The sequence below is a fragment of the Roseivirga misakiensis genome (assembly GCF_001747105.1).
In the GTDB taxonomy this organism is placed as follows: Bacteria; Bacteroidota; Bacteroidia; order Cytophagales; family Cyclobacteriaceae; genus Roseivirga; species Roseivirga misakiensis.
This window is the reverse complement of the sequence record NZ_MDGQ01000005.1, coordinates 1,268,776-1,326,446: the sequence shown is the minus strand read 5'-3', so window position 1 is coordinate 1,326,446 and position 57,671 is coordinate 1,268,776. Positions and strand designations below refer to the sequence as shown.

At 40.3% G+C, this 57,671-nt stretch carries 51 protein-coding genes and 1 tRNA gene (2 of these 52 only partly in view); 24 read left to right on the top strand and 28 right to left on the bottom strand.

The features are described 5' to 3' along the window. The 7 genes from trxB to BFP71_RS13430 form a co-directional block, all read right to left on the bottom strand. Window positions 1–441, bottom strand: the start of a protein-coding gene (trxB, locus tag BFP71_RS13460) for a thioredoxin-disulfide reductase (RefSeq protein ID WP_069835978.1). It extends 528 nt beyond the left edge of the window; 441 of the gene's 969 nt are visible here — the first part of the coding sequence; it begins with the start codon at window positions 439–441; its stop codon lies off the left edge, out of view. Between the two features lie 126 nt (window positions 442–567). Continuing rightward, window positions 568–1,431, bottom strand: coding sequence for a sigma-70 family RNA polymerase sigma factor (locus BFP71_RS13455; RefSeq protein ID WP_069835977.1), 864 nt, complete (start codon window positions 1,429–1,431; stop codon window positions 568–570). Window positions 1,432–1,516: 85 nt separating this feature from the next. Further along, entirely contained in the window at window positions 1,517–3,655 is a 2,139-nt protein-coding gene (locus tag BFP71_RS13450; RefSeq protein WP_069835976.1) for a polyribonucleotide nucleotidyltransferase, read from the bottom strand. Between the two features lie 93 nt (window positions 3,656–3,748). Next, entirely contained in the window at window positions 3,749–4,024 is a 276-nt protein-coding gene (rpsO, locus tag BFP71_RS13445) for a 30S ribosomal protein S15 (RefSeq protein WP_069835975.1), read from the bottom strand. A 71-nt stretch (window positions 4,025–4,095) separates the two neighbouring features. Then, the gene (locus BFP71_RS13440; RefSeq protein ID WP_069835974.1) at window positions 4,096–5,835 is read right to left on the bottom strand and encodes an LptF/LptG family permease; all 1,740 of its coding nucleotides are present in this window, start codon (window positions 5,833–5,835) and stop codon (window positions 4,096–4,098) included. Between the two features lie 77 nt (window positions 5,836–5,912). Further along, window positions 5,913–6,308, bottom strand: coding sequence for an START-like domain-containing protein (locus BFP71_RS13435; RefSeq protein ID WP_069835973.1), 396 nt, complete (start codon window positions 6,306–6,308; stop codon window positions 5,913–5,915). A gap of 161 nt (window positions 6,309–6,469) precedes the next feature. Next, a tRNA-Met gene (locus BFP71_RS13430) sits at window positions 6,470–6,543 on the bottom strand. A gap of 217 nt (window positions 6,544–6,760) precedes the next feature. On the opposite strand from BFP71_RS13430, the gene BFP71_RS13425 reads away from it, so the two are divergent. Then, entirely contained in the window at window positions 6,761–7,195 is a 435-nt protein-coding gene (locus tag BFP71_RS13425; protein ID WP_069835972.1) for a hypothetical protein, read from the top strand. A gap of 49 nt (window positions 7,196–7,244) precedes the next feature. Here BFP71_RS13425 and rplT read toward each other — a convergent pair whose 3' ends face one another. The 9 genes from rplT to BFP71_RS13380 all read right to left on the bottom strand — a co-directional run bounded on the left by rplT (window position 7,245) and on the right by BFP71_RS13380 (window position 19,232). Beyond that, window positions 7,245–7,592 (bottom strand): 50S ribosomal protein L20, encoded by a 348-nt coding sequence (rplT, locus tag BFP71_RS13420; protein WP_069835971.1) that lies wholly within the window; start codon window positions 7,590–7,592, stop codon window positions 7,245–7,247. 87 nt (window positions 7,593–7,679) lie between these two features. After that, complete coding sequence (gene rpmI / locus BFP71_RS13415; RefSeq protein WP_069835970.1) at window positions 7,680–7,874, bottom strand: 50S ribosomal protein L35; 195 nt, start codon at window positions 7,872–7,874, stop codon at window positions 7,680–7,682. Window positions 7,875–7,895: 21 nt separating this feature from the next. Continuing rightward, a complete protein-coding gene (gene infC / locus BFP71_RS13410; RefSeq protein ID WP_069835969.1) occupies window positions 7,896–8,441 on the bottom strand; it encodes a translation initiation factor IF-3 in 546 nt (181 codons plus the stop codon). Window positions 8,442–8,533: 92 nt separating this feature from the next. After that, window positions 8,534–10,486 (bottom strand): threonine--tRNA ligase, encoded by a 1,953-nt coding sequence (thrS, locus tag BFP71_RS13405; protein WP_069835968.1) that lies wholly within the window; start codon window positions 10,484–10,486, stop codon window positions 8,534–8,536. 117 nt (window positions 10,487–10,603) lie between these two features. After that, window positions 10,604–13,111 (bottom strand): DUF5686 and carboxypeptidase-like regulatory domain-containing protein, encoded by a 2,508-nt coding sequence (locus BFP71_RS13400; protein WP_088125027.1) that lies wholly within the window; start codon window positions 13,109–13,111, stop codon window positions 10,604–10,606. A gap of 82 nt (window positions 13,112–13,193) precedes the next feature. Further along, on the bottom strand, window positions 13,194–13,877 hold the full coding sequence (locus tag BFP71_RS13395) for a TrmH family RNA methyltransferase (RefSeq protein ID WP_245701847.1): 684 nt from the start codon (window positions 13,875–13,877) through the stop codon (window positions 13,194–13,196). Between the two features lie 107 nt (window positions 13,878–13,984). Next, on the bottom strand, window positions 13,985–16,741 hold the full coding sequence (locus tag BFP71_RS13390; protein WP_069835966.1) for a DNA gyrase/topoisomerase IV subunit A: 2,757 nt from the start codon (window positions 16,739–16,741) through the stop codon (window positions 13,985–13,987). 6 nt (window positions 16,742–16,747) lie between these two features. Further along, window positions 16,748–18,613: a DNA topoisomerase IV subunit B gene (locus BFP71_RS13385; RefSeq protein ID WP_069835965.1), complete on the bottom strand. Its 1,866-nt coding sequence runs from the start codon at window positions 18,611–18,613 to the stop codon at window positions 16,748–16,750. A gap of 148 nt (window positions 18,614–18,761) precedes the next feature. Next, entirely contained in the window at window positions 18,762–19,232 is a 471-nt protein-coding gene (locus BFP71_RS13380) for a hypothetical protein (protein WP_069835964.1), read from the bottom strand. A gap of 108 nt (window positions 19,233–19,340) precedes the next feature. On the opposite strand from BFP71_RS13380, the gene BFP71_RS13375 reads away from it, so the two are divergent. Together BFP71_RS13375 and BFP71_RS13370 are read left to right on the top strand one after the other, a co-directional pair. Then, complete coding sequence (locus tag BFP71_RS13375; protein ID WP_069835963.1) at window positions 19,341–20,576, top strand: sterol desaturase family protein; 1,236 nt, start codon at window positions 19,341–19,343, stop codon at window positions 20,574–20,576. Window positions 20,577–20,582: 6 nt separating this feature from the next. Next, complete coding sequence (locus tag BFP71_RS13370; protein WP_069835962.1) at window positions 20,583–20,951, top strand: hypothetical protein; 369 nt, start codon at window positions 20,583–20,585, stop codon at window positions 20,949–20,951. Between the two features lie 267 nt (window positions 20,952–21,218). Here BFP71_RS13370 and BFP71_RS13365 read toward each other — a convergent pair whose 3' ends face one another. Then, window positions 21,219–22,067: a CvfB family protein gene (locus tag BFP71_RS13365; protein WP_069835961.1), complete on the bottom strand. Its 849-nt coding sequence runs from the start codon at window positions 22,065–22,067 to the stop codon at window positions 21,219–21,221. 49 nt (window positions 22,068–22,116) lie between these two features. Between BFP71_RS13365 and BFP71_RS13360 the strand changes: the two genes are divergently transcribed. Beyond that, window positions 22,117–23,223 (top strand): endonuclease/exonuclease/phosphatase family protein, encoded by a 1,107-nt coding sequence (locus BFP71_RS13360; RefSeq protein ID WP_088125026.1) that lies wholly within the window; start codon window positions 22,117–22,119, stop codon window positions 23,221–23,223. 24 nt (window positions 23,224–23,247) lie between these two features. Continuing rightward, the gene (locus tag BFP71_RS13355; RefSeq protein ID WP_069835960.1) at window positions 23,248–23,961 is read left to right on the top strand and encodes a hypothetical protein; all 714 of its coding nucleotides are present in this window, start codon (window positions 23,248–23,250) and stop codon (window positions 23,959–23,961) included. An 8-nt stretch (window positions 23,962–23,969) separates the two neighbouring features. On the opposite strand, the gene BFP71_RS13350 is transcribed toward BFP71_RS13355, so the two are convergent. Beyond that, a complete protein-coding gene (locus BFP71_RS13350) occupies window positions 23,970–24,632 on the bottom strand; it encodes a copper homeostasis protein CutC (RefSeq protein ID WP_141719762.1) in 663 nt (220 codons plus the stop codon). Window positions 24,633–24,717: 85 nt separating this feature from the next. Between BFP71_RS13350 and BFP71_RS13345 the strand changes: the two genes are divergently transcribed. Then, window positions 24,718–25,608, top strand: coding sequence for a 3-hydroxyacyl-CoA dehydrogenase family protein (locus tag BFP71_RS13345; RefSeq protein ID WP_069835958.1), 891 nt, complete (start codon window positions 24,718–24,720; stop codon window positions 25,606–25,608). A gap of 94 nt (window positions 25,609–25,702) precedes the next feature. Further along, on the top strand, window positions 25,703–26,086 hold the full coding sequence (locus BFP71_RS13340; protein ID WP_069835957.1) for a hypothetical protein: 384 nt from the start codon (window positions 25,703–25,705) through the stop codon (window positions 26,084–26,086). On the opposite strand, the gene BFP71_RS13335 is transcribed toward BFP71_RS13340, so the two are convergent. Further along, window positions 26,076–26,729, bottom strand: a complete 654-nt coding sequence (locus BFP71_RS13335; protein WP_069835956.1) for an outer membrane beta-barrel protein — start codon at window positions 26,727–26,729, stop codon at window positions 26,076–26,078. The genes BFP71_RS13340 and BFP71_RS13335 overlap by 11 nt on opposite strands. Before the next feature lie 62 nt (window positions 26,730–26,791). Here BFP71_RS13335 and BFP71_RS13330 point away from each other — a divergent pair, with 62 nt between their 5' ends. Continuing rightward, complete coding sequence (locus tag BFP71_RS13330; RefSeq protein ID WP_069837075.1) at window positions 26,792–27,049, top strand: acyl-CoA-binding protein; 258 nt, start codon at window positions 26,792–26,794, stop codon at window positions 27,047–27,049. Between the two features lie 118 nt (window positions 27,050–27,167). After that, window positions 27,168–27,632, top strand: coding sequence for a hypothetical protein (locus BFP71_RS13325; protein ID WP_069835955.1), 465 nt, complete (start codon window positions 27,168–27,170; stop codon window positions 27,630–27,632). 57 nt (window positions 27,633–27,689) lie between these two features. Here BFP71_RS13325 and BFP71_RS13320 read toward each other — a convergent pair whose 3' ends face one another. After that, a complete protein-coding gene (locus tag BFP71_RS13320; RefSeq protein WP_069835954.1) occupies window positions 27,690–29,174 on the bottom strand; it encodes a glycosyltransferase family 39 protein in 1,485 nt (494 codons plus the stop codon). Between the two features lie 127 nt (window positions 29,175–29,301). On the opposite strand from BFP71_RS13320, the gene BFP71_RS13315 reads away from it, so the two are divergent. The 5 genes from BFP71_RS13315 (at window position 29,302) to BFP71_RS13295 (ending at window position 35,426) form a co-directional block, all read left to right on the top strand. Continuing rightward, window positions 29,302–29,991 carry a 16S rRNA (uracil(1498)-N(3))-methyltransferase gene (locus BFP71_RS13315; RefSeq protein WP_069835953.1) on the top strand — a complete coding sequence of 230 codons (690 nt, stop codon included), beginning with the start codon at window positions 29,302–29,304 and terminating at the stop codon, window positions 29,989–29,991. Between the two features lie 9 nt (window positions 29,992–30,000). Next, complete coding sequence (locus BFP71_RS13310) at window positions 30,001–31,233, top strand: nucleoside recognition domain-containing protein (RefSeq protein ID WP_069835952.1); 1,233 nt, start codon at window positions 30,001–30,003, stop codon at window positions 31,231–31,233. A 65-nt stretch (window positions 31,234–31,298) separates the two neighbouring features. After that, on the top strand, window positions 31,299–31,859 hold the full coding sequence (locus tag BFP71_RS13305) for a DUF2911 domain-containing protein (RefSeq protein WP_069835951.1): 561 nt from the start codon (window positions 31,299–31,301) through the stop codon (window positions 31,857–31,859). A 148-nt stretch (window positions 31,860–32,007) separates the two neighbouring features. Then, a complete protein-coding gene (locus BFP71_RS13300; RefSeq protein ID WP_069835950.1) occupies window positions 32,008–34,323 on the top strand; it encodes a S9 family peptidase in 2,316 nt (771 codons plus the stop codon). Window positions 34,324–34,475: 152 nt separating this feature from the next. Further along, window positions 34,476–35,426, top strand: coding sequence for a tetratricopeptide repeat protein (locus BFP71_RS13295; RefSeq protein WP_069835949.1), 951 nt, complete (start codon window positions 34,476–34,478; stop codon window positions 35,424–35,426). Between the two features lie 4 nt (window positions 35,427–35,430). Here BFP71_RS13295 and BFP71_RS13290 read toward each other — a convergent pair whose 3' ends face one another. Further along, complete coding sequence (locus BFP71_RS13290) at window positions 35,431–35,808, bottom strand: RidA family protein (protein WP_069835948.1); 378 nt, start codon at window positions 35,806–35,808, stop codon at window positions 35,431–35,433. A gap of 4 nt (window positions 35,809–35,812) precedes the next feature. Then, complete coding sequence (locus BFP71_RS13285) at window positions 35,813–36,211, bottom strand: DUF4399 domain-containing protein (RefSeq protein ID WP_069835947.1); 399 nt, start codon at window positions 36,209–36,211, stop codon at window positions 35,813–35,815. Between the two features lie 165 nt (window positions 36,212–36,376). Between BFP71_RS13285 and BFP71_RS13280 the strand changes: the two genes are divergently transcribed. Further along, on the top strand, window positions 36,377–36,991 hold the full coding sequence (locus BFP71_RS13280; RefSeq protein WP_069835946.1) for a TlpA family protein disulfide reductase: 615 nt from the start codon (window positions 36,377–36,379) through the stop codon (window positions 36,989–36,991). Here BFP71_RS13280 and BFP71_RS13275 read toward each other — a convergent pair. After that, a complete protein-coding gene (locus BFP71_RS13275) occupies window positions 36,988–38,397 on the bottom strand; it encodes an alanine/glycine:cation symporter family protein (RefSeq protein WP_069835945.1) in 1,410 nt (469 codons plus the stop codon). The two genes, BFP71_RS13280 and BFP71_RS13275, sit on opposite strands and share 4 nt — an antisense overlap. Window positions 38,398–38,752: 355 nt before the next feature. Here BFP71_RS13275 and BFP71_RS13270 point away from each other — a divergent pair, with 355 nt between their 5' ends. From BFP71_RS13270 to BFP71_RS13255, 4 genes are all read left to right on the top strand, one after another. Then, window positions 38,753–39,565: a receptor L domain-containing protein gene (locus BFP71_RS13270; RefSeq protein WP_069835944.1), complete on the top strand. Its 813-nt coding sequence runs from the start codon at window positions 38,753–38,755 to the stop codon at window positions 39,563–39,565. Window positions 39,566–39,631: 66 nt separating this feature from the next. After that, a complete protein-coding gene (locus tag BFP71_RS13265) occupies window positions 39,632–40,267 on the top strand; it encodes a hypothetical protein (protein ID WP_141719761.1) in 636 nt (211 codons plus the stop codon). A gap of 148 nt (window positions 40,268–40,415) precedes the next feature. Further along, on the top strand, window positions 40,416–41,576 hold the full coding sequence (locus BFP71_RS13260; protein ID WP_069835942.1) for a hypothetical protein: 1,161 nt from the start codon (window positions 40,416–40,418) through the stop codon (window positions 41,574–41,576). A 264-nt stretch (window positions 41,577–41,840) separates the two neighbouring features. After that, window positions 41,841–42,941, top strand: coding sequence for a receptor L domain-containing protein (locus BFP71_RS13255; RefSeq protein ID WP_069835941.1), 1,101 nt, complete (start codon window positions 41,841–41,843; stop codon window positions 42,939–42,941). A gap of 18 nt (window positions 42,942–42,959) precedes the next feature. On the opposite strand, the gene BFP71_RS13250 is transcribed toward BFP71_RS13255, so the two are convergent. The 3 genes from BFP71_RS13250 to BFP71_RS13240 all read right to left on the bottom strand — a co-directional run bounded on the left by BFP71_RS13250 (window position 42,960) and on the right by BFP71_RS13240 (window position 45,825). After that, complete coding sequence (locus BFP71_RS13250) at window positions 42,960–43,991, bottom strand: agmatinase family protein (protein WP_069835940.1); 1,032 nt, start codon at window positions 43,989–43,991, stop codon at window positions 42,960–42,962. Beyond that, window positions 43,988–45,268 carry a polyamine aminopropyltransferase gene (gene speE, locus BFP71_RS13245; RefSeq protein WP_069835939.1) on the bottom strand — a complete coding sequence of 427 codons (1,281 nt, stop codon included), beginning with the start codon at window positions 45,266–45,268 and terminating at the stop codon, window positions 43,988–43,990. The genes BFP71_RS13250 and speE overlap by 4 nt, the downstream gene beginning before the upstream one ends. A gap of 65 nt (window positions 45,269–45,333) precedes the next feature. Next, window positions 45,334–45,825: a SixA phosphatase family protein gene (locus tag BFP71_RS13240; RefSeq protein ID WP_069835938.1), complete on the bottom strand. Its 492-nt coding sequence runs from the start codon at window positions 45,823–45,825 to the stop codon at window positions 45,334–45,336. A gap of 145 nt (window positions 45,826–45,970) precedes the next feature. On the opposite strand from BFP71_RS13240, the gene topA reads away from it, so the two are divergent. From topA to BFP71_RS13225, 3 genes are all read left to right on the top strand, one after another. Then, a complete protein-coding gene (gene topA / locus BFP71_RS13235; protein WP_069835937.1) occupies window positions 45,971–48,460 on the top strand; it encodes a type I DNA topoisomerase in 2,490 nt (829 codons plus the stop codon). A 66-nt stretch (window positions 48,461–48,526) separates the two neighbouring features. Further along, window positions 48,527–49,495 carry an alpha/beta hydrolase gene (locus BFP71_RS13230; RefSeq protein WP_069835936.1) on the top strand — a complete coding sequence of 323 codons (969 nt, stop codon included), beginning with the start codon at window positions 48,527–48,529 and terminating at the stop codon, window positions 49,493–49,495. Continuing rightward, a complete protein-coding gene (locus BFP71_RS13225; protein WP_069835935.1) occupies window positions 49,495–50,037 on the top strand; it encodes an HD domain-containing protein in 543 nt (180 codons plus the stop codon). The genes BFP71_RS13230 and BFP71_RS13225 overlap by 1 nt, the downstream gene beginning before the upstream one ends. A gap of 7 nt (window positions 50,038–50,044) precedes the next feature. Here the strand turns inward: BFP71_RS13225 and BFP71_RS13220 are convergent, their stop codons facing one another. After that, window positions 50,045–53,161, bottom strand: a complete 3,117-nt coding sequence (locus BFP71_RS13220; protein WP_069835934.1) for a T9SS type B sorting domain-containing protein — start codon at window positions 53,159–53,161, stop codon at window positions 50,045–50,047. A gap of 98 nt (window positions 53,162–53,259) precedes the next feature. Here BFP71_RS13220 and BFP71_RS13215 point away from each other — a divergent pair, with 98 nt between their 5' ends. Together BFP71_RS13215 and BFP71_RS13210 are read left to right on the top strand one after the other, a co-directional pair. Continuing rightward, window positions 53,260–53,943 (top strand): SIR2 family NAD-dependent protein deacylase, encoded by a 684-nt coding sequence (locus BFP71_RS13215; protein WP_069835933.1) that lies wholly within the window; start codon window positions 53,260–53,262, stop codon window positions 53,941–53,943. 174 nt (window positions 53,944–54,117) lie between these two features. After that, entirely contained in the window at window positions 54,118–55,527 is a 1,410-nt protein-coding gene (locus BFP71_RS13210; RefSeq protein ID WP_069835932.1) for an MATE family efflux transporter, read from the top strand. Window positions 55,528–55,543: 16 nt separating this feature from the next. On the opposite strand, the gene BFP71_RS13205 is transcribed toward BFP71_RS13210, so the two are convergent. Then, a protein-coding gene (locus BFP71_RS13205) for an FG-GAP repeat domain-containing protein (protein ID WP_069837074.1) crosses the window boundary here: on the bottom strand, window positions 55,544–57,671 show its 3' portion. 1,178 nt of this gene lie beyond the right edge of the window; the window shows 2,128 of its 3,306 coding nt (coding positions 1,179–3,306); its start codon lies beyond the right edge, outside the window; its stop codon occupies window positions 55,544–55,546.

The following is a 57,671-nucleotide window of genomic DNA, read 5'->3' as shown; positions in this document are numbered from 1 at the left end:
TTTACCTTTGTAAAAGAACCCGTCGCAAACGGCACAAGCTGAAACTCCTTTATTAGCAAAGGTCTCTTCTGACGGAAGACCTAAGTATTTAGCACTTGCTCCGGTAGAAATAATCACAGATTCGGCTGTTATTTCATGCTTATCATCGATCCAAACTTTATGAGGGTATCCAGAAAAGTCAACTTTTGTAGCTAATCCATACCTTAAATCTGTCCCGAACCTCTCTGCCTGTTTTTGAAAATCGACCATCATTTGTGGTCCATTGATTCCATCTGGATAACCTGGGTAATTTTCAACATCGTTAGTGGTTGTCAACTGACCGCCTGGCTGTCCACCAGTGTAAAGCACTGGTGCTAAACCAGCTCTTGAAGCATAAATAGCTGCGGTGTACCCTGCTGGGCCAGACCCTATGATTAATACTTTTACGTTTTCTGTAGTCATTTCCAAAATAGTACTTTGTTCAAAACTAAGGCACTAACAACTTTTTAGCAACCAATTGTTCCCGAAAAACTGATAATAAAAAAGGCCTTCTTTCGAAGGCCTTAATTTTTGCCAATATTATTAAAATTAACCTAAATAAGGCTTTAAAGCTTTACTTCTAGAAGTATGTCTCAACCTCCTGATAGCCTTTTCCTTAATTTGTCTTACTCGCTCTCTTGTTAAATTGAACTTCTCACCTATTTCCTCTAGGGTCATAGAGTGTTCACCATTCAATCCAAAATAGAGTGTGATCACGTCCGCTTCTCTCTGAGTTAAAGTAGATAGTGCTCTTTGCACCTCTCTTCTCAGTGAATCGTTCATTAGACCTGTATCAGGCTTCTCTTCTTGATCATTTTCTAAAACGTCGAGTAAGCTGTTCTCCTCACCTTGAACAAATGGTGCATCCATAGACACGTGACGACCAGAAATCTTCATTGTATCAACAACTTCTTTTGTTGTTACTTCAAGAACTTCTGCTAATTCGTCTGGTGATGGCTCACGTTCGAATTTTTGCTCTAATTCAGAAAATGTCTTTGAGATTTTATTCAAAGAACCTACTCTGTTCAATGGAAGACGTACAATACGAGATTGCTCTGCCAATGCTTGAAGAATTGACTGTCTAATCCACCAAACTGCGTATGATATAAATTTGAAACCACGTGTTTCGTCAAACCTCTGTGCAGCTTTTATCAAACCGAGGTTTCCTTCATTAATTAAATCACCTAATGAAAGTCCTTGATTTTGATACTGCTTTGCTACAGAAACAACGAAACGAAGGTTAGCCTTAGTTAATTTTTCCAACGCAAGTTGATCACCTTCTCTGATTCTCTTCGCTAAATCTACTTCTTCGTCCGGGGTCAAAAGATCCACCTTCCCTATTTCCTGAAGATATTTATCGAGAGACTGTGATTCTCTGTTGGTAATTTGCTTACTAATCTTAAGCTGTCTCATTCAAAATTTGGTTTTATCCGTTCGGAACTATTCAAAACAATTATAAGAGTAGAAAAAGTTCCTACTCTTTGCAACGTTTGATGTTCTATTTCTGTTCAGATTTATTTTCTGGCTTTGGTAGCAATACTTTTCTCGAAAGTCTGAATTTACCAGTTTTCTTATCTATACCGATTAGTTTAACACTAATCTCTTCTCCTACCTCTAAAACGCCATCCATTTTCTCTAGGCGTTCCCATTTAATCTCTGAAATATGAAGTAATCCATCTTTTCCTGGCATAAACTCAATAAATGCTCCAAATGGCATGATTGACTTTACTTTACCTTCATATATCTCTCCAACGTCAGGAACTGCAACTATTGTCTTAATTCTGCCGACTGCTGCAAGCATGGCGTCTTTATTAACAGCAAATACAGTAACAACTCCTTTGTCGTCAACTTCTTCGATGTTTACAGTAGCACCAGTTTCTTTCTGAATCTCTTGGATTACTTTTCCACCTGGTCCGATTACCGCTCCAATTTGATCTTTGTCAATTTTGAAACGCTCAGTTCTCGGTACGTGGGCTTTGTAATCTTCTCTTGGCGCTGCTAAGGCTTCATTCATAACTCCAAGTATGTGAAGTCTACCTTCTTTCGCTTGGTTCAATGCTTGTTCTAGCACTTCGTATGATAAGCCATCTACTTTGATATCCATTTGGCAAGCCGTGATACCTTTAGCTGTACCAGTTACCTTAAAGTCCATATCACCTAAGTGATCTTCATCTCCAAGAATATCTGAAAGAATAGCGTATTTACCAGTTTCAGCATCAGAAATCATTCCCATGGCAATACCAGAAACTGGGCCTGAGATATTGATTCCGGTATCCATAAGCGCTAGTGATCCAGCACAAACAGTTGCCATTGATGATGAACCGTTAGACTCAAGTATATCAGATACTATACGCATAGTATATGGATTTGTATCTTCTGGTGGTAACACTTTTTTCAAAGCTCTCATCGCCAAGTTACCGTGTCCAACCTCTCTTCTACCTGGCCCTCTATTAGGCCTTACTTCACCGGTAGAGAATCCTGGGAAGTTGTAGTGCAATATGAATTTGTTGTAGCCACTCATTGTTGCTCCATCAATCATTTGCTCATCTAGTTTTGTACCTAGCGTACAAGATGTTAATGACTGTGTTTCACCTCTGGTGAACAAAGCCGAACCATGTGCTGATGGTAAGTAGTCTACTTCGCAAGCAATATTTCTGATTTCGTTGAATTGTCTTCCGTCTAAACGTTTTGAATCATTTAGAACGAAATCTCTCGCTGCCTTTTTGTGTATTTTCTTAAAGAACTGATTCATTAAGAACCCGTCATATTCATGATCTTCTGGAAGAGCTTCCATCCATTCATCTTTGATGGCTCTTACATCTGAGCTTCTTACGTATTTGTCGGCAGTTGCTTTCGATACTGATGCATAGAGCTTATCATAAAGCTCTGAATTCATTTTTTCGAAAAGCGCGTCATCTTTCTTTTCGTGCTCATAAGTCCGCTTTTCTGTAGTTCCAGCTTCTTCAGCCAGTTCTAATTGCGCAGCACATTGTATTTTGATAGCGTCGTGGGCTACTTTCATGGCCTCAAGCATATCTGCTTCAGACACTTCATTCATTTCACCTTCTACCATCATAATGTTGTCCTTATCGGCAGCAACAATTATTTCTAGGTCAGATTCTTCGGTGATGGCTTTACTTGGATTCACTTTGAATGAACCTTCGTGCCTTACAACACGCACTTCAGAGATTGGGCCATTGAATGGTATATCTGAAACTGAAAGTGCAGCTGAAGCTGCTAAGGCTGCCAGGGCATCTGGCATAACATTCTCATCGTGTGAGATCATTGAGATCATTACCTGCGTATCAGCATGATAATCGCTAGGAAAGAGCGGTCTCAGCGCTCTATCGACCAATCGACAGATTAATACTTCGTGGTCAGATAGTCTTCCTTCTCTTTTCAAGAATCCTCCTGGGATTTTACCTGCTCCAGCAAACTTCTCTTGATAGTCTACTGAAAGTGGAAGAAAGTCTACGTCTTCTTTGGCATCTTTTGACGAAACTACTGTAGCGAGTAGCATGGTAGCACCCATTCTTACGACTACTGATCCGTCAGCTTGTTTTGCCAGTTTACCCGTTTCAATCGTGATTTCCGCGCCATCGGGCATTTTGATGGACTTTGTTATAACTTTTGACATATAGTGTTTTTATAAAATAAGAAAGCAGGAAGTCGTTACAACCTGCGTATAATTAGAAATGGAAAAGGGGATTCACGAGAACCCCCTTCTTTATTATTTTCTCAAATTCAACTCTGCGATGATTGCTCTATATCTTTCGATATCCCTGTTGTAAAGGTAATCTAACAATCTTCTTCTCTTACCTACTAATTTCAAAAGACCTAATCTTGTTGAGTGATCTTTTTTGTTGGCTTTTAAGTGCTCTGTAAGATAATTAATACGGTAAGTGAAAAGTGAGATTTGAGATTCAGGAGACCCTGTATCTGTCTTTGCTTTTGACCGACCATGATTCTCAAACAGCTCTTGTTTCTTCTCGCTTGATAAATACATGCTTAGCTAAAATAAATGTGATAAATAATTAAACAGCCGCAAAGGTAGAGATATTACTGAAAACTAGCAAACTAGGCTGTTTTTAATTCCTTCTTCTTTGAAAAAGGTTTTTTCAATTTATTGAGCAGACTTGAATAGAAATCTACTTCAAAAAGGCTTGCATCATTTCTTGCCTGACGTAGGAAAAACAGACCAAATGGTAGTAAAACGGCATTAGAAATCCATACTGCAATTGCAGGGTCCATCACTCCTTCTTTACCCCACTTGTCACCCGTGGTATTGAAAACATAGTAAATCAAAAAGAATATGACCGAAACGATCACTGGGAGCCCCAATCCTCCCTTCTTTATGATAGCTCCTATTGGTGCGCCAATTAAGAACATAATCAAACATGCCATGGACCTCGAAATTTGCTGGTTTTTGGTAACGACATATTTTCTCTGGTCTCTCTTTATGTTGTCAAGGGCCGTTAATCTTGATTTCAAAATATTCTGTGCCGATCGCGACTTATTAATACCAAAACTCAAGGCAGAACTCATTCGAGTGTTGTCTCTCCTGACTAAGGTATCCTTTGGGTTAAAATAGTTTTCGAAGAACTCTATGTTTTCCTCAAATGATCTTTGTTTGTAAGCTGGCGTCACTTTACGCTGATTGTTCACGACTTGGGTTCTTGACTCAACTTGATTATTGGTTTTGGCTTGTGCTTCATTAATATTACCTGGACGATTTTTAAGCGCTTGCTTGTTTTCAGTTACCGCCAACTGGACCTTTTCAGGACTTTCCACTACCCGACCAGAATCTGGTTGATCGTATTTTGCCATTCGAGCATCAATTCTGGCTTGCCTTAGTGAGTCATAATAGGCCTTTGGAATAGCTATTTGATCAGGGACTGGCGAAGCATTCACAAAATGATAATTGAATGTATTAGCCACAAAACTGAACATTTGTTCTTCCCGATTATGAATATCTCGCTGCATGGAGTCGATTCCCAGTTTTAGTTGATCTCGGGTTTGAACGAGCCTACTCCTTCTAAAAAGGTTCTCATCCGTATCTCCCATTTCAAAAGATGATAGATCAAAAGACATTTTACTGAAGGTAAAGTCATCTCTAACAAACTGCCCTCCGGCCGCTTTATCTTCAAAATTCTCTTTAACGTTTTCTTGGTATCGTGTGCCATCATACAATTCCAATGTCAAATACCTCTGATTCATGAAAGAATACATCCTCCCCGAATCGGCTAAAATGACTTCTGTATTCCCTTGAACATTCGATTTAGAGTGGTCGTAGATAATGATATCTTTTAACTGCTCATCTCCAATTTTTTCATTTACCTTAATGCTATAACCTGGAATACCTGTATAAAAAACACCTTCTTTGATGTCTAATGCAGGTTTTTTAGTACGCATATCCCAAAGCAAACTGTAAGTCTTCAGATTGGTCTTCGGTACCAATTGGGTATTTGAATAGTAGGTAAATCCGGTTAGCAGAATGACAAAAAGGAAAATCGGCAAAAGCGTCCTAACCAAAGATATCCCAGAACTTTTGACTGCCGTTAATTCTGAGTGCTCCCCTAAATTACCATAAGTCATAATGGAGCTTAGTAGAACGGCTAAAGGGAATGCATCGGGTGAACTTGAGATTGAGAAGTAAGTGATGAGCTCGGCAAACGTGGCAGCACTCAGTCCTTTACCCATGATTTGATCGAAGTATTTGAGTAGCGTGACCAATAGTAGAATAAAATCCACTACGACTAGCGTCAACAAGAATGGCCCAATAAAGGACCCAAATACCAGTCTATCAATCTTCTTCATTCAGATAAATACGCTCTTCGAACGCTCAAAGATCATGCCTTTAAGCCGTATTCACAATAATAAATTAAAAGTAAGTGTTAGCCCCCTATCAGTTGCTTGAGACTGTAGACAATATTCTCCCAAAGATCTTCTTGTTCTTCCTCATCATCGAGATCTGAATAGTCTGTAATTTGAATAAAAACGGATTGTGTCAACTCGTTTACATTGAGTTTGAGTTCGATATAGTTGGGATCATCTTCGTCCTCTTCTGTTTCCGGTAGAAACTCAAATTTGACACTCACATTGGCTTTTTGAGCTACTTTCTTCGCCAAGTGTTGATCTCCATCCCACAGAAAGCTATAAACCTTGTCTTCGTTGATATTTACATCATCTGCAAACCATTGTGCCAGCCCACTCGCGGTGCTCAAATATGGGAACAAAATCTTTTGTGATGCATTGATTTCAAATTCAGTGATAAATTTATTCTTCCCCATAGCTAAAAAAGTTAATGCGAATAAGTTAGAACTTATTTGCTAGATAACAAACCACATCTTTTTAGACCGCACATTTCGTTATTTTGTAATATTAGATATCCATCTTAATCAACGAATGGCAATAAAAAAGCCCAATCCATTAAAAGAACTGGGCTTTGTTGTAGCGAAGACGGGAGTTGAACCCGTGACCTCAGGGTTATGAATCCTGCGCTCTAACCAACTGAGCTACCTCGCCAAAATTCATCTTATTATCTGGTTAGAATGATAACAAGATTGTAAAACAATGCCAACCGAAGTTCCGTTCTTGAATTTGCTTGACGCGCTTTCAGAACTACATCATTTTTTCAGGGTGCAAAGATATAAATTCACTGTTTACAAACACAACCTTTCCGCTTACCTTTTTTAAAAAAATATATAGACCTATTTTCGATCTAGATGATAAGACTTGCTCCATGAAAATCTTTCGATACTTAGCCCTCTCCTTAATACTTCTGCAGCTTTCTTGTGAAAAAGCGTCTAATAGTGAAACTCTAGAACCTTGGGCTGATTCTGACATCAAATCAGTTATTGATGACTTCTTTACTGCCTTAGGCAACGCAGATAGCACTTCCATGAGAAAGCTAGTCAGCGAAGACTTTCACATGTTCGAACATGATGTAAAATGGAATGTCGATAGCTTAGTAGCGTTGATGCCCTTGACGATCGGTAGGAAATGGGAAGTGCGCGAATTAGCCATTGCCCAAGACAATGAACTGATTCATGTGAATTATTTTAACCAAGGAGTAATCCCAAATGATCGATCTTGGTTCGAAAGCATGCTTATTAGAAAGGTTAATGGTGAGTTAAAAATTGACTTTATGCATTCAACCAAATTGTACCTAAAATAAAAAAGCCCTGACTTGGGTAAGTCAGGGCCTAATTCATAAGCAATGATGCTTATTTGTTTACTTTATCGATAACAGCTTTGAATGCTTCAGGGTGATTCATTGCAAGATCTGCAAGCACCTTTCTGTTTAATTCAACTCCAGACTGTCCTAATTTACCCATAAACTGAGAGTAAGACATACCGTGAAGTCTTGCACCAGCATTGATTCGCTGGATCCAAAGCTTTCTAAATTCTCTTTTCTTTGCTTTTCTGTCTCTATAAGAATAAACGAGACCTTTTTCAACGGCATTTTTTGCTACCGTCCATACATTTTTTCTTCTCCCCCAGTACCCTTTGGCCTGTTTGAGGATTCTTTTTCTTTTAGCTCTTGATGCTACTGTGTTAACTGATCTTGGCATAGTTTTAATTTTTTGATTTTTGGCGACTCACTTTCATGAATACTTAGAACCAAAACTCCGGTGAAACAATAAACCTTTAAATTTTAATTAAATGTTGAGCATGTGCTTAACGTTATTCTCATCTGACTTATGCACCAAACCGGTGTTCGTCAAATTACGTTTTTGCTTCGTCTCTTTTTTGGTTAGGATATGGCTTTTGAAAGCATGCTTTCTTTTGATTTTGCCAGTTCCTGTCAATTTGAAACGCTTTTTAGCTCCTGACTTTGTTTTTACTTTAGGCATTATATATAACTAGTTTAATAATTATTTCTTTCCTGTTTTAGGTGATAAAAAGAGAAACATCCTCTTACCCTCTAATTTTGGTAACTGCTCCACTTTAGCATATTCCTCTAAAGCTTGAGCAAATTTAAGAAGCAAAATTTCGCCTCTTTCTTTATATACAATCGTCCTTCCCTTAAAATGTACATAGGCTTTTACCTTAGCACCTTCCTTAAGGAAGTTAATCGCGTGTTTTAATTTAAAATCAAAATCATGGTCATCCGTATTCGGACCAAACCTGATTTCTTTTAGTACTGTTTTAGCAGCTTTAGCTTTAATTTCTTTCTGCTTCTTTTTCTGCTCGTACTTAAATTTTGAGTAATCTATTACCTTACAAACAGGAGGTACTGCCTTAGGCGAGATTTCTACTAGGTCTAGTCCCTGTCCTCGCGCCATTTCTAACGCTTTACTGATTGGGAAAACACCCTGTTCTACATTTTCTCCTACAACGCGAACTTCGGCTGCAGTAATTCGGCCATTGACCTTATATGGCTCTTCCACCCTACCTCTTGGCGGGTAGCGTCTTCTCATTTTAGCGATTGTTACCTCCTTGTTTTATCAAAATGACTGCAAATATCGGCATTATTTTCTAATTACCAATGTTCGTAATATTTATATAATATCTAACGCTGACTTAGTGAGTCGGCCTTTTCATTATTAAAATAAGTAATAAACTCTTCAATACTGAAAGAACCTGCATCACCATGCCCATGTCTTCTCACTGAAACCGCTCTATCCGCAGCTTCTTTCTCTCCAACAATCAGCATGATCGGTATCTTTTTCACTTCAGCATCACGAATCTTTCTGCCTATTTTTTCATCTCTATTATCTACAAAACCCGTGATATCTTCAGATTCCAAGACTTTGTATAGCTCTTGTGCATAATCCGCATATTTTTCAGAGATAGGCAGTATTGCCACCTGGTCTGGTGTCAGCCATAGTGGAAACTCTCCTCCACAGTGCTCAATCAAAACCGCCACAAAACGTTCCAATGAACCAAATGGTGCTCTATGGATCATTACTGGCCTATGCTTTTGGTTATCTGACCCAGTATATTCTAATTCGAAACGTTCTGGTAATGTATAGTCTACCTGAATAGTTCCTAGTTGCCATTTTCTACCCAAAGCATCTTTTACCATAAAGTCCAGCTTTGGACCGTAAAAAGCCGCTTCACCTAGTTCGGTCACTGTATTTAACCCTTTCTCCGTTGCTGCTTCAATAATGGCGCGCTCGGCCTTTTCCCATGCTTCATCTGAACCAATGTACTTTTCTTTGTTTTCTGGATCACGCAAAGAAATCTGTGCTGTATAATCTTCAAATCCAAGAGATTCAAATACATAAAGCACTAAATCAATCACTTTAGTGAATTCATCCTTCACCTGATCTTGCATACAAAAAATGTGTGCATCATCTTGAGTAAAACCTCTTACACGAGTCAGGCCATGTAGTTCACCACTTTGTTCGTATCTATATACTGTACCGAACTCAGCGTAGCGAACTGGCAAATCCTTGTAGGATCTCGGTCTTGACTTATAAATTTCACAGTGATGTGGGCAGTTCATTGGCTTTAACAAGAACTCCTCTCCTTCGTGTGGTGTACTGATCGGCTGAAACGAGTCAGCACCATATTTTTGGTAGTGCCCTGAGGTTACATACAAATCTTTATGACCAATATGCGGGGTTACGACTGGTTCATAGCCAGAACGTACCTGCGCCTTTCGCATAAAGCTTTCTAGACGTTCCCTTAACTTGGCGCCTTTTGGCAACCACAAAGGAAGCCCCATTCCAACTTTTTCAGAGAACGTGAATAGGTCTAATTCTTTACCTAGTTTTCTGTGATCTCGTTTTTTGGCCTCCTCCAACATATGAAGGTATTGCGTAAGCTCCTTCTGTTTAGGGAAAGTAATACCGTAAATTCGAGTTAGTTGTTTTCGCTTTTCATCGCCACGCCAATAAGCACCAGCTACACTCAAACACTTAATCGCCTTGATGAATCCTGTGTGTGGAATATGTGGCCCTCGACATAAGTCTGTGAAATTTCCTTGCTCATAGAAGGTAATGCTGCCATCATCAAGCCCTTCGATCAATTCAAGTTTATATTCGTCGCCTTTAGATTCGAAGTATTTAACAGCGTCGGCTTTGGAAATGTCTTTTCTGATAAATGTATTTTTCTGACGGGCCAGTTCGAGCATCTTTTGCTCTATCTTTTCTAGGTGTGCCGAATCAAATTCTTGCTCCCCGAAATCTACATCGTAATAGTACCCATTTTCTATGGCTGGGCCTATTCCTAGCTTAACACCTGGGTATAACGCCTCAAGTGCTTCGGCCATTAGGTGTGCTGATGAATGCCAAAAAGTAGATTTACCGTCTTGATCGTTCCAGGTGAGTAGTTTTACTGAAGAATCTTGAGACATTGGGCGATTGGCGTCCCAAACTTCTCCATTTACTTCGGCTGCTAGTACGTTTCTTGCAAGTCCTTCGCTAATACTTACAGCGACATCCATCGCTGAGGCTCCTGACGCATATTCTCTTATACTTTCGTCAGGTAAGGTGATTTTTATTTGCTCTTGGCTCATTTTAATGGGTACCTGTTGCTACAAACCAACAGGATTTATTAAAACTATGATTTAATGCCTGCAAATATGCAACATTAATTACTACTTAAAGCTTGGAAATGGTCTTAATTGCAGGAATTATAAAGAAAGATTGAAGCTGAATTTAATACTTGTTCTATCTATGCCTGGGTTCTCTAGATAAGTTAGTCTTCGAACGAAGTCTACTCTGAAAAACTTGAATATATTTTCAACACCGAGACCTACCTCGGCAAATGGTCTTCCATTTTCTAAAACATTGAAAAATGGTAATTCATTTCCACTTTCATCTCTAGTGACTTGTACACCCAATGTACTATCGCTCACGCCGCCAAATAGTAAATTACCTGTACCGACCAATCTCCATTTGAGCTTCTTCATCAAAGGAATTCTGTTGAAAACGAACCCACCGAATTTGTGTTGATAGCTCAAGGAAGCATATGACTGACTTACGAACTCGAAGAAGTTCATGGTATTATACGCTATATCTGTGTAGACGAATTGCTCATTACCAATGTGAGCTGTTAATAGCGGATAAGGCACATCGTCAAAGATTTTACCTGCACTTACTTGATAGGTCGATACACCCCAGAAACCAAGCTTGACTCTTTGGGATACACCAAAATTAACTTTGTTGTATTCAAAGTCTCCTCCTATTCCTTTGAACCCACGCGTATAAGAGAATAAGAATATTGGCCAACGTAGTGTTCCCAAACTAAAACGGCTATTATCGTTGATCAAAAAGGTCTCGTCCCTGGCAAACTTCAATCTAATGATCGCTTCGGTAGCGGAGAAATCTGTTGCTAATGGTGAATCAGTTCTGGTTAAGTCTGTTCGATACCTGAAGTCAAATTCTGGGCGATAATCTTGTTTATTAAGTTGTAAAACCGCAGAAAAAGACCTTGAGAATTGTCTGGATGCTACAAACCTGTATTGCTGGTACCTAAATGGTCTTACGAGGTTGCCTAGTTGTGTTAGGGCTAAAAAGGCACTACCATCTCCAAGGTTTGTTAAAGGGTCGGGTTGAATACCGAATTGATCGATATCATTTCGATAGCTGAGGTTTAGCGTGGTCCATTTATCTCTATCCAATATAATCCCAGCACCTAAACCATACTTGAATCTTTCGTCTGAGAAACCGTAAGCTCCATAACCGTTAAATTGCCATTTGCGGCTGAAGTTTTCATTTGTTCTACCCCCTATTCTCAATCGGAAACCTTCTACGTCATTGGCTCCTACCAAGAAAGGCCATGGACCAAGGTCCAATTTGCCTACCTCCACATATCCACGGGCGATTGTCTTAAATATTTCGGTCCATGTTTTTACAAATGGCACTTGATTCAAAGAGTCGATCATGGCCATTACATTTACTTCCGTATCGCTTAGTTTGTCATGTCTACGGCTAGCCCAAAAAGCTTCATCCTGTTCTCGAGCATCTTCGGCTAGTTCAATCGTTCTTTCAAAAAATCGAGTAGGCTTAGGTTCAGTTACTTTGAGATTCTTATTGGAGCTATAAAACTTGGCTAAGAAACCAGCGGACTTATTGGTCAATTCAAGTACATCGATCAGTATACGAGACTTTATTGGCAACCATTGGCCTTTTTCGGTTTTCTCGAGTTCTTGCTGGATTTTAATTTTCTCAATAAAGTTCAGATTAGCCGTGGGCTGCATAGTGGCGTCTATCTGCTTAATTGCAAATTCGTCTTTGGTGATCCAGACTTTACCGATAAAGGCCAATTCCTGATCGTTTTTAGGCTTAAAATCTAGGAGGTAGCAAAAATCATCGCCAACATAAAGGCTATCTTCCAACTCATAATCGTACAGCAATCGCCATGCATCACCGATAGGTGAAGCAAATTCACGCTCTACAATTGTCATTCTATTCTGGTAAAAATTGTACTCTTGAAATGACGAGCCAATGATTTGTGAAATCAATGAACCGTCTTCGATTCCGACTCCTTTTATCCTTGTTTTTTGAACTTCCTCTTTTTGAAGTCTTGGATTGTCTCGATAGTAGAATTTTGATAGCGATTCTGAGATAAACAGCGGCAAAATTGGCTTGCCGTCCTCGCCAGCTATGGTCTCAATAGAATCGAGCACTGCAGTGATCTTCTGCATGTACTTTTTCTCCCTTAATTTATCGGTGATGTTATCTACATCAATTTCAATCTTATTGTAACTCTCGTATTCGTAGGCAGCTAAGCCTCTTTTATCGTTGTTCTTTTTGTTGTCCATTACGGAACGCATAATGGCAAATGCCGGATTTTCTTGCTTTCTGGCATAAACGACAAAATCGTCTAATGCGGTGGCTTCAGGCTGTAATTGGAAGTTAACGGTCTGGGTAATACCTTTTTTATACACCTTGTACTTCTTTTCGTAACCTATGTAGGAAACGAAAATTGAATCAGATTTGGCATCTCCTTCTATTCTATAAAGTCCCTCAAAGTCGGTGGTAGAACCGATTGTTGTACCTTTTATGACCACATTGGCAAATGGAATTGGGTCACCAGATTCAGCATCTATTACCTTACCCGTGATTACCGTTTGAGCGTTAATTCCTGTTAGGCTAGCTAAAAAAATAAATGTGAAAAATATTGATTTCAGTTTCAATGTGTCGTGTTTTAAAGATTTTGACCTATTCTAAACGCAGACGTCGCAAAAGAAGTCAATGTTTTCGAAGTTTCTTTGCGTTTTAACCCTCAAGTTTTTCAGAACGTTCCTTTAGATAGTTTTTTATGTGTAAATCGGACCTCTTGACAATTCTAGAAAACCACTCAAGTTTTAATTCTTCTTGCTCTTTTTCTGTCAACTGCCAGACGATATCACTGAATTTAAGTCGTTTTACAAATTCTTGAAGTATTAACGCTGCACTTACCGAAATATTAAATGATTCCGTAAAACCATACATCGGCACATGTACTAATTCATCTACCTGTTCGCGTGCATACTTCGTTAAACCACCCAACTCTGTCCCAAAAACTATCGCAGTCTTTTGCGTTAAGTCTAACTCATGTATAGATGCAACTTCGCTTGAAGGGGTTGTCCCAACAATTCGATAATTTTTCTTCCTTAAATCCTTAAAGCACTTTTCAGTACTCATAGATTCTCTTTCGTACTTGTGCAGAGTGATCCATTTTGAAGCGCCTCTTACTACATTCGGATTCACTTCATAATCATGAAGCCGTTGTGTGATGTATAAATCTTGAATGCCAAAACAGTCGCAGGTACGCATGACAGCACTTGCATTTTGGGCATGATAAATATCTTCTAATACTACGGTAAGGTGACGTGTTCTTTCGGACAGCACTTTATCTATGAGCGCCAATTTATTAGGCGTTACATAGGTGGCTAACATGTCAATTATTTCCTTACTCAACTTTATGCTCGTTTAAAACAAAAGCTATTGATCACTTCGATCAACAGCTTTTGTCAATAAATCAAGGCCTTAAATTCCTCAATCTGGTCTTATTTCTTAGCCTAGTTCTAGAACAGTTCTATTGTATCTCCTACATTATATTCCCCAGAACCTGGCTTTTTACCATCTGACTTTGGCTTAGGTGCTTCCTTCTTTTCAGGCTTTTCTTGTACTGGCTTTTCAACCTCGGGCACTACTTTTTCCTCTTTCGGCTTTTCATCGACCGTAATCGGTGCTTCTGGTGTTTTTTCAACCACTGCTTCCTGCTCCTCCGAAACCTCGGCCGTCTCAGCTTCAGCGTCCTCTACATTTACATCGACCTTCTTGCCATCTAGCAACACCACCTTTTTCACATTATGTGGCGAAAGTCTGTTTCCATTGGCTCTCCAACCTTTCACATCAATCAGCATATCCATATCAAATACGGTTTTATGCCGTTCTCTAGAGCCTTTAATGGTATAATGGACTTCTATCTGAGCGTCTTTTAATGTTGTTGCTAGTTGAAGTTTAGAGCCTTTTTCTTCATTGATAAAAAGAAACTTCTTGTCTCGCGTGGATGTCTCTACTTGGAAACGCTTTACGTAATTCTGAGCGCTACTTGCATCATAATGAATCACTGAAATAACACCTTCTGGATTGAATTTCTCGATAAGGTGAATTTTAGCAGGCTCGTATCGATTCGTCAAATCAAAAGAGGTCAGTTCATATTCCCCACTATTATAAATCACCAAAACCATGTCATCGGCCTGGAAATTTCCTAAAAGCTCGCCTCTTTGATCGCGATTTAGTCGACCTACAGATTCATCATACCAAATATCCAGGCCTCCCAAGGTGGATTTACCCTCCATTTTTAGCTGAACCTTCCGAACCGGGTATTTGGTGACTATATTTCCTCCTGCACCACGTCCTTTTATTTCTATATCGGCAAAGTTAAAGTCGAAAACTTTCACCCTTGCCTTAGCTCCAGAAGTTAGATAAACAGTCACTAGCTCAGCCTCCCCGTTCGGATTGGCTGTGAAATACAAGACTTTAGAGCCTCTTTCCCCCTTAGTCAGGTCATATTCGCGATCTCTGGTTACGCCCAGTACCTGAAAACGCTTCACCATCGTTCGACCAGACTTACCGTCTAGGTACATCATATTATATACCTTCCTCTCGTCGTTCTTTTTGAAAACGCCAGCCCAGAGAATGTCTTTTCCAACAAAGATTTTATCGGAAATTCTGACAACTTGGAACTTACCATCTGCCCTAAAAACAATGATATCATCGATATCTGAGCATTCTGAAACAAATTCGTCTCGCTTCAATCCATACCCGATAAATCCTTCTTTTCTATTCACATAGAGTTTAGCATTATTGGCAGCTACCACGGTAGCAGCAATATTCTCGAAGGATTTAATCTCCGTTTTTCTTTCTCTATCCTTGCCGTATTTCTCTTTTAACCTTTCGAAATAGGCAATGGCGTAATCGATGAGATTAGCCAAGTTGTGTTCAACCTCCGACAGCTCTTCTTCAAGCCTTTTCATCAGCTCATCTGCCTTGAAGGCATCGAATCGAGAAATTCGTTTAATCTTGATTTCGGTCAAACGGGTGATATCATCATGTGTGATCTCTCGGTAGAATTGCTTTTTGAATGGATCGAGTCCTTTATCGATCGTATCGATCACTGCCTCCCAAGTTTCGCACTCTTCAATATCTCTATAGATTCTATTTTCTATGAATATTTTCTCTAAAGAAGAGAAGAGTATCTTTTCTAGGAGCTCGGCTTTCCTAATCTCAAGTTCTTGACGAAGTAAATCGACTGTTTTCTCCGTGCTCACACGCAACATGTCGTTTACAGAAACAAAATGCGGCTTATCGTCTATGATTACGCAGGCATTGGGCGAAATACTTGTTTCACAATCGGTAAACGCATAAAGGGCATCTATGGTAATATTTGGTGATTGCCCTGAGGCTAATTCAACCAAAATCTCAACGTCTTCTGCTGTATTATCAATTACCTTTTTGACTTTAATTTTCCCTTTATCATTCGCTTTGATAATGGAATCAATCAGTCCTGTAGTTGTAGTACCGAAAGGAATGTCCTTGATTACTAAGGTCTTTTTGTCATGCTCTTCTATGACGGCTCTAACTTTAACCTTACCTCCTCTTCGGCCTTCATTATACTCCGAAAAATCGGCCATACCACCAGTTGGAAAGTCGGGATAAATCTTCGGTTTTTTACCTTGAAGCACCTTGATTGATGCTTGAATAAGTTCTATAAAGTTGTGCGGTAATATCTTGGTAGAAAGTCCAACAGCGATACCTTCCACGCCTTGGGCTAGTAGCAGTGGAAACTTAACGGGTAGTGTAACCGGCTCTTTTTTTCGTCCATCATAGGAGAGCTGCCAGTCCGTAGTTTGTGGATTAAATACTACTTCTAAAGCGAATTTCGAAAGTCTGGCTTCAATATACCTAGCTGCTGCTGCTCGGTCTCCGGTACGAATGTCACCCCAGTTCCCTTGCGTTTCAATCAAAAGGTCTTTTTGACCGATGTGGACCATCGCATCACCGATGGACGCGTCACCATGCGGGTGATACTGCATCGTTTGACCGATAATATTGGCCACTTTGTTGAATCGCCCATCATCCATCTCTTTCATCGAGTGGAGAATCCGCCTTTGAACGGGTTTGAATCCATCTTCTATGGCAGGAACGGCTCTTTCTAGGATTACATAAGAGGCATAGTCTAGAAACCAGCTCTCATACATTCCTGAAACAGGAATTACATCTCTAATTTTCCCTTCTTCTTCGGGGGCCAGCCCGTCATTATTTTCTTCGCTCATGCTATTCTATGCGGCTTCATCAGCCAAATCTTTCTCAATCTTCAAGTTATCTATAATGAACACTTGTCTGTCTGGCGTGTTCTTGCCCATATAGAACTTCAGTAACTCTTGGATACTGGTATCTTTTCTCAAAATAATCGGCTCTAGCCTCATATCTTGACCAATAAAGCCTTTGAATTCGTCAGGAGATATTTCACCGAGCCCTTTAAACCTAGTGATCTCAGGTTTTGCACCAAGTTTACTGATAGCTCTTTGGCGCTCCTCATCACTATAGCAATAGATTGTTTCTTTCTTATTGCGAACCCTAAAAAGTGGCGTTTCCAGAATATAGACATGCCCTCTCCTAACCAAATCAGGAAAAAACTGTAAGAAGTAGGTTAACAACAGTAACCTAATATGCATTCCGTCCACGTCGGCATCTGTAGCGATTACGATCTTATCATAGCGAAGCCCTTCCAGACCATCTTCTATGTTCAACGCATGTTGGAGTAGGTTAAATTCTTCGTTCTCGTAAACCACTTTTTTGGTTTGCCCGTAGCAGTTCAGCGGCTTTCCTCTTAAACTAAAAACGGCCTGACTTTGAACGTCTCGCGACTTGGTGATCGATCCACTGGCGGAATCTCCTTCGGTAATGAAAAGTGTTGAGGCGTTTCTCAATTCTTCATCCTTTTTTAGGTCATTCAAGTGAACTCTGCAATCTCTTAATTTCTTGTTGTGTAGGTTGGCCTTTTTAGCACGATCGTTTGCAAGCTTTTTAATACCCGCTATTTCTTTTCGTTCGCGCTCTGACTGCATGATACGTTTCAAAAGCGCATCAGCGACTTCTGAATGCTTGTGCAAATAGTCGTCCAACGCTTTTTTCACAAAATCATTGACGAAAGTTCTCATCGTTGGGCCATCTGGTGCCACACTCTGTGATCCTAGTTTCGTCTTCGTTTGAGATTCAAAAACAGGCTCTTGAACTCGAACGGCAATGGCTCCTACAATCGACGCTCTCACATCTGTGGCATCAAAGTTCTTACCGTAGAACTCCCGTACAGTTTTTACAACCGCTTCTCTCAAGGCTGCTTGGTGTGTTCCACCTTGGGTGGTGTACTGACCATTTACAAAGGAGTAATAGTCTTCTCCGTATTGGTTGGTATGCGAAAGTGCTATCTCAATATCGTCCCCGATGAGCTGAATGATCGGGTAACGAAGGTTATCCTCATCGGTTTTTCGAGATAATAGATCGTAAAGCCCTCGTTCTGAATGGTATTTCTCGCCGTTGAAGTTTATCGTCAACCCAGCATTTAGAAAGCAATAGTTCCAAATCAAATCGTCTAAATATTGGGGAATGAAGTGGTAGTTTTTGAAAACGGTCTCATCTGGGCGAAAAACGATTTGGGTACCATTTCTTCCACTTGAAGTAGTCTCTTTTGCGTCGTTTGTAATTTCTCCTCGTTGAAATTCCGCGACTTTGGTCATACCATCCCGATAGGATTGTACCTTGAAGTAGTTCGACAGGGCATTTACGGCTTTGGTACCTACACCATTTAAACCGACGGATTTTTGAAAAGCTCCTGAGTCATATTTCCCCCCTGTATTGATTTTAGATACGCAGTCTACCACTTTACCAAGTGGAATTCCTCGGCCGTAATCTCTGACTTCTACTTTGTGTTCGGAAACTTTCACATCGATGGTCTTTCCATAACCCATCATGTGTTCATCGATACTATTATCGATCACTTCCTTTACTAAAACATAAATACCATCATCTTGAGCAGACCCGTCGCCGAGTTTCCCGATATACATGCCGGGTCTAAGTCTAATATGCTCTTTCCAATCGAGGGACCGAATACTATCTTCGGTGTAATTCGCTGCTTGTTTCGCCATTCAAAAATTCTACTACCAATGTGAGCGGATATTTGTACTCATTAGTACAAAATGAAAGGGGAATTTATAACTAAAATTCTACAAATGCACGCTTGTTTTGATCCACAAAACCAGAAAATGCATTACGGTCTGATTATGAGAAACTTGATCAGTTTCTACGCTTGCCAAGGATGGCTGCTAGGTAGAAAAACCATATTAGGATTAAAAGTGGTCCTAGGTAAACATAGAACCCCATTGTCTTGATATTATAGTCTGCAGACATGTTCATCAATCCAAGGAAAACGAGTATCAGGCTAAGGAACAAATTCAGTACGCCTGCAAAGCCTTTTACCCAGTTAATGATATCTGTTTTAAGCGATCTATTCCGCAAGCCTGTACCATCCTCGGTAGTTGAGATTTTCTTTAAGGTTTTCACAAACCAAACGCAGATTACATTAATGAAAAGAAAGATGATAATTGCACCAAAAAAGTAAGTGTCTTTACTAGCTGTGCCGAGTACGTCTCCCGCTGGATCGAATCTATAATTTACTTGGCTTGCCAAAAAAGCATAGGACCAAATAAGGGCTCCGGTAAACAGGGCTATCGTCACATTTCTAAAAAAACCAATAAACTTCTCCATGCTACTGTCGTTCTGCTGCGCGAAGATAATTAATAGAACGGATTTCTATTTATCCCTGCGGGAATAGCTTATCAAAAATCAATTCTCATTTTTTTATAAGTTAGTAGGATGAATCTCAATCCAACTGTAATTGCTATCCCAGTATACTTCTTACTTATTGGAATTGAGCTCATTGTCCACCGCATAAAAGCCACAAAGTCTTATCGTTTAAATGATGCCATTACCAATATTAATTGCGGGGTCACTTCACAGGTTACGGGTGCATTTCTGCGTGTTTTTAGCATTGGACTTTACACGCTTTTCTATGATCACTACAGACTAACCACGATTACTGAAAACGTATTTACATGGCTTATCGCCTTTATACTATATGATTTCTTCTATTACTGGGCACACCGAATGAGTCACCAAGTAAACTTGTTTTGGGGAGGTCATAGTGTACATCATCAGAGCGAGGAATATAATCTTTCGGTAGCCTTACGGCAGAGCTCAACGCAAATCATTTGGACCTCAATTTTCTATATCCCGATGGCTTTGATAGGGATAAATCCTTTGGTACTGATATCTGTTTCTGGATTTAACTTGTTATACCAATTTTGGATTCATACCGAATCGATCGATAAACTCCCGAAATGGTTTGAGGCTGTTTTCAATACACCTTCGCACCATAGAGTGCACCATGCACGAAACCCCAAATACATCGATAAGAATCATGCTGGGACTTTCATCATTTGGGATCGTATGTTTGGCACTTTTAGGGAAGAAGAGGAAAGGCCCACTTATGGTATCACTAAAAACCTGGATAGCTGGAATCCTGTTTGGGCCAACTTTGCTCATTATGCTGATATGGTCAAAGACATTCGCCAGATGCCGAAATTCTCTGATAAAGTGAAATATCTCTTCCAAAAGCCTGGTTGGCTACCAGAATCTATGGGAGGTTACCGGGCACCTTATGACGTAGACAAAACCACTTACAGGAAGTATGACCTACGCGCCGTTTGGGCCATGAACGCCTATGTTTTTGGTCAATACCTGCTTTTGCTAGTAGGTACGGCACTCTTCCTTTTTGGGATGGAACGCTTTGACGAGAACTTAATCGAAAAATCGGCGATGGCCATGCTCATCATTATCTCGACCGTTAGCTTCGGTGCTCTATTTGAGAATCGGCGTTGGGCTATAAGCTTGGAGATTTCAAGGTTAATGCTCATTCCAATATCTCTATCCTACTTTATCATGGACTTGTCGCCCGACATTTGGTTTATTAGTGGCGCTTTATTGTACATCTTTGGGTCACTATTTTGGTTACTCAAAGTGCGGGCTGTACCTTCGGCAAAAATAGACTAATCCAGCATGAAGAAGTTCGGTTATTTGGGAATGGTTGTGGTTCTTTTAGCAGTGACAGGTTGCGCAAAAAAAGACACTTTAGGAGACTTTGATACTGCCAAATGGCAAGAAGATATTAATGGTTGTCAAGCTGTGAGGGCTGAAATGATAGACGATTTGATCGAAGTAAAAAAAGACCTTCTGGGGCTTTACCAAAAGTCGATCATTAAGCTGCTCGGTCAGCCTGAAGAACAAGAATTATCAGACCGAAGCCAGACTTATTATTCTTACTATATAGATCCAGCGCCAAGCTGCGAAAACGGTATTGAAAACCCTAGAATATTAGAGATTAGGTTTACTTCGCTAGGAATTGCTAATGAGGTGAACATCAAATAATTACAACTAACGATTTAGTAGAAAATACGGCCTTAACGACTCCTAGCGGTATATAATTTTTACTAACCTATTTTTATTAAAATATTCTTTCTCTAGACCAAAAAAAATATCTAACTTAAACGATGTCAGTAAAAACGCTGACCTCCTTTATTGGCTCATGTGCAATCGTTTTATCAAAACCATAATTTGGGCCATGTAACGGTAAAATTAGCTTAGGTTAGTTTTAGTTTTATAGGTAGTTTAGTCGAAGGTTAGTCACTCCTCATGCTAACCTTCTGCTTTTTTAAGCCTCACCTCATTACTGAGTATTTCTATCTCCCCTGCCTTATACAATCCGCCGAGAATTTTCTTGTAATTCTTTTTGCTCATACCGAATTCCGCTTTGATTTCCTCTGGTAAGCTTTTGTCTCCTAGGGCTAGCACCCCGCCTGCTTCTCGTATACGATCTAACACTACGCTGCTCATGTCCTTTACAGCTTCATAGCCTTGCTTCTGCAAAGCCAAATCAATCTTGCCATCTGGGCGCATTAACTTGACATAAGCCTTTCGGCTATCGCCAATTTGAATATCGTCAAAGATTTCATTGGCATAAATTAAGCCTTGGCATTTTCCATTGATTACTGCTTTATAACCTAACTCTGTTCTTTGCCAAATTTGAGCGTCAACCTCTTCTCCTTCTTCAAACCCAGAGCAAGCAATACTCAAAAAAGCCGATATTTTACTTGACCCGATCATTCGGTTCGTTTTATGATCAATCAGAAGTTTCACCAAATAGGTTCTCCCTTCCACCATGTCCACCGCTTGTTCTTTGTTCGGGACAAAAAGGTCCTTTTCCAAATCGATATCTAAAAAGGCACCGAAATTTGTAACTTGCTTCACTTTTAGTCCCACAATATCGCCCACTTGACCCAAAGGCATTCTAGTGACGGCAATAGGTCTACTTCTATGGTCGGTGTAAACAAAAACTTCTATACCATCTCCGATCTCGTAATCTTCTGGTAAATACTTCGCTGGAATGAGAATCTCATCTTCTTCATTTACGCCATCATTGAGGTAACATCCGAATTCCACGGCTCTACCAATTTTCAACGTTTGAATTTTTCCTATCTCGATCATTTATCTCTGAATCTCTATTCGTAACTTATTATGGAACGCACACAAAGGTATGATTAAAAAAATCAGACATACTTGTAATGACAAGTTTTGGAATATTCTACTACTCACTTTTATCTGGCTTGTCATAGAGAAGCCAGGAATTAAAGCGCAATCAGTAAAATTCTATGCGGCGTCCGAAAGCTTTAATGCTGAAAAACGAGGTGATGACAGGTTTAGAATAGTTTTCTATAATGTTGAAAACCTCTTCGATTATTTCAATGATTCAACAACTTTGGACGAGGAGTTTCTTCCACGCGGCGGACGTTTCTGGACCAAGGAGCGCTATTTGAAGAAACAAGCTGACTTAGCCAAGACATTGATAGCGATTGGTGGTTGGGAACCTCCTGCCCTCATAGGATTGGGTGAGGTTGAAAATCGATACGTTTTGAATTCTTTGGTTGGGTTTACGGCCTTGAAACCAATCGGCTATGAAATCATTCATCAAGATTCTGAAGACAGGCGCGGTATTGATGTGGCGGCTATTTACAGGCCAGATAAGTTCAAACTGATCGACTACCAATATTACCAAATCAGATTTCCTTTCGATGAGTCTAGCAGGACTAGAGATATTCTTCATGTAGTCGGCGAATTACCAAACCGCGATACGCTGCATTATTTTGTGAACCACTGGCCTTCAAAGTTTGGTGGGGAGTTTGAAACGAAACCCAAACGCCTGTTTACGGCCCAGTTTTTAAAACATAAAGTTGACTCAACATTAAACCTAAATCCCAACCACTTAATCGTGATTACAGGAGACTTTAATGACGAACCTGATGCAGAAAGTCTTTTAAATGGACTAGAAACTTCACTCGACCCTGCCACTAAAGATCCGAATACACTTTACAACCTGATGTATGAAATGATGTATTTAATTGGTACCCACAGTTTCGAAAATAAATGGTCCATCATCGATCATTTTGTAGTAAACGGCCGCTTAAAGAATGGCAATTCTACCACAAGGATCTTTAGAAACTCCGCACAGATATTCGATATGCCATTTCTGATTATGGAAGGTGCAACGGGTACGACGCGTCCTTTTAGAACCTACCAAGGGCCGAAATATGTGGGTGGCTTCAGTGACCATTTACCAATCCTACTGGATTTGGTGTTGAAATAAAGACCATTTTAGTAAATTTCAGATATGTCTAGAAGAAGAGACCGTAAACCATTGGGCCGTTGGATTGGCGAAGCGATACTGATTTTTTTAAGTGTTTTTGGTGCCTTTTATTTTGATGGCATTAAAGATAAGCGGGCGCAAGAACGAAATTACCTAAGAAGCCTAAAAGGGTTTCATGCTGATTTACTGGAAAACCAAGGCAAGTTTAACTACGAGCTTAATAGCGTTTTTGACCCTGAAACAGGTCAGGGATACATCACTGGACATATTCAAAAACTATCGGTCATTGACTCTTTGATGCAGGTTGCCAACAGAACCAACGGAGACGCTTTAATGGGTTTGATTAATGACAATGCTGTGATTGGTTTGACACCATGGGTTTTTATTTCTCCACAGTACGAAAAGCTCAATAGTCAATATTATGCCTCCATTAAAAATGATACCCTCAAATCGAGGATTCAGATGCACTTTAGAAATAATCAGAGCCGGATTCAACGAAAAATGATGATTAACGAGCTCGTCGAGGAGTTTTATGACATTGAAGATCAGCTCAACAAAAGGGTTGGCGGCACACCTGCCAATCGGGCTGTTTTGTACAGTAATGTGGCTATTAATAAGATCAATCGCCTTATGGATGGTTACTTTGCTTTGAAAAACATAACTGAGGCAAATAAAGGAAGTGACAGCCTTCTAATCGTTCAAGTAGTGCACGAATTATCACTCTGGGGTGAGCAATAATGCCTAATTTATAGCATTCCCTTTTTTAGTTTTCTGACTATTTTCAGGTCAGTATAGGGTCCATTAATAATGGCGGAACTATGGTACTCCAAGGCGCCAGTTTCTTTGAGCAGATCTAAATTTTCTGGCCGAAGTCCACCGCCTGGCATAATAATTAAATCGTCTTCGGCCTCTTCTACCAGTTCGCCTAAGGTTTCAATGTTATCACTACAATTGCCTTGACCACCAGCAGTCAATATCCGCTGAACGCCAAGGTCTCTCAGGGTGTCCATTGCTTCAAAGTAATTTGGCACTACATCGAACGCTCGGTGAAAAGTAACATCCATATAGCCGGCTGCATCCATCAAAAGTTCAGTTGCGGACTGATCTATTCGACGATCGGCATGTAAAGCTCCAAACACAACTCCGTGGCATCCAGCTTGGGTACAAAACAAAATGTCTTCTTTCATTACCTCTAACTCCAATTTTGAATAATGGAAATCGCCAGATCTAGGCCTAATCAATACATAAACAGGGATTTCAAGTAATTCCATGGCTAGCTGAATTGTTCCTTTGCTGGGTGTCAAACCGCCAACTGAAAGCTCCATACATAATTCTATTCTATCTGCCCCACCGTTCTGCGCATTCAAGGCAGATTCGATAGAATTGGCACAGACTTCAAGTTTTCTCATTTCGTCCTGTTCAATAAGTTCGAAGCTAAACAATAATTGCCGTTGTTGCTTTTATATTTGCGTTTAGGAAAACTAGAAAAATAAAATGGAGCAAATTTCAGTAATAGGTTCAGGAACAATGGGAAATGGTATCGCCCATGTTTTTGCACAAAATGGATTTAAGGTAAACCTTGTCGATATTTCACAAGATGCACTGGATAGGGCCTTGAAAACAATCGGAAAAAACTTGGATAGAATGGTAGCTAAGGAAAAGATTGATGAAGCCACCAAAACTGCCACTTTAGACAATATTACAACCCACACAGATTTGAAATCGGGTGTGGCTGAGGCCGACTTAGTGGTAGAAGCTGCAACTGAAAATGTAAACATCAAACTCAAAATCTTTGAAGATCTAGAGGCGTTTACCAAACCTTCTTGTATCCTAGCTTCTAACACCTCTTCTATCCCCATTACCAAAATTGGTGCGGTAACAAAAAGACCTGATAAAGTGATTGGTATGCACTTTATGAACCCTGTACCCGTAATGAAGCTGGTAGAAGTAATCCGTGGTTATGCGACTTCTGACGAGGTCACTGCCTTGATTATGGAAACATCTAAGAAATTGGGTAAAGTACCAACCGAAGTGAACGATTACCCAGGCTTTATTGCCAACCGGATTCTGATGCCGATGATCAACGAGGCGATCATTTCTTTACATGAAGGCGTAGCTGGTGTTGAGGAAATTGATACGGTTATGAAACTTGGTATGGCTCACCCAATGGGGCCACTTCAACTAGCTGATTTTATCGGTTTAGATATTTGCCTGTCGATCATGAACGTACTATACGAAGGCTTTGGTAACCCTAAATATGCACCTTGCCCACTATTGGTAAATATGGTGACTGCGGGATACCTTGGAGTAAAATCTGGCGAAGGCTTCTACTCTTGGGGGCACGGTACTAAAGAATTGATTGTCTCAGATCAGTTCAAGAAGTAATCCTTCGGCCTACGATAAACTTAAAGCCACTTCGTTGTAGTTCGAAGTGGCTTTTCTTTGCAACTATTTAAGGTCCAACCGTGTCAATTGTACTATGAAGCAATATATCCCTTACTTTTTCAGCCTTCTTATTGTTCTTACTTTCAACGCATGCGAGGAAGAACAAACCAATCCGGATGAATTCTTACAATTAGATGAGCCTACATACGTCCATTCTATTCCAGGCTGCGACAACACCAATAACCCAGAAATGAACTGTGATGAATGGGTAGAGTTTTTAGTAGGTGGAGAAGTGAATATTCTTGTTGGCGGTGGCGACATCATCCAAAGAATGAGTTTTAAAGAAGAGGATGATAAAGTAACGGTATATAATCAGGCTGGCCTTAGCTCACTCCATCTCGTTTTTACTGTCATCAATTTAGATTCTCTTCAAAGAGATGATGATTCGAGCTATTGGGTCAGAAAAATTAGTCCCTGAGTAAATTCAAGGCTACACTGAAAACCCACTGTCGCTGTCTTGGTATAAATTCTCGGCCTATCAAATTAGTCAGGCTCTCCCCTGTTTTACTTAGGCCCGATTCGTAATTGATATCAATAAAAATACGCTGAAAATCACCCCCAATTCCCCAATGCCACATGAGGTTTGTGCGATTGTATTCATCGGTGACCTTCTCAATTTCATTTAAAAACGATCGTTGGCCAGAAACCAGATTGCTAATTGATGGGCCCATGAAAAGCCGAAGATTGCCAATTCTATAGCCGATACTCAATGGAATTTCTATCGTATTAAACTCAAATTCCGCTAACGGATCGAAGCCAACAATGCCGTCAAAATCATTGAACACCAACTGTGTTTTAATTTTCGAATAAAGCAAATCTGCCTCAACGAAGACTTTGTTTATGTTAACCCTAAAAAAACCACCAAACTGATAGCCTACTTCTGAGCTGGCATCGGAAGTACTGACCAGCTCACTGCTAATGTTCATGCGGGCGCTGACTAATTTGATTTTGGCCCCAGCCTGATAATCAGTTGAATAAGAATAAGTTTGCCCTTGCGCCAAAACTGGGAATAGCGATATAAAAAGGACAAAAACAGCAAAGCTTTTTGGCTTATTCTTCATGCGAGTAGACAATGATCTCTTTAATCAATAAATTTGTCGAAAATATAGGACTAAATAGGCATATGTCATTAGAAACAACATTTGAAAACGCTGTTAAAGCGTCAAAAACGATTTCCGAGCGACCTTCAAATCAGGATTTACTAAAGCTCTACTCGCTCTATAAACAAGCTACCGAAGGAGATAATACCAACGATGCTCCAGGGGGATTCGATTTTAAAGGGATGGCCAAACATAACGCTTGGAACGAATTATCGGGCACCGCTAAGGAGGACGCCATGAGACAGTATATCGACCTTATAGACACTCTAAAATCCCCTTAAGACAAGTTTTCGTATCGAGAAATCGTTTACACTCGTATACTGATGTGAATATTTAAATATTGGGATTTTATTCCCATATTGCGCGCGGTTAAAATAGAATCAAAATATAAATACAACTATGGGATTATTCAGTTTCGGAAAAAAGAAAAAGAAACCAGTCCGACAGTGTGAATTAGAAGGCTCTTTGCTTGAATTTGGCGAGGGATATCTACTTACATCTGCACAAATTATAAAATCAAAGAGGTTTTGGGATAACAAGATGATTGAGCCAGAAACAGTGGCTTATTCTAAAGCACATTTCGAAAAAAATGACGAAATGGGTACCAAAATGAGAACGATGATTTTCCAAAAGTATAGCTCTAAGGATAAACCTTGGCTAGTTGGTGACGGTCAGGTCACTCAATTTGAAATCGATAAAGACAAAGCAAGAGAATACGCTAGAGAATGGTGGAATTCTGATTTTACATTCTCTCCTCCTGAAGTAGGTCCTGCTGATCAAATTCTGGATGAAAAAGAGTTTTCAGAATGGAAAGATTATGCAGTGATGAAAGCTGGAGAAGAGCAATTAAGAAAAATCGGATAATTACTTTAAAATATAGACAAAGCCTTTTCGAATATTCGGGAAGGCTTTTTTTATGCTCTATTGTTCGATAGGAACAATCTGATAGAGTTCCACAGCACGATAATCGCCCACAGCTTTTAACATCCAGCCTTTAGTTGAAATGCTGTTTTTTAATAAACTGAGATATCCAGGCTCTTCGTACCGATCGTTGAGAAATGGTGGATTCACCAATAAATAATCTCCAATTTTCACTTGATCAAAATCCAATTCCACCCACCACTCAAACACGTCGTTACTTTCCTCAAAATCATAAAAGTAAGGATATCCATAGGCCACTAGTCCATCAGCAATGACCTTCTGCCCTTCTGATTCATTAACGAATTCTGTAGTGATCAACTGACTCAGCTCTGAGAAATTCCTATCGTTTGACTTGAAAATCTTGTAAACTGGGATAACTAAAAGCACTGCAACTATGAACCACTTTGCTTTCCCAGAAATAAGTTTTTGAAACAGCTCCTTTTCTGACCAATAGTAAGCCCCTGCCATTAATAAAATTGGAATGACAAACATGATGTGCCGGGTCTCTACCGGCATAGGGCTATAGTATTTCCAGTTGGTACTAATAAACCACCATGAAACGAAGATCAAGATAGCTGATACAGTCCAGAGCTTTTCGGGCTTATCCAAATTCCAATCAGAGCGTTTGATGCTGAAAATGGCAGGGAGGGCAAAACCTAAAGGAATAAAAAAACCACCTCGGAGAAAAGCAAGAAATGGCAGATAAGTCAAGCGCTTAATAAGCTGTGTTGCGTCTTTATCAAAAAATGTCTTGACCGTTGGTTCGTGGTTATCCGAAATGTTATTGAAACGATAGAAAAAGTCACCGAACATTTCTTTGTACCAGAACCCATGAATGAGAAAAAAGAAGAGTAATAAGCTCACCGTGATATACCAATAGCCTTTGTTACGACGTCTCAGAAAATCATTGATGACTAAGTAAACGAACAATGGCCCAACGATAAACATGCTCGTTTTGATGATAAACGCACCGTAAATCAATGCTGCCGTTAAAAGGGCTAGCAATCGGTAATCTCCCTCCCTGCGGTTGACTATATCATAGCAAAACAAGGCGCCAAAAACACCAAGGGCGACAGGCATTTCCGGGAATAAATGGGTCGTAAATGTGATGGTATGATAGTCGACTAATAAGAGAAAGCCTGTCATGAGACCAATCCAATGCCCGTACCTTTCTCCAACCCAGAAGAATAGATTGAGCATAATTAAGCTGCATAAAAACGGATATAACGCTGCTGTATATTCATTTACCCCAAAAACATCGGTAAGCCAAGCCACTGGATAAAGTAGACCTATTCTGCTTGTAAAGTGATTTGTTGTGATTTCAAATGTCCCTTTGTTAATCTGATCTGCAAAGTTGAGGTAAGTGTAATCGTCCCAAAAAGCCAATCCGTCATTGGCCAAATACCATACTATAATTAGCGCTATGTTTAGGAGTAACTGCGCCGTGCGGTAAGTTTTTGGCGATATGTATTTTTTGAAAGTCACCAGAGCGAATATAGCTGATTAACGATTACTGGGTTTGAGAAAAAGTATTTTATGAGGAAGACTCAAAATTAGTCTTCAAAAGTGGCTCTTCTACTTTAATAATTGACTTATCTTGTGGATTGAAGTCATGCAATTATTTTTTCAGCCAGATATTACGCAAGGCGTTAATCAATTAGATACAGAAGAGTCTAGACACGCTATAAAAGTGCTCAGACTTAAAATCGGTGACCAAATCAATATCATTGATGGGAAAGGTACTTTTTACAAAGCTGTAATCTCAAATGATAATTTCCGAAAGTGCGAGTTTAAGATCACTAGCCAGGAACAAACACCTCCAACAAATGGCTATAAGCACATAGCTATTGCACCCACTAAAAATATAGACAGGACAGAGTGGTTTGTTGAAAAAGCCGTTGAAATAGGCATTGATAGAATCTCATTTGTCCTTTGTAAGAATTCTGAGCGTAAGGTGCTCAAAACCGATCGGTTAATGAAAAAGGCGATCAGTGCGATGAAACAATCAATCAAAGCAACACTCCCGGTTATTGATGAAATCGAACCGTTTCAAAAGTTTGTCACTAAACCACATGATGGTGCCAAATTCATTGCTTTTGTTGATTTTGAGAATCCGACGGCCTTAAAGGACCTCGTTACTGGAACTGATTTAGTTCTAGTTGGACCAGAAGGAGACTTTAATTCGGAGGAAGTCGATTTTGCTTTAAAAAACGGTTTTCAGAAAGTCTCATTAGGACAAAGTCGATTGAGAACCGAGACAGCAGGTATAGCCACTGCCCATATTTTAAATTTATTTGCTTAAGATTGTCTTATGGCCCTTAACTATATCTGGATCGGCTTCTTCATTATCGCTTTTGTGGTTGCTTTGATTAGACTGATCTTTTTCGGCGATACTGAGGTGTTTCCACAAATGCTTCAGAGCACTTTCGATATGGCTAAAACGGGTTTCGAGATTTCGATTGGCCTGACGGGTGCACTAACGCTATGGATGGGCATTATGAGAATTGGCGAACGAGGCGGTGTAGTGGCTGTAATGGCACGATTTATTAGTCCGCTATTCACAAAAATATTCCCAGAAGTGCCAAAAGATCACCCAGTTTTTGGACCGATGCTGATGAATTTCTCTATGAATTTCTTGGGCTTAGACAATGCGGCAACGCCACTGGGTCTAAAAACAATGGAAGGGCTGCAAGAGCTAAATCCGGTAAAAGAAACAGCCTCCAATGCCCAAATCATGTTTTTGGTGCTCAATACTTCGGGTCTCACGCTTATTCCAGTGTCCATTATGGCTTATAGGGCTACCGAAGGAGCCGCCAACCCTGCGGATATCTTTATCCCCATTTTGCTTGCCACTTATTTCTCGACCATCGCTGGACTAATTACAGTGTCAATCTTTCAAAAAATCAACCTTTTCAACAAGATCATTTTAGGCTATATCGGTACGCTGACTGTGATCATAGTTGCTGCCCTACTTTATTTTCAGTCTATTCCCCAAGAGCAAGTCACCACAATTTCTAATGTCTTAGCCGCTGTAATTCTAATGTCCATCATTTTGATATTCATTGTAATGGCCGCTAGAAAAAAGGTTAATGTCTATGAAGCCTTAATTGATGGCGGAAAGGATGGATTTAATGTGGCGATCAAGATTATCCCCTATTTAGTGGGCATTTTAGTGGCGATTGGTGTTTTCAGGGCCTCTGGTGCATTGGACTATGTAAATGATGCTTTCAGAGTTTTCTTCGAGTTACTTGGTGTTAATACTGACTTCGTAGATGCATTACCTGTGGCTTGGATGAAACCCTTAAGCGGTTCAGGTGCCCGAGCGGCAATGCTAGAGACCTATACGAATTTTGGTGTTGACTCTTTTCCAGGTAGAGTTGCCAGTGTGTTACAAGGCTCTACAGAAACAACATTCTATGTATTAGCCGTTTATTTTGGCGCAGTAAAGATTAAAAACTCACGATATGCCGCAATGGCAGGTCTTGTAGCTGACTTAGTTGGTGTAATTGCTGCCGTTATCATCTCTTACATCTTCTTCTATTAATTAGCTTCGAACCTTATTCAGAAATCACAGTTATATAGAAAATTAACTCAAACTAAATTTTAAATATGAAACGATCATTTTTTTTAGTAGCACTTACTTTAGCTTTCATTGCGGTAAACGCTCAAGCTCAAAAATTCCCTGGTCTTGACCCGAGTCCAACGGATAAAGTCTTTTACCCTGGTAACGTACCCCTTTCAGATTTGAGAGGTGGTGATTATGTACCTGCTAAAGTCAAATTAGTCTACAGTCGTCCTCAATTAAAAGGAAGAGACATGATGGGTAAAATTGCAAACGGAAAAATGTGGAGAATGGGCGCTAACGAGGCGAATGAGATCACTTTTTACCAAGATGTAACCATTGGAGGTAAAAAAGTAAGCGCTGGTACTTATTCATTATTTGCTATTCCAAGTGCAGACAAATGGACTTTCGTGCTACACTCTAAACTGAACACTTGGGGTAATTTTGCACTTAAAAACAGTACAGAAGTTGCTCGTGTAGATGGCCCAGTAAGTAAATCTGACGATAGCATTGAAGCACTTTCAATGATGTTTAAAGAAGTTGATGGAGGTTTACACCTAATGGTAGGTTGGCAAAACACAATCGCTGAGATGCCGATTATGATGTAATTCAAATACAAAAATCTTTGGGCCCTAATCTGATCATTCAGGTTAGGGCCTTTTTGTTTCCGTTCATCCCAGTATTAAGGTATATGGCAGAAACAGGTTGCATTAATCACTTTCTGGCTCTAAACTTAGGCTACAAATAAATTCGACCATGAAAAAAACAATAGTCTTAGCCATACTCATGGCTTTTTCCTTACCTGCGCTAGCACAGCAGCATAAGGCGAATTTCAAGGCAGCTGAGAAATTCAAATCATCTAATATTAGGAAAATGCTGAAATCCACTCGAGTCTTCCCTCGATGGCTAAAAGACAGCGATAAGTTCTGGTATACCTACACCACCACCAATGGAAAGAACTTTTACATGGTAGATCCTGCCAAAAAGTCTAAAACAAAACTTTTCGATAACCTTGATTTTGCAGCGCAACTTTCTGAATTGACAAGTAAGCCTTGGGATCACCGAAACCTCGATTTAAAAGGCTGGAAGCTAGAGGATGACAATAAGACTTTCACCTTTATGGTGGATAGCATTGACTATCACTTCGATGTAAATTCTAAAATAATCACCAAAGGAGACTCCACTGAAAAAGCCAAAAAGAGAATTAATTGGGCTGGATACTCTCCTGATAGCACCTACATCACTTATGCAAAAAACTATGATTTGTATATGATGCGTGCCGATGATCCTGACTCTACTGAAATTCTTTTAGCCGATGACGGCGAAAGATGGTTCAGCTACGGTTTCGACAGAGGTGATACTACAAAAGACAAGAAATACAGAGCAGCAGTTCGCTGGTTCAAAGATGAGTCTAAGTTCTACGTAACTAGATCTGACTCTAGAAAAGTTAAGGAATTGTTCGTCATAAATGACCTTAGCAACCCAAGACCAGAAGTCGAAATATATAAGTATGCGATGCCTGGTGAGCAAGACGTGCCACAAACACACCTTTCGATTTTCGAGGTTCCGAGTAAGAATAGAATCGATGTAGAGATTGATAAGTACCTTGATCAAACGATCAACACTTACCTACCTGGAAAAACATCCGACAGGCTTTTTGCTACGCGAATGAACAGAACTAGTGATACGTTAGATGTGGTTTCTATTAACACAACTACGGGCGACGTGAAGACACTGTTTACTGATACGAACTATCCATACTTCTACTCGCCAAACACGCAATTATCCATCTTAAACGAAGGTGAAGAGCTAATTTGGTGGTCTGAAAGAAATGGCTGGGGCCAACTTTACCTATATGATGGAATTACTGGTGCTCTAAAAAATAAGATCACTAACAGCGGTTATTTTGTGACAGGTAGAATTCAGCAAGTTGATACAGTGGGTAAGAAAGTCTATTTCGCAGCTCGTGGTCGAGAGCCGGGAATTGACCCATACTATGCCCTTATGTATAAGGCTAACCTAAACGGAACTGGATTTAAGCCGATCAGTACAGAAGCGGCAAACCATTCGATGAATATGTCAGAGTCATCGAAGTACTACGTCGATAATTATTCCGCAACTGACGTGGCACCGAAATCACTATTGAAGGACAGCAATGGAAACGTGATTATGGAACTAGAATCTGCTGATTTATCCCTATTGTACGAAGCTGGTTGGCAAATGCCTGAACGTTTTACAATGAAGGCAGATGATGGGATCACAGATCTATATGGTGTTATGTTCAAACCATTCGATTTTGATTCTACACGTAAGTACCCGATCATTTCCTATGTATACCCTGGTCCTCAAGTGGAGTCTTTTGGCAATGACTTTAGCATCACTTCAGGATACAATACTGCACTTGCTCAACTTGGTTTTATTGTAGTAAGTATGGGACACAGAGGTGGTAGCCCAATGCGAGATAAATATTACCACACTTATGGTTATGAAAACCTTAGAGATTATGCTTTGGCCGATGACAAACGTTCTATAGAAATACTTGCCGATCGCCACGACTTCATTGACATTGATAATGTAGGAATCTTCGGGCATTCTGGAGGCGGATTTATGTCGACTGCGGCTATGCTTATGTATCCAGATTTTTATGACGCAGCTGCGTCTTCTGCTGGTAACCACGACAACAACGTTTACAATAAATGGTGGGGTGAAACACATAATGGTGTGACACGTGTCGATAAGAAGAAAAAGGATAAAGATGGTAACGAGTATACCGAAACTACTTGGAAAGCGAAGGTAAAAACCAACCCATCGATCGCTAAGAACCTAAAAGGGCACTTGTTAATTACGCACGGTACTAGAGATAACAACGTGAACCCAGCAAACAGTTTAAGGCTGGCTAACGAGCTCATGAAAGCAGGTAAGCGTTTTGATTATATGCCAATCCCAGGTGCCAGACATGGCTACGGTAGCAAACGAGATTACTACGAGCAAATGATGTGGTATTTCTTCGCAGAGCACCTACTGGGTGACTACAGAAATAATGTAGACATTAGTCTACCTGACGGAAACTAAGCCTTCCCGTTTTGCAAAGACCGCCTCACTCCTTTTTTAGGTATAAAGTGAGGCGGTTTTTTTGTGCCTTAGAAATTATTGAGCGATGTCGTTCTTATTTTCTCAACGCAACCTTATCTTGTAGTAGTGCATCTAATAGAAAAGGTCAAGTCATGAAAAGGTCACTTATTTACACATGCTTAGTGCTTCTTTCTTCGAGTGTATTTGCTCAAAATCTCGAAGAAGCCATAAAATTTTATAAGAACGGAGATTCAAAATCTGCTAAAGGGATACTGGTCGAGGTAAACTCAAAATCAGAAGATTATGAAAAGGCTCAGTATTACCTAGGAAGAATCGCCTTCGACAATGACGATTATAGCCAGGCGATCGACCACTTTAAAACTGTGATCAAAAAGAACGATCAGAATTCGGATTACTATACTTGGTTAGGCAACGCTTACGGAGTTTATGCACAAAACTCTAGTAGAATTAGACAGGGTATAATCGCCCCCAAGATTAGAAAGAACTACGAAAAAGCAATTGCCATTGATCCACAAAACTTAGACGCTCAAAAAGGCTTAATTGAATATTATACCCAAGCACCAGCTTTTATGGGAGGTAGTTTAGATAAAGCTTTGAATACTGCTCAAACCATTAAGAGCTTTAATGAAAAAGAGGGTTATCTAGCTCTTTCCACCGTATATCAGCGAAAAGAAGAATATGTCAAAGCAGAAGATGCTTTACTCAAATTAGTTGCTCTTGACAATCGCTATAAGACATCGCTTGGAACATTTTACCAAAACCGAGCAATGTATGAGAAGGCCTTTAAGCATTTTGAAGATATGCGTTTAAATGAGCCTGAAAATACAAACGCCATTTATCAATTTGGCAGAACCAGTGCACTGTCAGGGCAACGCACGGAAGAAGGAATAAAAGCCCTCGAAACCTATATGACTTTGCCTATTCAACAAGGAGCACCCTCCTTCGCCGCTGCCAAAATGAGGTTAGGAATGATTTACGAAAAAATCGGTGATAAAGAGAAAGCCAAAGCTTATTACAAATCCTCACTGAGTGATGACCCTAAGATGCAATTGGCCAAACAGGGGTTAAAGCGGGTGAAATAACAAGTTATTTCACCTCAGCAATACATTCTATTTCTACTAAAGCATTTAAGGGCAAACCCGCCACAGCCACGGTTGTTCTAGCTGGCGTATGACCTGCTAGCATTTCACCATAAACTACATTCATCTTATCAAAATTTGCAATGTCGCTCAAATAGACATTACACTTCACGATATCATTAAGCGTCAAACCTTGCGAATCTAATACTGCCGCAAGGTTTCTCATTACCTGCTTTGTTTGGCCTTCAACACAGGTTTTATCAACCTTACCTGTTTCAGGGTTGATTCCAGTTTGACCAGAACAGAAAACCAAATTACCCGTTCGAACAGCGGATACATATGGCCCAAGTGCTTCTGGAGCGCCTTTGGCATTAATCTTTTCCAAGGAATTATTTTACGTTAATCGTGATGGTCTTACTCCATTCTTCACCATAGGACTGGTGGATACCATTGGCAAATTGAAGCGTTAAGGTGTGTTCTCCAGGCGATAAATTAAGTTCCGCTTCTACTTGACCTTTTCCATAATGAATGTGTGTATCGTTTGCGGGTACAGGTACGCCAGTTTTAATAAATGATCCGTCAATGATCATGTGGTGATGGCCCGTTCCTTTTACTACTTCCCCAGCAGGTTGAACTTCCATACCACTAACACCCATTTTCACTAAAACTGGGCTACTTACTTCTTGTCCATCTTCAAGGTTTTCAAAAGAAACGCCCTCTTTTTGACTACAAGACCATGTTGCTGAAACAACAAGTAGGATAACAAAAAGCTTCTTAACTAATCTCATTTTATAATTGCTCTATTAAGGTTGTCGTGCTGAAACAATTTCAGCTGCGATATTCAACAATAACAAGGACAATGCATGAAGGTTTCAATTATTTTCCGTTATCTGACTGACAAATTCCTTTTCTTAAACTGAACTTGTTCAGTAGTTTTGATGTAACATTAGCCTATGAAGAAGCCTAAAAAAGCCAAAGTGACTAGAAGAGACATCATCGAGCTTACGGTGATCGTTTCAATATTCGCTATTATTTACCTGACTGGCGCCCAAGCAGAGGTATTTGGCAAGGTTCAGCAAGTATTTCTCGAAACAGGAATCGTTAGTGCTTCTGAGTTAGACGAAAGCTCTGTTTTCACTGCTGATTTAAACTTCAAAGTAACCGATCGTGATGGTAACATCATCGATGTCAATACGCTGAAAGGCAAAACAATTTTCATGAATATTTGGGCTACATGGTGCCCGCCTTGCGTGGCTGAAATGCCCAATATAAATGGCCTGAAGAAAAAATTAGCAGACTATGATGACATTGTCTTTCTGATGATTTCCGAAGACAGAGAAATGGAAACCGCCATAAAATGGGTTGATAAGAAAGGTTTTGACCTACCTATTCATCAAATGGTCGGCAGGTTACCCAATATGTACGAAACAGGTTATGTTCCTTCTACTTTCGTGATTTCTCCAAAAGGCGAAGTCGTTGTGAGACATACAGGAATGGCTAATTACAATACGCGGCGTTTCCGAAAATTTCTAATCAAGCTTACAGAAGAGGGCGTCCAACGCAACTAACCCATTTCCCCATTTTTAAGACGGGCAAAATAATCTTTAGAAGCAGCCGTCACCTTAGGTGCGAGGAGAATTGCCGATAAAATCGTAGGTATCGCCATCAAAGCGAAACTGCTATCGATGAGCGTAAACACAAAATCAAGCGACGCGACTGCGCCGAGAATAATTGTTCCTATGTAAATGTAGTTGTAAATCTTGCCACGTTTCGCACCCAATAAAAAGGACATACATTTCACCCCATAATATGAGTAAGATAGCAAAGTAGAAACGGCAAAAATCATAATACACAAGCCTAGTAAGTAGCCACCAGCTCCACCAGGAATTGCTTGATTAAAGGCTTCTAGCGTCACTGGAATTCCTTCCACACTTTTACCCAAATAAGGCTCATAAACGCCTGTGCTTAAAATAACCAATGCTGTAAGTGTACAAACTATGAGTGTATCAATAGCTGGTCCTAACATGGCGACAAGACCTTCGCGAACTGGTTCATCTGTTTTTGTATCACCATGAACCATTGGCGCAGTACCAATACCTGCTTCATTAGAAAAAGCCGCTCTTCTGGCACCCTGAATAATAATAGCACCTAATCCTCCACCAAGGATAGCATTACCTGTAAATGCCTCTTCGATAATAGAACCAAATATTCCCGGAATAGCGGCAAAATTTTGGAGCAGAATATAAATTACCAAAACGAAGTAGATAACTACCATCGCTGGTACCAGCTTAGAAGCTACTTTACTTATTTTCTTTATTCCCCCAAAAATCACAGTGGATACCAAAACCATTAAAACAAGGCCAGTGATCATTGAAGCATAAGAGATATTAGCTCCTAAAAACATAAATGAAGATTCGGTATTATAGCCAACCGCTGGACCCAAGATAGTATTAAGGGCAGCTGTGAGTTGATTGGCTTGAAAGATTGGTAAAGCACCTGCAAGCGCAAAAATGCAGAAGAAGACCGCCAAAGGCTTCCACTTTTGACCCAAACCTTCCGTAATCACGTACATTGGTCCACCTCGAACCTCGCCATCAGAATCTTTACCACGGTACATTACAGCGAGTGTACAAGTGAAATATTTTGTGGCAATTCCAAAAAACGCCGATACCCACATCCAGAAAATTGCTCCGGGACCACCTGCGGTAATTGCCACGGCAACACCACTGATATTGCCCATACCAACAGTTGAAGCAATAGCCGTAGATAATGCCTCATAATGACTAATTTGGCCCTCTTTGTCATCCTCATCGTACTTTCCGCGGAGGACATTGATCGCATGACGGAAGTAAAGAAAAGGTGTGAATTTTGAATAGATCATAAAGAATAAGCCCCCACCCATCACTAAAATGAGTAAAGGTATTCCCCAAATCCAATTACTAAAATCTCGAACTGCGGTTTCTATAACTTCCAATGTATTCTCGTTTTAATTCAGCATGCATAATACTGCTTCTGTGAGCACCATACAAACAGAATCATGTAATTGTGCCAATACCCTATGTGGTTAGTAGAGTTTGAGCGCAGAACGGTAAATCATATGACATTCAATTCATTGGAATCTTAAAAATCGATCACTCAAGATCAATGAATACCAGCTGGTAACAGCGAAACCAAAACGGCGAAAATGTTGCTTAACGTAAATTAGGAGTTATCCTTATGTGTTTAAACTCCCATCAATATCATTTCAGCATCAGGTTAAGAGTTTCGTCTTACGCTTCGGAGTCTTACTTCTATTCGTTTCATGCAATAGTGACGAACAACCCAGTAACATGGGGGTTTTCAACGGAGACCTTTTTCTTAATACTCAAGAAGCGATTGACGATTTTGCCAAGCTTGGTTATACAACCATTATAGGCGACGTAAGAATAGGTGCCAATAATGGCATTGAATCAAATATTACATCCATCAACTTGACTGGGTTGACAAGTATTCAAGGCGTTTTAGAAATAGCGAATACTAATCTTGTTGAATTAAACGGGTTAAGTCAGCTTGTTGAAATACAAGGCACACTTTTCATACAAGGCAATCCACTTTTACGAAATCTAGATGGACTGGATAACCTAAGCACCATTGATGCTTTATCGATTGTTGGGAATGCCGAATTACAGAACATCAATACACTTTCGAGACTCAGAAATCTATCGACTCTCATAGTTTCAGATAACCCAAAACTTACTTCTCTACTAGGTTTAGCAAATATCACCGACGTGACCTTGAACCTTACGATAAGTCGAAACCCATTTTTAAGTAGTTTAAGTGGTCTAATGTCGTTAATGACCGTTGGCGGATTATTAGAAATTTCAGAAACAGACATTACTTCACTAACAGGTCTGGAAAACCTCAGGAGCATTAACGAGGCGCTGATTCAGTCAAACAATACCCTTTTAAGCTTGGCAGGATTGACTGGTCTTGAAACGATTACTGGAGAATTAGTCATTCGAAACAATCCATTCCTAGATGATTTCTGTGCATTAAAAGAATTCGTAACGGCAGAAGGTATTGATCTACCAATAAGCATCACCGATAATTCGGACAACCCTACCCTACAGGAAATCATTGATGAAGATTGTGACGGTAATTAGGCTTTCATAATGTCTAAAAATTGTAAATGGCTTTTCTTATAACTAATTATTTAGTTTATTTAGAGCATGAAGAAGAAATCATTGTTCCTCCTCCCATTAATATGCATTTGTTTGGTCCTATTGACCGCACAGTCTAGCGAGCCCTTTTCCAAAGAAATAGAACGAGCTTACGCTCAAATCCAATTTGACATAGACGTTGAAAAAATTCTGGTTGATTTTAAAAATGAGTTGATCGAAAAAGAAATATTAATCGAAGAAGACCTTAACGATCCATCTAACATATATGATAAACTGGCTAAACTTAAGGAGAATGTTGACCCTTTAGCATTTGGTATTCAAGGAGTTATTGATCGTGAGCCTTGGGACAACCTATTGTCTTCAACGGATATTTTATCGCTGAACGAATCAACCCAAACCACGGTAGCACTATTTACATATTATCAGCGCTTTTCCGTCAATCACGCCAAATTCGAACTTCAACTCACCGAAAATCGACTGTTGGAATTCAAAGGAGAAAATGTTCCTATTAACAGTTTAGAGAGTATTCTTTTCGAAGAAATCGACCGCCTAGCTTACCGCAATGTCACCAGCAAAAATGTGCGGATCGTGATCAAAGCTGATCCGAAAACTCCCAATGAATTCGTTACTTTTATTATTGGAAAGCTCCGAAAAATGGATCTGAGGTCTGTTGAATTTCGATAAAGTTAAGACAACGAATATGAAACCCTGAGGAACTTTCGCTTGATTGTAGGTATATAAAATGGTATTGATATGCAGTAAAAAAATGTAACTATAATGCTACATTACGTTATTACAAAGCAAGAACCCTTTAGACTTAAATTACGATATCATGAAAAATAGAATTCTTATCGTTTTACTATCGGCAATTCTCATTACGAGTTGCAATGAAGACGACACCCCCTCTATATTAGTTGATGATGCAAGTATTGGTAGTCAATCAGAACTAGAAGAGTTTGGCGCCAAAGGCTATGGTTCTATAGCAGGGTCATTAATGATTGCTACCTCTGACTACAGTGACCCAATTACAGATCTAAGTCCCCTACAGACGCTGACAAGGGTTGAAGGAAGTTTTCAAATCCTAAAAACTGATATTACCGACCTCACTGGGTTGAACAATCTCGAAGAGGTCAACGGCTTCATGAGTATAGACAATAATACGTCTTTAACGAGTCTTGATGGTTTGAGTGAACTCGTTCGAATTGATCAAAGTTTCTTTTTACGAAACAATACAAACCTTGCAAGTACTATTGGCTTAGCAAAACTAAATGCTGTAGGGTCAAGTCTCACTATATCCGGTAACACGCTCTTACAGGATATTCTTGGCTTTGCTCAAGTAACAGATGTGCCAAACGACTTAGTCGTCACCGGAAATCCTTCTTTGCAAAGTCTTGATGGACTGAATAATATTCATAGCACTGAAACCTTAATGATTGAATTCAATCCATCATTATTGGATATTTCGGCCTTGGTCAACCTTGAATCTGTCTCAACCCTATCCGTTAGGTCTAATATAAATCTGCAAAACCTGAATGGACTACAGGGGATTACAACTACCGAAAATGTCTATCTATTCAGAAATGATAATCTGACAAGCCTGAGCGGACTGAATAATCTATCTACTGTCAGTAGAGATTTCATAATTAGCATAAACAATTCACTTACAGACCTTTCTGGTCTAAACAGCTTGGTTAACATAGGAACCTTGGGAATCGCTGAGAATGCTAATCTAGAAAACGTTAACGGATTAGAGTCGTCTCAAACCATTGAGAGAATTGAGTTACATTTTAACCCAAAATTGACTAACCTCAGAGGATTGCATAACTTAGAAAATTCTAGTGTTCTTAAATTTTTTAGTAATTCGGCACTTTCAGATTTTTGTGATGTCTCTGACCTAGTCAAAAGTGAAGCTTTTACTGGTTTTTTTGATGCTAGAGAGAACGCCTTTAACCCAAGTAGAGAAGATATTGATTCCGGAAGCTGCAGTAACTAAACCTTGCTAAGTTGCCTTGACTGGTATCCGACTTGCATTTGAGACAAGAAAATGCTTTTCAAGGGCAATGATGTCCATTTCGGTAGCTAACTCAAGAAGCTAAATATATTTGAAACAAAGATTTCATTGTTGCATTCGACTGAGCTCCTAATTGCCATCAACGATATATCAAATAAATACCTTCCAAAGAATTATTTGATTTCTGGTATAATTGTTGTCAACCTAAACTGTCAATTATCCAACCAAATAGTTTAAGTTCATATCATGAAAACAACACTTAAATACCTCACCTTCTCTTTGTCTTTGGTTCTAATCTTGAACGGCTGCTCCAACGACGACTCAATACCTACCACAACAGATAATATATTCTTAAGAAGTCAAACAGAAGTAAATGACTTTGGACAAAAAGGTTATGAAGTTATCAAGGGTTCTCTTGCGATAAATTCCATCAGTGCAGACGATCCAATCGTAGACCTGAGCCCATTAAATAGCATAATTTCAGTAGAATCAGTTTTATCAATTAGCGGAAATTCTATCTCTTCTTTGGATGGACTCAATGGACTCAAAGAAGTTTTAGGTGATGTTGAAATTGAAGATAATGATCAATTAGAAAATCTCGATGGTTTATCAGCCTTGGGATCCATAGGAGGTGATTTCACCATCTTAAATAATCAAAAATTGGCAAGTACGAGTGGCCTTGGATCATTGAACGATTTAGGTGGTAGGTTGTCCATTAGCTTCAATCCAGAACTTACAAACCTAAACGGTTTTGAGGGTGTAAATAGCCTGACCTTGTTAAACATTTATAGTAATACCAGACTGGTTAGCTTAAATGGTTTAAATGGGCTGAATGAAGTAGAAATAAGTGTTTTCATCAATCAAAATCCTGCCCTCGAGACTATCTCGGCCCTTTCAAATCTAAATGCCTTAGAGAACCTCGTGATTCAAGCTAACCCTAACCTGAACAATTTGGATGGTCTTCAGGGTATAACCGAACTCAACTTTTTGGATATCACGCTCAACAATAAATTGGTTGACATGACTGGTTTAAATAATCTTAAAAATGTGACTGAATCGTTGGGCATAGGTTTGAATCTAAATCTCCAAAATTTAAATGGACTTGAAAATGTCAATGTTGCCGAAAGCGTAGTGATCTCGTCAAACGAGAATTTGCAGAATTTAGGTGGCTTACAAAACCTCAATGATACCAATAGAATTGTCTTCTTAAAGAACCCTGGGTTAAGCGATTTCTGCGGACTAACAGGTTTATTTAACAATCAAAACTTCAATGGCGAGGTGGACATCAGAGAAAATGCCTTTAACCCGAGTAGAGAGGATATTTTAGCTGGAAATTGTGACAATTAAAGATTGAATATCAGAATCTTAGGCATTGCCGATCAAACAAGAAAGCTGATAAAGAGCTCTAGCACCAACATTGGCATCCCATTCATTACTGCTTGGTGATACTTCGGTAAGGTCTGCCCCTACTATATTTCTACCACTTTTGATGATACATCGAAAGAGGTAATTTATTTGCTCTAATTCGAAACCACCAGGTACTGGCGTTCCCGTATTTGGGCAAAGTTTAGGGTCAAGACCGTCAATATCAAAAGATATATAAACCTGCTGCGGTAGACAATCAACGATTTCCTGACACTGCTTAGCCCAGCTAACGCCTTCATATTCTGCCGTTTTCAAATGCTGATCATAAAACACCCTCACTCTACCTTCACTCGCTTTTACAGCTTGAGATTCCTCTATGCAATAGTCTCTCACGCCCACTTGCACCAGGTGAGTAATAGAATCTTTTAAGAGCACATTATGCATAATACTAGCGTGAGAATACGTAAATCCTTCATAAGCATTCCGCAAATCGGCATGCGCGTCAATCTGTAAGATTCCCATCTGGCCTTCCCGATCAGCACAAGCTTTGATGTGACCTAAAGGTGTGCTATGATCGCCGCCCAAAAGGATGGTCGTTTTGCCTTGTTCATGCCAATATCGAGATTCCTGCTCAACGTAAGTCATGAGCTGCTTGGACTCGCGATTGATTTCAGTCAGAATTTCTTGCATTTCTTGGCGCTGAGTAGCGTCACTGCCATGTTCTAACCAATCGATAAACTTTTCAGCTTTGGGTCTTAATTCCTTTGCCAGTGAATACCATACTTCTGGTATTTCTGCCATAGCAACGCCTATTTTCCAAGCATCAGGAATATCCGGTATTTCGTAATCAATTTGCGAAGAAGCATCTAAAATGGCTTGGGGTGCATTGGCTGCACCACCTCCATAAGACGCAGTTACGTCCCATGGCACTGGAATGATGATCACCTTGGCATTTTCAGTAGTAAATGGAAGTCCAAACAAGCTCCCTTTTACCCCAACACCATTCGGGTCAAAACCATCCATTATGCTCATTGATCTATCATTTGTTTCACGAAGTTAGGTAAAGCAAAGGCCGCAGCATGAATTTGACCATTATAATAGCTCAATGCATTACTTTCCGAAAAGGCTTGACTCTTTGCTGGATCGAATCCATTTAAAGGATGCGCACTTCCTTTCGTACTATACGAAAAAGACCACATACCAGTAGGGTAAGTCGGGATATAGGCCAAATAGCAGTGCACCTTATCCATCCCAAAAATCGATCGGTATACCTGGTAAATCTCTTTGAAAACTTTATTGTTAAACCTAGGGGACTCACTTTGGGTAATCATTATCCCATCGGTAGAAAGAATTCTATACACCTCTTTGTAAAAGTCAACCGAAAACAACCCCTCAGCAGGGCCCACTGGATCAGTAGAATCAACAATTACGACATCAAAAGAGCCGTCAGAGGCTTCGTTGACATATTTTATGCCGTCATCAACAATCAAGTTTAATCTTGGGTCGTCAAGTGCCGAAGCAATACTTGGCAAATGAAGTTTACAAGCCTCAATCACCTTTTCATCAATTTCGACCATCACTACCTCTTCCAATTCCGTGTGTTTTAACACTTCTCTAGCCGTACCACCATCACCACCACCGATTATGAGAACCCTTTTTGGATTCGGATGCGTGAGAATAGGCACATGCGTAATCATTTCATGATAAACGTACTCATCCTTTTCAGTCGTCATGACCATGCCATCCAGCGTGAGCATATTTCCATATGCCTGTGTTTCATAAACCTCTACCCTTTGATAGTCCGACTGCTGATCGTAAAGTTTACCATTATGTTTCATCGAGAGGGCAATTTTATCGTCCCGCTCTGTAAACCAAATATCTCTTGTTCTTATCGGCTCGCCAGCATCAGTGCTCTTCTCGTCTCTCAGTTGCTGAATATCAAAATCCTTTTTTGTGAGCAAGGCGAGTTCACCACGTTTCAACTCTACCGCAGAACCATGTGCCGCTTTAAATGCCTCCTTCAGAAATTGATAAGACACCCAAGGGTCAACTGACTCACCACAGGTGAAAAGATCCACCGATGCATAACCATATTCAGGCCAAGTATGTATAGCCAAATGGCTTTCTTCAATGACTACAACACCAGAAACTCCATAGGGAGAAAAGTGGTGGAAAGTAGAATTAATTATAGTGGCACCAGCTTCCTCTGCTGCACCTTCCATACTCTTTTCAATGTGAGTAACATCGTTTAACGCTTCTGGAGCACAGTCATAATACTCCACAATGATATGTCTACCTAATGACGCCATGCGCCAAAATTAAGATCATTTTTTCGAATGATTCTTTATAGAATTGATAAAATTTTTGAGGCACCTTATCGGCTCATGCCCGGATAGTAGTAATCCTTTTCTATTGCCATATTTGACGAAGTATGTTCCCACTCTTCGGCGTTCAAGGCCAACCAAGCGCAGGTCCCCGGGTAAAAATCTCTGAAATTCATCGTCAGATAGGCATACACATGAGCAATAGCAGGATTATGTGCCACGATCGCCACCGACTTAAATAATGGATCGATTCTTCTTAGAAAGGCCTTCATTAAATTTTCTGTGGCTTCGTAGAGTTCTTCGGCATCCATGATTCTAGGATCATACTCTAGCTGCTCATTCAAAAGCTTACATGTTGTTAGTGTTCGCACAGCTGGGCTTACGTATAAAGCATCTAGCCTGAGTGGCAGACCATTGACATATTCACCTAAAATAGTGCTCTGGCTTCTACCTTTCTTAGTAAGTTTTCGCTGAAAGTCTTTTTCGTCTCCCGAACCAAATCTGGCCTCGGCATGCCGAATCAAAAGGATGTTTTTGACCATTTTCTTGATATTTTGATTGATGATTAGACAACGAGAAATAATCTTTTTTGATATATCCTAAACAAAGTCGTTTACATCTTCATTTGTTTTTTTGAAAGTTTTATGCGCATCTTTGAGCGCTCTGAGTGTTAATAAACAGTATAGTATGCCGAAAAACCTTGTAATAGTTGAGTCCCCTGCCAAAGCAAAAACGATTGAAGGATATCTTGGAAAGGATTTCAAAGTGGTCTCTAGTTACGGCCATATAAGGGATTTGCCAAAGGGTGATAAGGCTATAGACATAGAAAACAACTTCAAACCGACATACGAAGTAACCGCTGATAAAAAAGAGGTAATCAAAGGACTCAAAAAACTCTCGAAAGCAGCAGAAACAATCTACCTAGCGAGTGATGATGACCGCGAAGGAGAAGCCATTAGCTGGCATTTAAAGGAAGCTTTAAAACTAGACCCAGCCCATACAAAACGTATTGTATTCAGAGAAATCACAAAATCAGCGATCCAAGCGGCCATGTCTAGCCCAAGAGATATTGATGTTGATTTAGTAAATGCACAGCAGGCCAGAAGAATCTTAGACAGACTGGTTGGCTATGAGCTTTCCCCTGTACTTTGGAAAAAGATCAAAAGAGGTTTATCTGCCGGACGCGTTCAATCTGTGGCCGTTAGACTAGTGGTTGAGAAGGAACGCGAAATTGACCAATTCGAAGCAAAATCCTTTTTTAAGGTAAGCGCTCTTTTCAATGTTGAAGGCCGAGAGCTCAAGGCAGAAATACCAAAAAGGTTCGATACTCAAGAAGAAGCTAAGGCATTTTTGGATAACTGTGTAAACGCTGAGTTTACTATTCAGAACTTAGAGAAAAAGCCTGCAAAAAGGTCTCCCGCCCCTCCTTTCACAACTTCTACACTTCAACAGGAAGCCAGTAGAAAGTTGGGATACTCCGTTTTGCAAACCATGACGGTTGCCCAGAAACTTTACGAAGCGGGTAAAATCTCATACATGAGAACTGACTCGTTGAATCTTTCTGATGAAGCGATTCAAGGTGCGGTTAAAGAAATCTCGGCTTCTTACGGTGAGGAGTTTGTGAATACCAGAAAGTTCAAAACGAAGTCGAAATCTGCCCAAGAAGCGCACGAAGCCATCAGGCCGACTAACTTTTCGCACCATACTGCTGGAAAGGATTATAATGAGCAACGCCTTTATGAGCTAATCTGGAAAAGAGCAGTTGCATCTCAAATGGCAGATGCACAATTGGAAAAAACTGTTGTTACTATTGATATCTCTGGAAACGAACAGAAACTAGTCGCTCATGGTGAGGTCATCAAATTTGAGGGTTTTCTCAAAGTGTATATTGAATCTACCGACGATGAAGAGCCAAATGAAGAAGCTAAGGGAATGCTTCCCCCTTTAGTGATCGGCCAAGCGCTTTCCTTAGATTTTATCAAAGCGCGTCAAGGATTCTCTAGACCTCCTGCCCGCTACACTGAGGCGAGTTTGGTGAAAAAATTAGAAGAAATGGGTATTGGTAGACCTTCTACTTATGCCCCAACCATTTCTACAGTACAAAAACGAGATTATGTCTCCAAAGAAAATAGAGAAGGTGTAGAAAGGAAATACGCTGAATTGACACTGGAGAATAATGTGGTGAAGGAAGCGGTAAAAACTGAAATAACTGGGGCTGAAAAGGCTAAACTCTTCCCTACCAATATTGCCATGGTGGTGAACGACTTTCTAGTTGAGCACTTCCCAAATGTAATCGATTTCTCTTTCACGGCCCAAGTAGAGGAGCAATTCGACAATATTGCCGATGGTGGTCAGGAGTGGGAACGCATGATCAAAAACTTCTATGGTGGTTTCCATGAAAAAGTAGAAGCTACGGAACAGATTAGCAGAAGCGAAGTCGGTTCTAGTAGAGAAGTTGGTATTGATCCGGAAAGTGGAAAACCTGTAATTGCTCGTTTGGGTAAGTTTGGTCCACTGGTCCAAATCGGGGAATCTGATCCTGACGATCCAGAAAACAAACCGCAATTTGCCAGTCTAAAAGCCGGGCAGTTCATTGAAAACATTACACTCGAAGACGCACTTGAACTATTTAAATTACCACGTCTAGTGGGTAGTTTCCGTGACCAAGAAATTGTCGTGGCGATCGGTAGATTTGGGCCTTACATCAAATTCGATGAAAAATTCGTTTCCTTACCAAAAGAGGCTGATCCTCTGAGTATTACAGAAGAAGAAGCGATCGTTTTGATCAAAGAAAAGGAAGCGGCTGATGCGCCAATTTATGTTTACGACGATAAGCCTGTTCAAAAGGGAAAAGGTCGGTTTGGTCCATTTATTAAGTGGAACAACATGTTCATCAATGTCAACAAAAAGTATGATTGGGATAATCTTTCAGACGCGGACATTGTAGAGCTCATTGAAGATAAAATTCAAAAGGAGAAAGATAAGCTCATCCACCATTGGGAAGCCGAAGGCATTAGAGTCGAAAAAGCCCGTTGGGGACGACATAATGTTATCAAAGGAAAACTAAAGATAGAGCTACCAAAGACAGTCGATGTCACTGATATGACTTTAGAGGAAGCCCAAGCACTTATAGAGAAGAATAAGCCTGCTAAAAAAACGGCTCGTAAGAAGAAATAGCCTCTCAAAAATTTTCAACTTTTCGTAGTTATCGCTGTTCTTAGTACATTACGGTAAGAAATCCCTATGAAAAGAATTGTAATTATCTGCCTGCTAACTTTTGGTGCCTTTTCCTATGGCAAAGCCCAAAATTATAAAGAAGAGGAAGTCCTTTTAGATGTCGAAAATGGATCGCTAGGTGGTGTTGTCACCTACCCCGAAACCCGAAAAAAGACGCCAGTTGTCTTAATTATTCAAGGCTCCGGCCCCACCGATAAAGACGGAAACTCTGCCGTAGTACCTGGCAAAAACAACTCCTTGAAAATGTTGGCTGAAGCATTGGCAGATGCTGGGATTGCTAGTTTAAGATTTGATAAAAGAGGAATGGGACTAAGTCAATCGGCTGCCCTTCCGGAAGCCGATCTCACCTTTGACACCTTTGTGGAAGATGCCAAGACTTGGCTAAACTCTCTATTGAATAATAAGAAGTTTACTAAAGTTGGTGTCATAGGCCACAGCCAAGGCTCTTTAATTGGTATGCTTATTTGTAGAGACGCAGATGTTTCCGCGTTTGCATCACTGGCAGGGCCGTCTCAAAACATTTCTGAGACCATAATGAACCAGATCAAAGCGAATCCTAACAACCCTGAAAGTATCATAAAAGAGGCAGAGAGTATTATGAGTTCTATTCGAAAAGGGGAAAAAGTGGATGATGTCCCTACTTATTTCGCAAGCCTTTTCCGTCCGAGTATTCAGCCATTTATGAGGGCATGGATGAAGTATGATCCGCAATCGACCTTTCAGAAACTGACTATTCCTTCTATCGTGGTTAATGGAACAAGAGATATTCAAGTGACTATGGACGACGCTGCGAGACTGTACAAAGCCAACCCCAAATCTAAGCAGTATATTATAGATGGCATGAACCACGTACTTAAAAACGCACCGGCCGATAGACAACAAAATTTGGCCACCTATGGCGATCCAACTTTACCCTTGAATCCTGATTTTAAGATGTTAGTAGTGAATTTCTTCCAAGAAAGCCTCAAGAATTAATGACCAGAACAGAAGCGAGAGAAATACTTCATTCCATGACTAAAGGCGAGAGTTTACTTCGGCACGCTCGCACGGTAGAATTAGTTATGGAAGCTTATGGAAAGCATTTTAATGAAGACTCCGACGTATGGGCCAATACCGGTCTGTTACATGATGCGGATTATGAAGCTTACCCTGAAAAGCACCCAAACGTAATCGTGGAGATGCTGAAGGAAAAGGGAGAAGAAAAAATGGCGCATGCTATCTCTGCACATTATACTAAGTGGGGTGTTTCGTATGACACACGCTTGGACAAAGCCCTGCTAGCTTGTGATGAATTAACTGGTTTTATCGTGGCTTGTTGCCAAGTTCGGCCAGATGGCATCAACGGCTTGACCCCTAAATCGGTAAAGAAAAAACTAAAGTCGAAAGGTTTCGCGGCGAAAGTGGAGCGCGACGAGATTCAGGCTGGTATTGATTTATTGGGCGTGGATCAAACTGAGCATATTCAGTTTATCATTGATGTATTGGCGGCCAATAAGGAGGAATTAAATATCGCCTGATCCCTTATTAGAAAATTACACTTATTCTACCCCTCACCTTTTCAGAAAAGGGGTTACCATTAAATTCTGCATTATATTCCGCTACGTATGAATAGGTTCCAGGCGGCACCTTTTCTCCTTCGTATTTCCCATCCCATTGTCCATTAATATCCTGAGTACGATAAATCACTACTCCCCATTGATTATAAACGACCAAATTAAAATCGATGGTACAGTTAAAAACAGCACCAAAAGTGTCATTGATTCCATCGTCGTTGGGAGAAAAAGCGGTCGGAAAACGCACCAAGGGTCGAATATTTGTTACTTGAGCCGAAATGGTCAAATCACACCCATTAGCATCTATTATGCTCACTTGGTAGTTTCCTGCGCCAAGTAGGTCCAAGGTATTCTGCGTAGAGGGCGGCCTCATTTCCCAGTGATACATATAAGGTGCTGTGCCACCAGTAACGCTTATGCTGAGCATACCATCTGAAACACCGGGACAGGCCTGTTTTTCCTCGAAGGTAGCCATCAATTCGCTCGGTTCATCAATTATAAAGTTCACGATGGTTTCACAGTCGTTGGCATCTAATATCTGAACCGAATAATTCCCTTCAGGCAATCCGTCAATTTCATTAGAACTGGAAGAAACACCATTACTCCAATTAAACTCAAATGGTCCAGTGCCTCCTGATACATTGGCAATTGCTCGCCCTCTGGCACCATTGCAAACGGCAGGTATTGGTGTAACTGTAGCTTGTAATAAGGATGGTGAGGTAACTGTGACAGACTCTGCCAAAACGCAATTAAGGGCATCTGTAATTGTGAAGTTGTAAGTACCCGCAGCAAGACCATTTAGCCTTGTACCTGTCGATCCATGGTCCCAAACTAAATTGTATGGTGCTAAACCTCCAGTGATACTTATCTGAATTTCGCCATCAGAATCGCCAAAACAACTCACGGGGGTCTCAATGGATGTGAATGATATCGGTTGAAGTACGGTGACGATCAAATCTTCCGAAACACCGTCACACTGGGAATTTACCGTGGTGGTTTCATAAAAACGTAAAGTATGTTGACCAAGTGAACTCCACGTCACGCGAACTTCATTTGTCCCTTGGCCATCTACAATCGCCCCTCCGATCGCTTCCCAAGTGTAACTGGAACCAGTAGACTTTGGTGTCCAATACCGCACCTCTCTAACGTCGTCTGAGCATAATTGACTAGGACCAAAAGGTTCCAGTGGTTCCAACGTTTCATTCAATGATACATCATAAGTGACGGTATCGCTCAAACAGCCATTCGGCGATCGCGCAATCACTTGAACTCTAGGATTTGCATCGGTAACATTCCAATCTACAACAATCTGATTACCAAAGCTTAAACCATCAATTGTCCCACCATCTACAAACCATTCATAGGTGTAACCAGGCAGCGTACCATCAGCCTGAAAAACGATATCTTGAGCACTAGGGCAAATGGAAACAGGCCCCAAAATTCCATCAATGCCGTCGGGTATCACATTGACAGTTCTACTTACAATTAGGTTACTACATTGGCTAGTCTCCTTTGAGGCAATCATGTCGATTGTAAATTCCCCAGCCTCAGCAAAGTGGTGCGTTACTTCATCACCGAACAATACTGTACCATCGCTTATCTCCCACCGAAAACTAGTATATGTATCTTTCAAGATTGGTATATCCGATGTCACCTTTAATGCGATTTCCGAGGCCTCGCAAACTGTTTCATTGACCACATTTAGCTGTTCGTCAATTATCTCTACTACAAAATCTCCCAAGTTGCCGCCTGCGGCGTAGCCAAACGACTCCGAATCACCGAAGCCATATACATGTGCCACCACACCAGTACTGCTAGTCAACCTACGCGGCCCTTGATTTGTCTCAATCGTAGCGTGCGAAAATTCTGGTCTACCAGGAATCGGCTCAAATTGACTCGAAATATCAACCCCGTCGTATTGCACATTTAGGTTGGATGTTTCTGTAACCAGATTAACAAAATAATTGCGCGTCCGATCGCTTGTTACAATCTGAAATTGAATATCTCTGGCAATTTGATTGACCGGACTTAAGACAATCATAAAAGGATCTGCAACATTATTTCCCCGATCAGCAGCATCACAAGCTTTTCCCCTACTTAAATGTAGCACTGAAATCTTCTTATCAGCTGATATGAAAGTAGCCTGAGATGCCAAAAACACCCATCTTTCCCCGCGGTCAAGTATCCTACTTCCGTTGGTTGTTGTCGTAATCCTTGTATTATTTTCAGCAGCCAATATTTGAACTACATCACCACCCGAACGTGTGGCAAAAGGGATAACAGCGTACGCAGTTCCCCAATCACCAGTCGGGTAAAGTTGATGATAAAGATGATCTGCAGATTGACAATCGTCAACCAAGGAGCTTACATGACCAGAAAAAACAGCAATCGGTTTACAAAACACATTCGGATCATTATTTACCACATCCACCGTGGTTCCAGATAAGTTGTCATCTGAGAAAAAGATGATTTGTTCCCCTAAAAAAAGTGTGTCTCGAAAAGCTACGTTTTTTTGGTGAATCACATTTCCATCACCATCAACTAGATCAGCACTTGGATTAATTTCGTAAATGGTGCTATCTGTTGTCGCAACTATCCCTATTTCGTTTTGTGTAAAACCGGGTAGAAATTGATCATTATCATAGGCCTGCACCATATAATTCTCACCCAACGAATTTACTGGTAAAACCAAAGTACCATCTGAAGTAGCGACGTCCTCATTAAAGGCATAGACAGTCACAGGATCGTTTGTTCTTATTCTTATAGCCACACGTTCATTTTCAGAAGTGCCTTCAGCCTCAAACTCATCTGGAATATCTATCCTTTGACTGCCATTTGCCGATATCGTGAAAAAAGTAGAATAGCTCGTGCCCACTATCTCAGCCCGACCTTGGGTGGCGACTTTACTACTTATAATGACTTGATTGATATTTGGATTGGCCGCTGCTCCATTGATCAAAAAGCCAACGTAAAACTCTCTCCCTTCTGTAGTACCAGTTTGGGCCAAACACGAAAATGCTGAGAACCATAAAATGCATAAGGCCATCTTAGCAAATGCACTCAAAGTATTTTTCGATTTCTTAGCCATAGGGAGTACGCTCAAAATACGTCCTAAGTAACAGATTAAGAAGGCTTTCAATCAATTTAACGTCGCTAAAGCTTATTTTTGGTGAGCTTTGTTCAAACATGAAAAAACTAGTAGTACTTACTGGAGCAGGAATCAGTGCTGAAAGTGGCATCAAGACATTTCGCGATGCGGATGGGCTCTGGGAAGGTCACGATGTTATGGAAGTTGCATCGCCAAACGGGTGGTTCAAAAACCCTGGTTTGGTACTCGAGTTTTACAATCAACGCCGAAAACAAGCACTAAGTGCCAAACCTAATGCCGCACATTTTGCCCTTGCAGAACTACAATCCATGTTTGATGTACAAATCATAACGCAAAATGTAGATAACCTACATGAGAAAGCAGGTAGTCGAAATGTTCATCATTTACATGGCCAACTTTTCCAGTCTCGTAGCACAATTGATGAAGAACTAATATACAATATGGACGACTGGCCGCTAAACTTAGGAGACCTTTGCGAAAAGGGAAGTCAATTGCGACCTAACATCGTTTGGTTTGGCGAAGCGGTGCCAATGATGGAGCTTGCAATTGAAATAACTACCCAGGCCGATATTTTTTTAGTCGTTGGAACATCACTTCAAGTGTACCCCGCTGCTGGCTTGATTGACTATGCTCCAGATGATAGTAAAAAGTTCCTAATTGACCCAAAAAAACCGATTTTACCCCTTTCAAGTCAAGTTCATTTTATCCAGAAAAATGCCACCACAGGCATGCAAGAATTCAAAGAATTAGTGCTCGGCTAAAATTTTCTCTTTGATTTTAAGAAAAATTATTCATTGATTTGTGTCATCATGAAGTTATGAGAATTATTACGTTCATATCGACCGACCCCAATATACTGGTCCTGAACGCGTGCTGCTAATCCCACTCGCGCACCTCTCACTTATTCATTTTTTTAGTTTTTTAATTCTCAAGTAATGACACAATTGTCAAGTAATAGATTTATTAGGTTTTGGCAGTACCTTAAAATGGCCATCTCAGGTAAACAAGAAGATTTTACCACTGGAAGCATTCGTAAGGCGATCTTTATGCTCTCCATCCCTATGATTTTAGAAATGTTGATGGAATCGACATTTGCTTTGGTCGATATCATTTTTGTTTCTCGAATTTCAGTCAATGCTGTAGCTACAGTTGGGCTCACGGAATCCGTAATCACCCTACTCTATGCCGTTGCTATTGGGTTAAGTATGGCCGCTACGGCCGTAGTAGCTCGTAGAATCGGAGAAAAGGACAAAGAAGGTGCTGCAAAAGCATCAGTTCAAGCCATATTTTTAGGGGCACTAGTCGCTATAATTCTCGGAATCCTTGGGATAATTTACCCCAAAGAAATACTAGGTCTTATGGGTGGCGAAGCCGCTTTAATTGAAGAGGGCTATGGTTACACAAGGATTTTACTCGGTGGTAACATCACCATTATGATGCTCTTTTTGATCAACGCCATATTTCGTGGTGCGGGAGACGCTTCTGTGGCCATGTGGATGCTTGTTATATCAAACGGACTCAACATTATCCTTGACCCAATTTTTATCTTCGGACTCGGCCCTATTCCCGCTTATGGCGTGGAAGGCGCTGCCATCGCCACTACTATCGGTCGTGGTGTAGCGGTAACAGGTCAGTTTATGATCCTCTTCTTTGGTTGGGGTAGAATAAAAATTGGCGTAAGAGACTTTGTCTTGAATTTAGCCGTCATGTGGAATTTGATCAAAGTATCGCTTGGTGGTATTGGTCAATTCTTAATCGGTACATCTAGCTGGGTTTTCTTAATGAGGATTATGTCTGAATTCGGAAGCGATGTGTTGGCTGGTTACACCATTTCTATCCGTGTTATGATGTTCACCTTAATGCCAGCATGGGGTATGAGCAATGCCGCTGCGACATTAGTCGGACAAAATTTAGGCGCTAAGAAGCCCGATCGTGCTGAAGTTTCGGTCTGGAAAACAGGAAAATACAATGCGATCTTTATGGTGATTATTTCCTTGTTCTACCTATTCTTTGCCGAGTATATCATAGGATTGTTTAGCGATGTAGAAGAAGTAGTACAGAATGGTGCTTTGAGTTTACAAATCATAGCTGCTGGCTATGTATTTTATGCTTATGGTATGGTAGTGACCCAGTCTTTTAATGGTGCTGGAGATACGAAAACACCTACAGTCATTAACTTCTTCTGCTTTTGGGTATTCCAATTACCGTTTGCCTATTTAGCAGCGATAACACTAGATTGGGGACCAATTGGAGTCTTCACGGCGATTACCTTAGCCGAAATACTGATCGCTACTGTATCGATTATTCTATTTAAAAAGGGTAAATGGAAGACCATTCAGGTCTAATCATGTAGGTCAGATGTTAGGGTCGCTTGGTGACTTTAAAGGTTTTCAATTCACTGTTGTTTGAAGCTACCACAAGGTATTCTTCGTTTTGAATTGTAACCACCTCCAAGTCTCTAACATCTGATTTTAAATAAAGGCCTGCCTCTTCTTGACTTAAAACCTCGAAGTTGGCATTGCCCTTATTAATGGCAATTGAGCCCATATTTCCATCATAACGAACGGTTTCGACTTCGGCCCCATAGAAATTACCGGCAGTCACTAAGTCAATCAATCCATCGGCATTGATATCTCTTAGCAATATGTCTTTGACAGCGCCGAACTGTGCCAAATTCGGCAAAGGCTTAAATTCAAAGTCCATAGCGCCGTTATTTACCAATACACCAGAAGCGAAATTATTCACCTCAAGTTTTAAGGATTCTTCAAGCCTTTCCTCAGTATAAATTGCTGTAAGATCGGCATTCGCGAACTTTTCATAGTTGTCGAATTTCTGAAGGATAAAAGGCATCTGTTGCGAACTACATTCTCTTCCTCTTACTGGTAAGAGCTCTTTTCCGTTACTTTTAGAAAGAACAATATCGCCTAAACCATTATCATCAAAATCATTATAAAACAGGTACAAGGGAGACTTTGGCGTAGGATGATACTTATTATTTAGCCCTACATTGCCAAGCACAAAATCAATATCTCCATCATTATCAATATCCGTCGGTACTATTCTATTCCACCACCCTTTTAAGTCATCAAACGGTACTGATGCCGCTTCGAGAGATTCACCATCGTTCATAAAAATCTTCGGTGCGGTCCACTCTCCTACGACGATCAAGTCATCGTGTCCATTACCATCTAAATCAGCGAAGGTTCCATCCACTAACATGTCTGAAGACTCATAGAAATCCGACGAGACTTTTTTGGTAGCGTTTACAAACCTTCCGCCTTCATTCAAATAAATATGGCTTCTTGGTCCTGAAGGATACTTTCCTGGGACATTTCGATTGAGGACTACTAAATCCATATCGCCATCACCATCTAGATCGGAAGGAATAGCTTTACTCCCTGCTAATTGATCATTTGGAAGCGTTTCTTGCGGTGCTTTTGTAAAGTTCCCATCACCGTCATTCAAATAAAGTCTATCTCTCAAAAGCCCATTTTGGTTATTATAGACTTCACCACTACCACTGACCACATACAAATCAAGATCGCTGTCTCCATCTGCATCAAAAAATGTGGAATTCATATCCTCATGTCGCTTATCAGCATTAAAAGTAGCTTGAGATACCGTTTTAAACTTACCGTTGGCTTGTTGCACGTAAAGCGCTGATGCTTGATCCTTTGCTCCTCCTATAAAAACATCGTCGAGTCCGTCTCCATTTACGTCGGCCTTAGACATAAAAGGGCCATGTTCAGATTGCCTATGTGGTAATAGAATTTCGGCTATAAAGTCGTCAAACTCATTTTCTTCATGCTGGAATGAAATAACTGGTTCTTCCGTTTTCGCAAAGTAGGTATTGGCCTCTTTTGTTGGCCTCATATTAGTCAAATCAGCCTTATTATAGTCAATCACTAACTTTTCGGCTAAATTCGGTGATTTCACGACTGACTGCTCGCCAGTTGGCCAAGTGACGACAATCTCTTGAATCTTTTCATCGGTGGGAATAAAAAGACTTGGATCCGAATTCGACAAGTAACCTCTGCTCCCTCTAATTTTTTCAAGCCTTTCACTGCCATCCGCTAAAACTATTCTAAGTGTGGTCCCTAGCGCATTTCTATTACCCTTAGGGCCAATTAACTCAACTTTATTCAGTTTTCGTCCTGTATTTTCTACCGTTAGATTTTTATACAGGGCACTGTTCAAGTCCATATTGTTAGTCACAATCTCTAAATCCCCATCGTTATCGAGATCGGCAAATACTGCCCCATTTGAGTTATAGGCTTTTCTCATACCCCAATCATCATTGGATCGCTCGAATTTTAAAGCGCCTTGATTTTTGAAAATTGGGTTTTGAAGTTTGGCACTTGGCAACAAATCGAGGACTTGCCCTAATTTAAGGTTACCCGATGATGCTAATTTGTCGGTAGCCGTCATAGCATCGTTATCCGTTATGTCTTTGCGAATTCCGTTGGTCACGAAAAGGTCTTTTAAGCCA

What these genes read in the sequence shown, in the direction of transcription:
- BFP71_RS13455 (WP_069835977.1), bottom strand. Translation starts at nt 1,431, where the DNA reads ATGAGACAGCTTAAGATTAGTAAGCAAATTACCAACAGAGAATCACAG.
- BFP71_RS13450 (WP_069835976.1), bottom strand. Translation starts at nt 3,655, where the DNA reads ATGTCAAAAGTTATAACAAAGTCCATCAAAATGCCCGATGGCGCGGAA.
- rpsO (WP_069835975.1), bottom strand. Translation starts at nt 4,024, where the DNA reads ATGTATTTATCAAGCGAGAAGAAACAAGAGCTGTTTGAGAATCATGGT.
- BFP71_RS13440 (WP_069835974.1), bottom strand. Translation starts at nt 5,835, where the DNA reads ATGAAGAAGATTGATAGACTGGTATTTGGGTCCTTTATTGGGCCATTC.
- BFP71_RS13435 (WP_069835973.1), bottom strand. Translation starts at nt 6,308, where the DNA reads ATGGGGAAGAATAAATTTATCACTGAATTTGAAATCAATGCATCACAA.
- BFP71_RS13425 (WP_069835972.1), top strand. Translation starts at nt 6,761, where the DNA reads ATGAAAATCTTTCGATACTTAGCCCTCTCCTTAATACTTCTGCAGCTT.
- rplT (WP_069835971.1), bottom strand. Translation starts at nt 7,592, where the DNA reads ATGCCAAGATCAGTTAACACAGTAGCATCAAGAGCTAAAAGAAAAAGA.
- rpmI (WP_069835970.1), bottom strand. Translation starts at nt 7,874, where the DNA reads ATGCCTAAAGTAAAAACAAAGTCAGGAGCTAAAAAGCGTTTCAAATTG.
- infC (WP_069835969.1), bottom strand. Translation starts at nt 8,441, where the DNA reads ATGAGAAGACGCTACCCGCCAAGAGGTAGGGTGGAAGAGCCATATAAG.
- thrS (WP_069835968.1), bottom strand. Translation starts at nt 10,486, where the DNA reads ATGAGCCAAGAGCAAATAAAAATCACCTTACCTGACGAAAGTATAAGA.
- BFP71_RS13390 (WP_069835966.1), bottom strand. Translation starts at nt 16,741, where the DNA reads ATGAGCGAAGAAAATAATGACGGGCTGGCCCCCGAAGAAGAAGGGAAA.
- BFP71_RS13385 (WP_069835965.1), bottom strand. Translation starts at nt 18,613, where the DNA reads ATGGCGAAACAAGCAGCGAATTACACCGAAGATAGTATTCGGTCCCTC.
- BFP71_RS13380 (WP_069835964.1), bottom strand. Translation starts at nt 19,232, where the DNA reads ATGGAGAAGTTTATTGGTTTTTTTAGAAATGTGACGATAGCCCTGTTT.
- BFP71_RS13375 (WP_069835963.1), top strand. Translation starts at nt 19,341, where the DNA reads ATGAATCTCAATCCAACTGTAATTGCTATCCCAGTATACTTCTTACTT.
- BFP71_RS13370 (WP_069835962.1), top strand. Translation starts at nt 20,583, where the DNA reads ATGAAGAAGTTCGGTTATTTGGGAATGGTTGTGGTTCTTTTAGCAGTG.
- BFP71_RS13365 (WP_069835961.1), bottom strand. Translation starts at nt 22,067, where the DNA reads ATGATCGAGATAGGAAAAATTCAAACGTTGAAAATTGGTAGAGCCGTG.
- BFP71_RS13360 (WP_088125026.1), top strand. Translation starts at nt 22,117, where the DNA reads ATGATTAAAAAAATCAGACATACTTGTAATGACAAGTTTTGGAATATT.
- BFP71_RS13355 (WP_069835960.1), top strand. Translation starts at nt 23,248, where the DNA reads ATGTCTAGAAGAAGAGACCGTAAACCATTGGGCCGTTGGATTGGCGAA.
- BFP71_RS13350 (WP_141719762.1), bottom strand. Translation starts at nt 24,632, where the DNA reads ATGAGAAAACTTGAAGTCTGTGCCAATTCTATCGAATCTGCCTTGAAT.
- BFP71_RS13345 (WP_069835958.1), top strand. Translation starts at nt 24,718, where the DNA reads ATGGAGCAAATTTCAGTAATAGGTTCAGGAACAATGGGAAATGGTATC.
- BFP71_RS13340 (WP_069835957.1), top strand. Translation starts at nt 25,703, where the DNA reads ATGAAGCAATATATCCCTTACTTTTTCAGCCTTCTTATTGTTCTTACT.
- BFP71_RS13335 (WP_069835956.1), bottom strand. Translation starts at nt 26,729, where the DNA reads ATGAAGAATAAGCCAAAAAGCTTTGCTGTTTTTGTCCTTTTTATATCG.
- BFP71_RS13330 (WP_069837075.1), top strand. Translation starts at nt 26,792, where the DNA reads ATGTCATTAGAAACAACATTTGAAAACGCTGTTAAAGCGTCAAAAACG.
- BFP71_RS13325 (WP_069835955.1), top strand. Translation starts at nt 27,168, where the DNA reads ATGGGATTATTCAGTTTCGGAAAAAAGAAAAAGAAACCAGTCCGACAG.
- BFP71_RS13315 (WP_069835953.1), top strand. Translation starts at nt 29,302, where the DNA reads ATGCAATTATTTTTTCAGCCAGATATTACGCAAGGCGTTAATCAATTA.
- BFP71_RS13310 (WP_069835952.1), top strand. Translation starts at nt 30,001, where the DNA reads ATGGCCCTTAACTATATCTGGATCGGCTTCTTCATTATCGCTTTTGTG.
- BFP71_RS13305 (WP_069835951.1), top strand. Translation starts at nt 31,299, where the DNA reads ATGAAACGATCATTTTTTTTAGTAGCACTTACTTTAGCTTTCATTGCG.
- BFP71_RS13300 (WP_069835950.1), top strand. Translation starts at nt 32,008, where the DNA reads ATGAAAAAAACAATAGTCTTAGCCATACTCATGGCTTTTTCCTTACCT.
- BFP71_RS13295 (WP_069835949.1), top strand. Translation starts at nt 34,476, where the DNA reads ATGAAAAGGTCACTTATTTACACATGCTTAGTGCTTCTTTCTTCGAGT.
- BFP71_RS13285 (WP_069835947.1), bottom strand. Translation starts at nt 36,211, where the DNA reads ATGAGATTAGTTAAGAAGCTTTTTGTTATCCTACTTGTTGTTTCAGCA.
- BFP71_RS13280 (WP_069835946.1), top strand. Translation starts at nt 36,377, where the DNA reads ATGAAGAAGCCTAAAAAAGCCAAAGTGACTAGAAGAGACATCATCGAG.
- BFP71_RS13270 (WP_069835944.1), top strand. Translation starts at nt 38,753, where the DNA reads ATGGGGGTTTTCAACGGAGACCTTTTTCTTAATACTCAAGAAGCGATT.
- BFP71_RS13265 (WP_141719761.1), top strand. Translation starts at nt 39,632, where the DNA reads ATGAAGAAGAAATCATTGTTCCTCCTCCCATTAATATGCATTTGTTTG.
- BFP71_RS13260 (WP_069835942.1), top strand. Translation starts at nt 40,416, where the DNA reads ATGAAAAATAGAATTCTTATCGTTTTACTATCGGCAATTCTCATTACG.
- BFP71_RS13255 (WP_069835941.1), top strand. Translation starts at nt 41,841, where the DNA reads ATGAAAACAACACTTAAATACCTCACCTTCTCTTTGTCTTTGGTTCTA.
- BFP71_RS13250 (WP_069835940.1), bottom strand. Translation starts at nt 43,991, where the DNA reads ATGAGCATAATGGATGGTTTTGACCCGAATGGTGTTGGGGTAAAAGGG.
- speE (WP_069835939.1), bottom strand. Translation starts at nt 45,268, where the DNA reads ATGGCGTCATTAGGTAGACATATCATTGTGGAGTATTATGACTGTGCT.
- BFP71_RS13240 (WP_069835938.1), bottom strand. Translation starts at nt 45,825, where the DNA reads ATGGTCAAAAACATCCTTTTGATTCGGCATGCCGAGGCCAGATTTGGT.
- topA (WP_069835937.1), top strand. Translation starts at nt 45,971, where the DNA reads ATGCCGAAAAACCTTGTAATAGTTGAGTCCCCTGCCAAAGCAAAAACG.
- BFP71_RS13230 (WP_069835936.1), top strand. Translation starts at nt 48,527, where the DNA reads ATGAAAAGAATTGTAATTATCTGCCTGCTAACTTTTGGTGCCTTTTCC.
- BFP71_RS13225 (WP_069835935.1), top strand. Translation starts at nt 49,495, where the DNA reads ATGACCAGAACAGAAGCGAGAGAAATACTTCATTCCATGACTAAAGGC.
- BFP71_RS13220 (WP_069835934.1), bottom strand. Translation starts at nt 53,161, where the DNA reads ATGGCTAAGAAATCGAAAAATACTTTGAGTGCATTTGCTAAGATGGCC.
- BFP71_RS13215 (WP_069835933.1), top strand. Translation starts at nt 53,260, where the DNA reads ATGAAAAAACTAGTAGTACTTACTGGAGCAGGAATCAGTGCTGAAAGT.
- BFP71_RS13210 (WP_069835932.1), top strand. Translation starts at nt 54,118, where the DNA reads ATGACACAATTGTCAAGTAATAGATTTATTAGGTTTTGGCAGTACCTT.